Annotated in this window: 50 protein-coding genes and 3 tRNA genes (2 of these 53 only partly in view); 22 read left to right on the top strand and 31 right to left on the bottom strand. The window is 49.3% G+C overall.

The window, feature by feature from the left end; translation table 11 throughout:
- Positions 1 to 1,510, top strand: partial view of a glycoside hydrolase family 19 protein gene (locus ACJJIM_RS16160; protein WP_444911457.1) — the 3' portion only. 932 nt of this gene lie to the left of the window's left edge; the window shows 1,510 of its 2,442 coding nt (coding positions 933-2,442); the start codon falls outside the window, past its left edge; its stop codon occupies positions 1,508 to 1,510.
- A gap of 147 nt (positions 1,511 to 1,657) precedes the next feature.
- On the opposite strand, the gene ACJJIM_RS16155 is transcribed toward ACJJIM_RS16160, so the two are convergent.
- The 5 genes from ACJJIM_RS16155 to ACJJIM_RS16135 all read right to left on the bottom strand — a co-directional run bounded on the left by ACJJIM_RS16155 (position 1,658) and on the right by ACJJIM_RS16135 (position 6,644).
- Positions 1,658 to 2,473, bottom strand: a complete 816-nt coding sequence (locus tag ACJJIM_RS16155; protein WP_444911456.1) for a NosD domain-containing protein — start codon at positions 2,471 to 2,473, stop codon at positions 1,658 to 1,660.
- A gap of 395 nt (positions 2,474 to 2,868) precedes the next feature.
- The gene (locus ACJJIM_RS16150; protein ID WP_444911455.1) at positions 2,869 to 4,092 is read right to left on the bottom strand and encodes a hypothetical protein; all 1,224 of its coding nucleotides are present in this window, start codon (positions 4,090 to 4,092) and stop codon (positions 2,869 to 2,871) included.
- A gap of 278 nt (positions 4,093 to 4,370) precedes the next feature.
- A complete protein-coding gene (locus ACJJIM_RS16145) occupies positions 4,371 to 4,535 on the bottom strand; it encodes a hypothetical protein (protein ID WP_282931392.1) in 165 nt (54 codons plus the stop codon).
- A 128-nt stretch (positions 4,536 to 4,663) separates the two neighbouring features.
- On the bottom strand, positions 4,664 to 6,022 hold the full coding sequence (locus ACJJIM_RS16140) for a hypothetical protein (protein ID WP_282931393.1): 1,359 nt from the start codon (positions 6,020 to 6,022) through the stop codon (positions 4,664 to 4,666).
- A gap of 511 nt (positions 6,023 to 6,533) precedes the next feature.
- Positions 6,534 to 6,644 carry a hypothetical protein gene (locus ACJJIM_RS16135; protein ID WP_444913399.1) on the bottom strand — a complete coding sequence of 37 codons (111 nt, stop codon included), beginning with the start codon at positions 6,642 to 6,644 and terminating at the stop codon, positions 6,534 to 6,536.
- A gap of 1,177 nt (positions 6,645 to 7,821) precedes the next feature.
- On the opposite strand from ACJJIM_RS16135, the gene ACJJIM_RS16130 reads away from it, so the two are divergent.
- Positions 7,822 to 8,661 carry a right-handed parallel beta-helix repeat-containing protein gene (locus ACJJIM_RS16130; RefSeq protein WP_282931394.1) on the top strand — a complete coding sequence of 280 codons (840 nt, stop codon included), beginning with the start codon at positions 7,822 to 7,824 and terminating at the stop codon, positions 8,659 to 8,661.
- A gap of 844 nt (positions 8,662 to 9,505) precedes the next feature.
- On the opposite strand, the gene ACJJIM_RS16125 is transcribed toward ACJJIM_RS16130, so the two are convergent.
- The 5 genes from ACJJIM_RS16125 to ACJJIM_RS16105 all read right to left on the bottom strand — a co-directional run bounded on the left by ACJJIM_RS16125 (position 9,506) and on the right by ACJJIM_RS16105 (position 16,739).
- Positions 9,506 to 10,822, bottom strand: coding sequence for a hypothetical protein (locus ACJJIM_RS16125; protein WP_444911454.1), 1,317 nt, complete (start codon positions 10,820 to 10,822; stop codon positions 9,506 to 9,508).
- An 869-nt stretch (positions 10,823 to 11,691) separates the two neighbouring features.
- Complete coding sequence (locus tag ACJJIM_RS16120) at positions 11,692 to 12,996, bottom strand: hypothetical protein (protein ID WP_444911453.1); 1,305 nt, start codon at positions 12,994 to 12,996, stop codon at positions 11,692 to 11,694.
- A gap of 481 nt (positions 12,997 to 13,477) precedes the next feature.
- Positions 13,478 to 14,902 carry a hypothetical protein gene (locus ACJJIM_RS16115; protein WP_444911452.1) on the bottom strand — a complete coding sequence of 475 codons (1,425 nt, stop codon included), beginning with the start codon at positions 14,900 to 14,902 and terminating at the stop codon, positions 13,478 to 13,480.
- Between the two features lie 554 nt (positions 14,903 to 15,456).
- On the bottom strand, positions 15,457 to 15,642 hold the full coding sequence (locus tag ACJJIM_RS16110; protein WP_444896192.1) for a hypothetical protein: 186 nt from the start codon (positions 15,640 to 15,642) through the stop codon (positions 15,457 to 15,459).
- Entirely contained in the window at positions 15,630 to 16,739 is a 1,110-nt protein-coding gene (locus ACJJIM_RS16105; RefSeq protein WP_444911451.1) for a hypothetical protein, read from the bottom strand. The genes ACJJIM_RS16110 and ACJJIM_RS16105 overlap by 13 nt, the downstream gene beginning before the upstream one ends.
- 569 nt (positions 16,740 to 17,308) lie before the next feature.
- On the opposite strand from ACJJIM_RS16105, the gene ACJJIM_RS16100 reads away from it, so the two are divergent.
- A complete protein-coding gene (locus ACJJIM_RS16100) occupies positions 17,309 to 17,479 on the top strand; it encodes a hypothetical protein (RefSeq protein WP_444911450.1) in 171 nt (56 codons plus the stop codon).
- Between the two features lie 606 nt (positions 17,480 to 18,085).
- Positions 18,086 to 19,474 carry an MFS transporter gene (locus tag ACJJIM_RS16095; protein WP_413663192.1) on the top strand — a complete coding sequence of 463 codons (1,389 nt, stop codon included), beginning with the start codon at positions 18,086 to 18,088 and terminating at the stop codon, positions 19,472 to 19,474.
- Between the two features lie 35 nt (positions 19,475 to 19,509).
- Here ACJJIM_RS16095 and ACJJIM_RS16090 read toward each other — a convergent pair whose 3' ends face one another.
- Complete coding sequence (locus ACJJIM_RS16090) at positions 19,510 to 20,721, bottom strand: hypothetical protein (protein WP_444911449.1); 1,212 nt, start codon at positions 20,719 to 20,721, stop codon at positions 19,510 to 19,512.
- A gap of 811 nt (positions 20,722 to 21,532) precedes the next feature.
- Here ACJJIM_RS16090 and ACJJIM_RS16085 point away from each other — a divergent pair.
- Positions 21,533 to 22,693 (top strand): NnrS family protein, encoded by a 1,161-nt coding sequence (locus tag ACJJIM_RS16085; protein WP_444891933.1) that lies wholly within the window; start codon positions 21,533 to 21,535, stop codon positions 22,691 to 22,693.
- 82 nt (positions 22,694 to 22,775) lie between these two features.
- On the opposite strand, the gene ACJJIM_RS16080 is transcribed toward ACJJIM_RS16085, so the two are convergent.
- Both ACJJIM_RS16080 and ACJJIM_RS16075 read right to left on the bottom strand, forming a co-directional pair.
- Positions 22,776 to 23,198 (bottom strand): GFA family protein, encoded by a 423-nt coding sequence (locus ACJJIM_RS16080; protein WP_444896197.1) that lies wholly within the window; start codon positions 23,196 to 23,198, stop codon positions 22,776 to 22,778.
- 82 nt (positions 23,199 to 23,280) lie between these two features.
- A complete protein-coding gene (locus ACJJIM_RS16075) occupies positions 23,281 to 24,072 on the bottom strand; it encodes a PhzF family phenazine biosynthesis protein (protein WP_444911448.1) in 792 nt (263 codons plus the stop codon).
- 194 nt (positions 24,073 to 24,266) lie between these two features.
- On the opposite strand from ACJJIM_RS16075, the gene ubiM reads away from it, so the two are divergent.
- From ubiM to ACJJIM_RS16005, 14 genes are all read left to right on the top strand, one after another.
- Positions 24,267 to 25,433 (top strand): 5-demethoxyubiquinol-8 5-hydroxylase UbiM, encoded by a 1,167-nt coding sequence (ubiM, locus tag ACJJIM_RS16070; RefSeq protein ID WP_444911447.1) that lies wholly within the window; start codon positions 24,267 to 24,269, stop codon positions 25,431 to 25,433.
- 288 nt (positions 25,434 to 25,721) lie between these two features.
- Positions 25,722 to 25,798: transfer RNA gene (locus tag ACJJIM_RS16065), tRNA-Met, on the top strand.
- Positions 25,799 to 25,839: 41 nt separating this feature from the next.
- Positions 25,840 to 25,916, top strand: a tRNA-Met gene (locus ACJJIM_RS16060).
- A 37-nt stretch (positions 25,917 to 25,953) separates the two neighbouring features.
- Positions 25,954 to 26,030: transfer RNA gene (locus ACJJIM_RS16055), tRNA-Met, on the top strand.
- Positions 26,031 to 26,166: 136 nt separating this feature from the next.
- A complete protein-coding gene (gene rimP, locus ACJJIM_RS16050) occupies positions 26,167 to 26,631 on the top strand; it encodes a ribosome maturation factor RimP (protein ID WP_108734364.1) in 465 nt (154 codons plus the stop codon).
- A gap of 42 nt (positions 26,632 to 26,673) precedes the next feature.
- A complete protein-coding gene (nusA, locus tag ACJJIM_RS16045; RefSeq protein ID WP_413663186.1) occupies positions 26,674 to 28,176 on the top strand; it encodes a transcription termination factor NusA in 1,503 nt (500 codons plus the stop codon).
- Positions 28,177 to 28,240: 64 nt separating this feature from the next.
- Positions 28,241 to 31,135 (top strand): translation initiation factor IF-2, encoded by a 2,895-nt coding sequence (infB, locus tag ACJJIM_RS16040; RefSeq protein ID WP_413663185.1) that lies wholly within the window; start codon positions 28,241 to 28,243, stop codon positions 31,133 to 31,135.
- Between the two features lie 90 nt (positions 31,136 to 31,225).
- Entirely contained in the window at positions 31,226 to 31,624 is a 399-nt protein-coding gene (gene rbfA, locus ACJJIM_RS16035) for a 30S ribosome-binding factor RbfA (RefSeq protein WP_108734361.1), read from the top strand.
- A 3-nt stretch (positions 31,625 to 31,627) separates the two neighbouring features.
- Complete coding sequence (gene truB, locus ACJJIM_RS16030; RefSeq protein ID WP_282931410.1) at positions 31,628 to 32,569, top strand: tRNA pseudouridine(55) synthase TruB; 942 nt, start codon at positions 31,628 to 31,630, stop codon at positions 32,567 to 32,569.
- Between the two features lie 413 nt (positions 32,570 to 32,982).
- Positions 32,983 to 33,252 carry a 30S ribosomal protein S15 gene (rpsO, locus tag ACJJIM_RS16025; RefSeq protein WP_252083174.1) on the top strand — a complete coding sequence of 90 codons (270 nt, stop codon included), beginning with the start codon at positions 32,983 to 32,985 and terminating at the stop codon, positions 33,250 to 33,252.
- A gap of 263 nt (positions 33,253 to 33,515) precedes the next feature.
- Positions 33,516 to 35,639 carry a polyribonucleotide nucleotidyltransferase gene (pnp, locus tag ACJJIM_RS16020; RefSeq protein WP_444911446.1) on the top strand — a complete coding sequence of 708 codons (2,124 nt, stop codon included), beginning with the start codon at positions 33,516 to 33,518 and terminating at the stop codon, positions 35,637 to 35,639.
- Positions 35,640 to 35,753: 114 nt separating this feature from the next.
- Positions 35,754 to 36,404 carry a hypothetical protein gene (locus ACJJIM_RS16015; RefSeq protein WP_413663183.1) on the top strand — a complete coding sequence of 217 codons (651 nt, stop codon included), beginning with the start codon at positions 35,754 to 35,756 and terminating at the stop codon, positions 36,402 to 36,404.
- Positions 36,397 to 36,801, top strand: a complete 405-nt coding sequence (locus tag ACJJIM_RS16010; protein WP_413663182.1) for a GFA family protein — start codon at positions 36,397 to 36,399, stop codon at positions 36,799 to 36,801. The genes ACJJIM_RS16015 and ACJJIM_RS16010 overlap by 8 nt, the downstream gene beginning before the upstream one ends.
- 51 nt (positions 36,802 to 36,852) lie before the next feature.
- Entirely contained in the window at positions 36,853 to 37,821 is a 969-nt protein-coding gene (locus tag ACJJIM_RS16005; RefSeq protein ID WP_444911445.1) for a zinc transporter ZntB, read from the top strand.
- A 55-nt stretch (positions 37,822 to 37,876) separates the two neighbouring features.
- On the opposite strand, the gene ACJJIM_RS16000 is transcribed toward ACJJIM_RS16005, so the two are convergent.
- The 7 genes from ACJJIM_RS16000 to pcnB all read right to left on the bottom strand — a co-directional run bounded on the left by ACJJIM_RS16000 (position 37,877) and on the right by pcnB (position 45,368).
- Positions 37,877 to 39,439 carry a hypothetical protein gene (locus ACJJIM_RS16000; RefSeq protein ID WP_444911444.1) on the bottom strand — a complete coding sequence of 521 codons (1,563 nt, stop codon included), beginning with the start codon at positions 39,437 to 39,439 and terminating at the stop codon, positions 37,877 to 37,879.
- 164 nt (positions 39,440 to 39,603) lie between these two features.
- Positions 39,604 to 40,641: an endonuclease/exonuclease/phosphatase family protein gene (locus ACJJIM_RS15995; protein WP_444907381.1), complete on the bottom strand. Its 1,038-nt coding sequence runs from the start codon at positions 40,639 to 40,641 to the stop codon at positions 39,604 to 39,606.
- 398 nt (positions 40,642 to 41,039) lie between these two features.
- Positions 41,040 to 41,831 (bottom strand): acyl-CoA thioesterase, encoded by a 792-nt coding sequence (locus ACJJIM_RS15990; RefSeq protein WP_444911443.1) that lies wholly within the window; start codon positions 41,829 to 41,831, stop codon positions 41,040 to 41,042.
- Positions 41,832 to 41,909: 78 nt separating this feature from the next.
- Positions 41,910 to 42,722 (bottom strand): 3-methyl-2-oxobutanoate hydroxymethyltransferase, encoded by an 813-nt coding sequence (gene panB / locus ACJJIM_RS15985; protein WP_413663177.1) that lies wholly within the window; start codon positions 42,720 to 42,722, stop codon positions 41,910 to 41,912.
- Between the two features lie 5 nt (positions 42,723 to 42,727).
- Positions 42,728 to 43,414, bottom strand: a complete 687-nt coding sequence (locus ACJJIM_RS15980; RefSeq protein WP_444911442.1) for a deoxynucleoside kinase — start codon at positions 43,412 to 43,414, stop codon at positions 42,728 to 42,730.
- Positions 43,415 to 43,515: 101 nt separating this feature from the next.
- A complete protein-coding gene (gene folK, locus ACJJIM_RS15975; protein ID WP_444911441.1) occupies positions 43,516 to 43,992 on the bottom strand; it encodes a 2-amino-4-hydroxy-6-hydroxymethyldihydropteridine diphosphokinase in 477 nt (158 codons plus the stop codon).
- The gene (gene pcnB / locus ACJJIM_RS15970; protein WP_444911440.1) at positions 43,992 to 45,368 is read right to left on the bottom strand and encodes a polynucleotide adenylyltransferase PcnB; all 1,377 of its coding nucleotides are present in this window, start codon (positions 45,366 to 45,368) and stop codon (positions 43,992 to 43,994) included. The genes folK and pcnB overlap by 1 nt, the downstream gene beginning before the upstream one ends.
- Before the next feature lie 150 nt (positions 45,369 to 45,518).
- Here pcnB and ACJJIM_RS15965 point away from each other — a divergent pair, with 150 nt between their 5' ends.
- Positions 45,519 to 45,998 (top strand): hypothetical protein, encoded by a 480-nt coding sequence (locus tag ACJJIM_RS15965; protein WP_444911439.1) that lies wholly within the window; start codon positions 45,519 to 45,521, stop codon positions 45,996 to 45,998.
- A 182-nt stretch (positions 45,999 to 46,180) separates the two neighbouring features.
- Here the strand turns inward: ACJJIM_RS15965 and ACJJIM_RS15960 are convergent, their stop codons facing one another.
- The 5 genes from ACJJIM_RS15960 to dksA form a co-directional block, all read right to left on the bottom strand.
- The gene (locus tag ACJJIM_RS15960; RefSeq protein WP_444907386.1) at positions 46,181 to 47,572 is read right to left on the bottom strand and encodes a sigma-54-dependent transcriptional regulator; all 1,392 of its coding nucleotides are present in this window, start codon (positions 47,570 to 47,572) and stop codon (positions 46,181 to 46,183) included.
- A 129-nt stretch (positions 47,573 to 47,701) separates the two neighbouring features.
- Positions 47,702 to 50,665 (bottom strand): ATP-binding protein, encoded by a 2,964-nt coding sequence (locus ACJJIM_RS15955; protein WP_413663173.1) that lies wholly within the window; start codon positions 50,663 to 50,665, stop codon positions 47,702 to 47,704.
- Positions 50,655 to 50,831 carry a hypothetical protein gene (locus ACJJIM_RS15950; RefSeq protein ID WP_169337099.1) on the bottom strand — a complete coding sequence of 59 codons (177 nt, stop codon included), beginning with the start codon at positions 50,829 to 50,831 and terminating at the stop codon, positions 50,655 to 50,657. The genes ACJJIM_RS15955 and ACJJIM_RS15950 overlap by 11 nt, the downstream gene beginning before the upstream one ends.
- Positions 50,832 to 50,973: 142 nt before the next feature.
- Positions 50,974 to 51,846: a tRNA glutamyl-Q(34) synthetase GluQRS gene (gene gluQRS, locus ACJJIM_RS15945; protein WP_444911438.1), complete on the bottom strand. Its 873-nt coding sequence runs from the start codon at positions 51,844 to 51,846 to the stop codon at positions 50,974 to 50,976.
- An 80-nt stretch (positions 51,847 to 51,926) separates the two neighbouring features.
- Positions 51,927 to 52,364 (bottom strand): RNA polymerase-binding protein DksA, encoded by a 438-nt coding sequence (gene dksA / locus ACJJIM_RS15940; RefSeq protein ID WP_108734345.1) that lies wholly within the window; start codon positions 52,362 to 52,364, stop codon positions 51,927 to 51,929.
- A gap of 258 nt (positions 52,365 to 52,622) precedes the next feature.
- On the opposite strand from dksA, the gene sfsA reads away from it, so the two are divergent.
- Positions 52,623 to 53,324: a DNA/RNA nuclease SfsA gene (gene sfsA, locus ACJJIM_RS15935; RefSeq protein WP_444911437.1), complete on the top strand. Its 702-nt coding sequence runs from the start codon at positions 52,623 to 52,625 to the stop codon at positions 53,322 to 53,324.
- Between the two features lie 18 nt (positions 53,325 to 53,342).
- On the opposite strand, the gene ACJJIM_RS15930 is transcribed toward sfsA, so the two are convergent.
- From ACJJIM_RS15930 to ACJJIM_RS15905, 6 genes are all read right to left on the bottom strand, one after another.
- A complete protein-coding gene (locus ACJJIM_RS15930) occupies positions 53,343 to 53,687 on the bottom strand; it encodes a Rieske (2Fe-2S) protein (protein WP_108734344.1) in 345 nt (114 codons plus the stop codon).
- 48 nt (positions 53,688 to 53,735) lie between these two features.
- Positions 53,736 to 54,791 (bottom strand): S1C family serine protease, encoded by a 1,056-nt coding sequence (locus tag ACJJIM_RS15925; RefSeq protein WP_444907390.1) that lies wholly within the window; start codon positions 54,789 to 54,791, stop codon positions 53,736 to 53,738.
- Positions 54,792 to 55,078: 287 nt separating this feature from the next.
- The gene (locus tag ACJJIM_RS15920) at positions 55,079 to 55,468 is read right to left on the bottom strand and encodes a hypothetical protein (RefSeq protein ID WP_444911436.1); all 390 of its coding nucleotides are present in this window, start codon (positions 55,466 to 55,468) and stop codon (positions 55,079 to 55,081) included.
- Between the two features lie 148 nt (positions 55,469 to 55,616).
- Positions 55,617 to 55,961 (bottom strand): hypothetical protein, encoded by a 345-nt coding sequence (locus tag ACJJIM_RS15915; protein WP_444911435.1) that lies wholly within the window; start codon positions 55,959 to 55,961, stop codon positions 55,617 to 55,619.
- Between the two features lie 117 nt (positions 55,962 to 56,078).
- On the bottom strand, positions 56,079 to 56,963 hold the full coding sequence (gene htpX, locus ACJJIM_RS15910) for a protease HtpX (RefSeq protein ID WP_444911434.1): 885 nt from the start codon (positions 56,961 to 56,963) through the stop codon (positions 56,079 to 56,081).
- Positions 56,964 to 57,137: 174 nt separating this feature from the next.
- Entirely contained in the window at positions 57,138 to 57,422 is a 285-nt protein-coding gene (locus tag ACJJIM_RS15905; protein ID WP_108735343.1) for a TfoX/Sxy family protein, read from the bottom strand.
- 246 nt (positions 57,423 to 57,668) lie between these two features.
- Here ACJJIM_RS15905 and ACJJIM_RS15900 point away from each other — a divergent pair, with 246 nt between their 5' ends.
- On the top strand, positions 57,669 to 57,671 hold the beginning of the coding sequence (locus ACJJIM_RS15900) for a M15 family metallopeptidase (protein WP_413663167.1). 717 nt of this gene lie beyond the right edge of the window; only the first 3 of its 720 coding nucleotides appear in the window; its start codon is at positions 57,669 to 57,671; its stop codon lies beyond the right edge, outside the window.

Genomic DNA, 57,671 nt, shown 5'->3' with positions numbered 1-57,671 from the left:
TGAAGAAGCACAGGTTACCGTGCAAAACCTCGCGGTGGACGATACCGATGAAGACGACGATGATGATAATACCGATGGTTCTGAAAGCTCAGTAACCGCAAATATCTCGGCCTCAAGTATCAATGTAGGCTGTAGTGGAACGGTTAATCTGGATGGCTCTGGCAGCACCGGCGGCAGCGATATCTCTTACATTTGGAGCCAAACCAGTGGCCCGGTTGTAAAGATGACCAACTATACCGGCAGCGCTACCTCAGTGACCCTGTCTGAGGTATACAGCGATGTAACCTACACCTTCCAGCTGACAGCTTCTGACTCCACTCAAGCCAGTGATGTGGACGAGGTCTCCATTAGCCAGGATGGCTGTGCCGCAGCCGATGGCTATGTGATGGGCATCAGCGAACTGGAAGCTGCAGAAGAGTCGATTACCAGCAGTGATTCCCTGCTTCAGGAAGTAAAGGATACTGTTGAAACCCGAGACAACGCTGTGGTTGAGGCGGTACAGCCTGGTCGCAGTGCAAACCCAGAAAATGTCCTCCGCGTTGAAAGCATCCTGTCTGAAGAAGACTGGGATTACCTTTTCGCCCTCAGAGCGGAAGAGTACACCTACACTAATTTCCTCCGTGCCGTAGCCAAGTTCCCAGCTTTCTGTGGTGACTATACCGATGGCCGCGATGCCGAGGCGATCTGTCGCAAGTCGATGGCAGTCATGTTTGCACACTACGCCCAGGAAACCGGTGCCCACGCAACAGGTTGGGAAGTGCCGGAATGGCGCCAGGGCCTGTACTGGTTGCGGGAAATTGGCTGGACAGAAGATACTTCCGGCGGCTACGGCGCCTGTGATGCCAGCAGCAGCTGGGCAGCAGAAGCATGGCCCTGTGCGATCAATAGTGATGGTGGCTATAAGAGCTACTTCGGCCGCGGTGCCAAGCAGTTGAGCTGGAACTATAACTACGGTCCCTTCTCCCAGGCGATGTACGGCGATATTTACACCCTGCTGGAAGCCCCGGAATTGGTAGCGGATACCTGGTTGAACCTGGCGAGCTCTATCTTCTTCTTCGTCTATCCACAGCCACCCAAGCCAAGCATATTGCATGTAATCGATGGTACCTGGGAACCGAATAGTGTGGATCTGGCTAATAACCTGACTTCTGGATTCGGTGTTACCACCAATATTATTAATGGAGCGATCGAATGTAGTTCTGGTACTGAAGACTACCGCTCACAGTATCGGATCGAGTACTACCAGAGCACAGCGGAATACTTCGGTGTAGAAATTCCGGCAGATGAAGAACTCGGTTGTGCCAATATGGGGCAGTTCCAGACTGGTGGTGCAGCCTCCCTGGATATTTACTGGGATAAAGATTGGGGATGGTCTGCGGATACCCCAAATAATGAGAGCTACGCATGTCAGTTGGTGAATTACCAGACTGCCTACTCAGCACTGAATGAGGGCGACTATGCCAAGTGTGTTGAAGGCAACTTTGATATGACCATCGATTACCAAGACTAAAAACCAGGGGGCTGAATAGCCCCCACCCAAACCCTTTCAGTGACCTGGTTCTCCCCCGCAGCCAGGTCACTTTTTTATTGCCTTTCCTTCGGTGTTATCTTTCTCTAAACCTATCTACAGGCATATACATTCCTGTTAGACAAAAATTTAATCCAGGCAGCTGGGGTTAGCAGTTGTAAAAGTGTTAGAGATCCATGTATTGGAAGACGTACAGGCATCCGCATTGGCGTCATTAAGGTCGAAGCCAACGCCGAAGCCGCCCGCATCAACTCTGTTGCCAGTGATAAGGTAATTGGTTTGCGCAAACTCCTGCATCAATATGCCGCTAAACATAATATTTAAAACGGTATTTTGCGTAATAATACCCCCGGACGAGCTTCCGATAACGATACCATTCTCTCCTGTTACGAAACTTCCAGTTACTGGCTCTATGGTGTTTTGCGAAACGAGTGCATAGTCCCCTTGGATAACAATAGAGTCCCTCTCGTTATTTACAATTTCGTTTGAAAGTATGCTGTTAAAATCCCCATCGGAAGAGATACCCATTTCGGTATTTAACGAAATTGTCGAACTGCTAACAAAGTTGTTATTGCTGGTTAGGGAAATACCTATTTCGTTAGTTTGCACTAGGATATTGTAAATTCCATGAAATCCCGAGTCCTCTGCGCTGACGCCGGTATAACAATTTTCAATAGTCCCGTTTGAGAGAAAAGCCCCCTGACCAGACAAAATAATGCCAGTATTTAGCACGGGAAGTTCGGCGCAGTGCACGGTAAACCCGTTCATATCCAGATTGCCGCTAGGACCGGATATGGTGATTGGCGGCATAGCAGTGCAGAATAATATGTCTTCTGTCATTGTTTCAGCGGTGGTAATGGTATCGCCGCACTGAACGTCGGCAAAACATAGGGCTGGTAAAAGCATGGGTGCAAAAAATAACGGGAAATATTTTCCTGCCTGCATAGGGTTTCTTCTCTGTCACTTGCTTTAAGGTGGCGTTTAAAAGAGATCTATTGAGCGGATCTTCTGAGAAAAATATAGACATTATTGATTGGAGGGGGAGGTAATAGGTGACGGAGATCAGGCCCGGAAAACGGGTACATATTATCGATATTTGCATAGATTCCAGCCAAACAAGTAGGAATAATTAGCGGCTCAGAACTTCCTGGATGGGCTGTTTTTATACGTGCAGATTACTCTTTTTAATCTGTGGTATTGTGCTCGCGCTTTGTGTATAAGGCGGAAATATACGATAGGTCTAATAAACTATAATGCCGCCGGATATCACAAAGGATATTGGCGGCATGGTGTTACAATATATTCAAGAGCTACTTAAAAATAGGGGTGCCGATTTACTCCTACTGTGTGACCTGGGCAAAGTTGGCGCTGCCGATTTGGATCGTGAAAGAGGAATGACCTTCACCAGATTGTGATATCTCCTTGTAATGCCCTTCGCCGATTTGTAGGAGTGTGATGGAATTATTCAGGCCACTTTGTGAGATCATTGCTTCATTAGAATTACCAATTTGGGCAACATCTGTTCTCAGAATAACGCCATCCTGTTGTAGACTGACGGTATTAGCTGTTCCGATTTGTGCAACCAGCAAGTGTACATCAAGCCCTAATTGATCAGTATCCACTGCATTTTGGCTTCCGAGCTGAGCAATCTCACCACTACTAATCAGTGTATTTTGGTCGGCTTCAACACTATTTCCTGAACCACCTTGGGTTACGATTAGGGAGCCATCTTCAGATAGATTCTGATTAGTAGTTGCTGTATTTAAGGTTCCTAACTGGGCAATAAATACGCTATTAGAGTTACTAATAGTCTGAGTGGTTTCAGCGGAGTTCTGAGTGCCAGTTTGTAATACTTCTGCACTATCAGAATTGGCATCCAGTTGAGAGATCTTTGCGTAGTTATTACCTCCAATTTGTGTGATAGATCCTTGAGCGGAGTCGCTGTCAATTTGGTCAATGCGGCCTGTATTTAATGAACCGACCTGAAGTAGGGTTCCAGTGCTACCTGACCCTAACAGTTGCAGAATATTCCCCGTATTTGACACTCCAAATTGTTGGAGTGTGCCACTAGCAGAGCTTATATTCTCCTGGTAAATTTCCGCAGAGTTTTGTTCTCCCACTTGAGTGGTAATCGATGAGATTGAAGAGGTCACAACCTGTTGCGAGGTAGCGGTATTCGATACGCCGATTTGATTGACGATAATCGATCCGTCTGATGAGCTTCCCTGGCCAGCATTAGCGCTGTTACTATCCCCTGTCTGAGAAGTGTTGATATGCCCATTACTGGTATTTTCCTGGGCAGTCTCACTGTCATTGGCGACACCGATCTGGCTTTGCACGATGGTGCTTTCACTGGTTCCATCAATTTGGAGAGCATCCTCGCTGTTGTTGACTCCAATTTGAGTTTGTACTATTAAGCTGTTGTTAACATCAGAGTCTGCATTATTGGCTGTCGCGGTATTGCCTATGCCAGTTTGGTTTTGGATTACAAAATTGTTTTCGGCAAAAACCACACTGCTGATTGCCAACGCAAGTGAGCTAAAGATAAGTGGTGAGATTTTCATAAGTTACTCCTTTAAACTAAAAATCCCTAAATCATTGTCCGTTCAGTTACTGCTTCCTCCTTGTAAATCGAATTGACCACTGATATCCACTTGAGGCTCTGCCGATGAACGATACTGCATACAGAGCCTAATCCTGTGAGTTTTGGATATAACTATTGCTGCACACTGGCAAAGTTGGCATTACCAATTTGTAACGTAAATGAAGTTTGGTTTACATACACTTTGTGAAATTTCTTCAGAATGACAGCAGCCAATCTGGATTAATATCATCAAATTTCTCAGATCCGTATGGGTATTGTCTGCCTCATGGTACTGCCATTTTGTGTTACAGCGGTGCTCAGAAAGGCCCTACCTTGCTGTGAAGTAACAAAATTATTCTCGGCGATAGCAGCACTGCTGATGGTCAGCGCCAGGGAATCGGTAAGGAAGGAAGAGATTTTCATAAGATACTCCTTGACTACAAAATCTCTATGACAGCATATGGTGATGTTTAGGCGATGTGCTCATTAACTTTTGCATATTGAGTAGGTTAAGATGCCCAAAGGGCACCTTAACGAAAGTCTCTATCAGTCTACTGTATAAATGTAGCGCTATTGCCGTCTCCAAGTTGGGTAACACTGATAGCATCATTAAAGCCAGTTTGCGTAACCGATATGTAGTTACTGCTACCGTCTTGAGATAATGTTGCAGTGTTTTGCATGCCGCTCTGGGCCAACTCAATCAAATTCAAGTTACCTGCCTGCAGCATGGTTGCTGTCTCCATATCTCCATCCTGTGTTGAGGTAATTTCGTTCTCATCACCTTCCTGGGTGATATCCAGTGAGCCACTGAATGCTGATTGGCTAGCTGAAACCATATTCATATTTCCAATTTGTTCAACAGAGGATGTATCCGATGAACCGCTTTGTGTGACAGTAGCATCGTTTTGTGTACCGTCCTGGGAAATAATATTGGAGCTATTGTCAGTCGACGCCTGTAAGGCTGTAGCCATATTGGATGAGCCTGACTGATAAATTTCAATGTTGTCACTGGCTCCTGATTGTGTTGCCAAAGCCATATTATTGTCATCACTTTGGCTAATATAAATGTTACTTTCAAAAGCACTACTTTGTGTGGCAACCGCTGATTGATTATCCCCATATTGGTAGATGGATAATGTATTGTCTGCAGTATCAAAACTAGTAGCACTGGCAAAATTGGAGTCTCCGGACTGTACTACGATAGCACTATCGGAACTTGAGGTGTTTCTGTTAATTGAGGCATTGTTGAAATCACCAACCTGACTTATCAAGTCTGAATTGGTAAAGGAGTTAAGGTGAGATATCCCAGCAGCATTTTGTTGCCCGAATTGAATTGTGGTAGCGCTGTTACCAGAGCTTGCTGTGTTTTGCAATGTAGTTGAAATATTTAAGTCACCGGATTGGGTAATGACTACAATATTGCTGGAACTCGTGTCCTGAGTACTAGTAGCCAGGTTTTGATCGCCATACTGGCTGATTGAAATAGAATCAGAATCTGAGGAGGTTTGTTCAGAGCTGGCAAAGTTAGTGTCACCATTCTGGAGGATTTCACTGCTACCGTTTGAAGCGGTTTCCTGACTGGTTAAAACGATATTGTTATCCCCGACCTGGAGTGCTGATGCCGTAGTGCTGGTTGTGGCATCTTGTGTCGAGGTGACACTATTATTATCCCCCTGCTGTGTTTGATAAATGGCGCCGCTGACATTGCCATTAGTTTGACTGGCATCAGCGTCGTTGTTATCACCAATTTGTGTTTGCACAATAAGGTTATCAAATACGGTGGGATCACTTTGATCAGCTGTCGCGTTATTATCTGTACCCATCTGGTTCTGGATGACAGTATTTTCCGCATAGGAAATCCCACTGATCATAAAGGATAAGGCCGTGGCTATAAGGGAATAGGTCTTCATTGGATAACTCCTTTACCAATTTGGACTTTGGGTGGTAAGCATATACTCTGCCTTTAACATCCATATAAAGGCAGAGTGTTTTTCGTGTTTCTACGAAAAATTATGTGCGGTCAATAATGATTGGGAATCTTAAGTGGAGGCTAGTACATAAAAAATATCACTCTACTACACGATGATATGGTTTAAAGCCATAGGTTGGGTTGTTAGCCATTTGATTTATAGCGTCAGATCAATCAAAGGCTACTTTAATTTTTGTCGATGAATTGGTATGTAGCTATGAGAATTTAGTTTGGCAAAGTTAGGAATAAAGTCGAGTTTGTGTTTTGACTGACTACGTACTGGGCTGATCTATATTTTATAGATTGACAAGAATATAGGGAGGTTGCGCCCTGATGATCACATCAGCTCACCGATCAGCACAGCTTTCGAGACAACCTTGAAAGGGCTAGGTTATTGCTGCTGGTAGTTTGCGCTGTTGTCACCACCTATTCGTAGTATGTCAGCGCTGCTATTAACCCCCAGTTTGCATCATTTGTATAAAGTTATTGCTACCAATTGGGGAGAGTTCGACAGTATTTCGTCTCCCACTCTGGGTTAGACTGAGCCTATGATCGCTACCTATTTGGTGAGTGTAGAGGTGAGTCTCTTCTCCACTCTAAGTGACGTTTAAACTATTAATATATCCCTCCTGCAGTAGTTGCAGTTCGCTACTTGTGCCGCCCAAATTCACTGTTTTAATATTACTACTGCCGAGTTGACTAATAATGACCTCATTATTAGCTGTAGAGATAAGACTAATATCGATAGTGTGCCTGGCCCCAGCTTGTATAATCTCTACTTTGTCATTATCACTAACACTGTGAATTAGAAAAACCTGGTTGTCCGCACCAACTTTCTTGATATAGTCTATTGCCGAGTTTGTCGTGCTAATAAATACCTAGTTTTGATTGGTATCACCGACTTGAGCGGAAAGTGTACTATTATTAGAGCCATTGTTTGAATCTAGTATTGTTGGTTTGTTACTAAATCCTATCTGATGAAATTGCATTTCTCCATTAATAATATTATCTTGTGAACTAGTGGCAGAATTTTCTGTGTTTTTTTGATAGATAGAAATAGAAGCATTTTTAGAGTAGGTTTGAACACCTTGGGCGTTATTTTGATGGTCTAACTGGATATAGTTAAAATGGCTGTTAGTAATGGAGTCTTGTAGTGAACTTCCCTGGTTGCTATCGCCAATCTGGTAGCCAATACTAGTAATATCGCTTTGGTCAGTAGTGGCACTGTTAGCGCTACCCTACTGATACAGTGATGTACTATTTGCTTCAGCCAAAGAATTTGTGGCAATAAATGAAGATAGAGCGACGTAAATACCAGCCTTGGTGTACATGATAATTCCTTTCTATGACCGAACATTAAGTAACAGTTTCCCGAAGTTAGTACTTCTATCATGAGTAAATTTTATATAAATAACCTAAGTTTTTCATAATAAGCTGCATGCACTAGCTGGCGAATAAAATCGTACTTTCCAAAATTGGATCAGAGTATGGTGTTCTGGATTAAATGCTAGTAATCATTAAAAAGTAATTGCGCCAGCTTAAGATTCTATTTTTAATCGTTGCTATCGATATGGCTGCGCTAGCTTCTTCAAAAGAATGACGTAGTTTTTTATTCGTTCGAACGTCAATTATTTTAGGCAATTTTTCTTATGGTGGAAGCTATTATTGCATCCAAACTTAGGGGACTCAGTATCTCTGTGCTGAGATGTATTCTTTATTCTGAACTGATAGGAGTTGGATGTGAAAATTAAGCAGTCTGTAGATAAGGTGGCACTATTAGCGATAATGGCTTTTTCGGCGTCTTCATATTCATCAATTGCCTTGGCTGAAGTGGCTTGTGGCGATGTAATTACAACTGCAGAAGTGCTCACTGAGGACTTATCTTGTGATCTAACTACCGATGAACCTGATGCACTTACTATTGTCGGCCCAAGTGGCAGCTTAAATATGGGCGACTATTCCCTGACCTGTACTACAGGAGGAGATCTAGGTGGTGCAGGAATTCGAATCGAAGGCAATGGCGCCACCCTCACTGGGGGCGTTATAGATGGCTGTTTTGATGGAATTTTCTTAGAGGGAGAGGGGTATCACAAAGTACTTGGTACCGAAGTTGTTAATAGTGTTAATGATGGGATAGATATAGATAGTATTTACAATACTATAAATGACTGCGTTATTACTGATAGTGGTAGAGTCGGAGTCGATATGGATGATGACTACAATACTTTTTCTGGCTGTACCGTAACAGGTAGTGTTGCCGACGGAATCCAGGTGGATGATAGTTTTTCACGAGTTTTTAACAACACTTCAAGTGGAAATGGAGGGGCTGGTATTCTGATAGAAGGATCGTCAAATAATGTGATATCACAGAACACAACTACCGATAATGGCAACGGTGATAGCCAAGATGGTGGTATAGTTCTTATTTTTACTAATTCCAACTTCAATATTATTTCTGCGAACTCTTCTCTTGGTAATGATCCTTTTGATCTGAGGGATACAGTTGACCCTGATTGCAGTGGTACTAATATTTGGGTAAACAATGAATATCTCACTAAAGATCCAGATTGCCTGGATTGATAATTCTTAATAGACAATTTCTTTTCCATGGGCTGTTAAATTTGGTGGTAACGTTTTGTGGAATTTTATAGATCGATTTACTTAATTTTTTTATAAAACTTATCAATCAGCAATCTATTAGGGGCTCGTATATGAAATATATGAGCTTCCTTTATATAGCATAATATAAATATATTTATATCTATTATAGTGAAATGTGGTAGAGGTTTAATTAAAATAAAAATATCTCTAAGGTGAGTATCTTGTAAAGGGCTCTCAGGCGTGTATTTTTCACTTTAAATGTTATTGTATGAATTAAATAATATTTGCATCTAAATGTTGATATGTTTCCATGTATGAGATTTTGATGTGGAAGATTAGATGAGTATTTTAAAAGTTAGGCATTAATAGGATGTTGAGTTGAACAGCAGGTATGCGGTTAGTAAGCATGATCTAAATGTTAAATATATATTCCTAAGTTCACCACTTAAAATACGATGGATGTCTGATGGCGTATATGTAGCCAGGTATTTGAAATTTTCAAGAGGGGACTTTTTTGGAGAGTACTATGTGAGTGCAGCGATGCTGTAGTGTTTCGGTAATTTGGGGGCGCAAACAAACCGAAGAGTGTGAGTAAGTGTGGGTGTAATTTTAAATTGCCTCTTTTTGTGGTATTACCACGATATTCAATGTGCTGATGGTTGGTTCTATAAGAAATAGTAGTTTTGGGGATGCACTGAGACGATAGATATGATAACAAAACAGAATAATATATATTCAATAATTGTATCAGTTCAGTGAATCCCCAATTTATGATCACTAAATATTTTTCTATGAAATTAAAGTGAGCTTGAAGCCAGGCATATTATTGCATTATGTTTCCGCTATTGTTGTCTCCAAACTGTGTCACGGTAGTTGAGGCAGATGGGTTCGCCTGCATGGCCTGTAGAAAATTATTATTTCCACTTTGTGAGAGTGTGGCCCAGCTACTCATACCTGTCTGGTTAAGATCGATTTCGTTGAGCGTACCATTTTGGTCTGTATCAGCAGAAATCAAATCACCATCCTGAAAAATAGAGAGGACATTTTGTGTACCTGTTTGCGTACTTAGAAGGCTATTTGATGATCCAGTTTGGCTAGTCAAGGCCATATTTTGTTCGCCATTTTGTGAAAGGGTTAATATTGATGAATCACTCATAATTTGGAAAGCAATTGCATCATTGGCAATGCCTATCTGAGTGACTTCTACAATACCGTTGCTACTGGAAAAATGGCCCATACCTCCAATGATATTTTGATCGCCGATTTGGGTTGCAGAGCCGACTACATTGGAACTTGAAAGTGCCTGCACACCACCTACTAAATTATCATTCCCTATTTGCTGGGAAAACGAGTGGCTTTGTGTACTGTCAAGTTGGCTTGAGCCCCCAAGGTTTGAGTTCCCGACCTGATTAGTAAAAGTACTACCAAAACTACTGTTTGAATTACTGCTCCCCCCCAAGTTATCAGTGCCATTTTGAATAACAGTGCTTGTCATAAAGTCAGAATTGTCGAACTGTGAAATTCCACCGTTGTTAAGTGATCCAGTTTGTAAAACTACGGAGGTGGTGTTGTCTGTATTAAGGCTTGCAGATGCAGAACCAATATTTTCAGATCCATCCTGGCTAATAAATATGGAGTTGTTATTTGAATTATTGAAATGAGAAGCTGCTGATTGGTTGTCAGTACCAACCTGAACAATATTTGTACTGTTTAAGCTGGAGTTAAAGTTTACGGTTTCAGCAAAATTGATTTCACCGGTTTGGGAGACAAAGTTGGTGTTATTGGAGTCACCAAGCATACTGGATGTAACTTCGTTAGTATTACCTACCTGTAAGGTTGTCAGCGTTGTGCCTGTACTATCCTCCTGGCTCGCGTTGGCTAAGTTTCCATCTCCAATCTGGGTCTGAATAATCACGCCGTCACTGCTATTAATGATCTGTTCCGCCTCTGCTGTATTATTATCCCCATTCTGGGTTTGTACAATCAAATTATTGGTAACGGTGGGATCGCTTTGGTCTCCCATAGCCATGTTGTTATTGCCTGTTTGATTTACAATATATATATTACTAGCCTGTGCCGCAGCGCTGATACTAATTGCTAAAATGCATGGGATTGCTGGAATATACGAAGACATTCTCATTGATAAAACCTCGACTTCTCTAGTGTAGTCATTTTCCTAAAACAAAATTTTAAAAAGGCTTGTTACATATTTAAATTGAGTAGGTACAAGCTTAAATGAATATCATTAATGTCCATTTCTATCTGGAGCTGATAGCAGGTTGGCGCTATAGAGATCAATATTTGCTTGGGGAAGTTTCAGAGCTGCCAAAAGAAATTTTCCGAAACTGACTAATCGGCATTAATACTTAGCTATGCCTGTTATTGATCAAAGCTGAACATGCTTAAGATTTCATCAAGTATGGACTAAAAATTTTGCGATTAATAAATGCATGCTTACTGTCTAATTCTCCTTTAAACCTCCTGAAATCTATTAATGCCGGGTAGAGCTATTTAATCTTCTACCCTACCTATATATGATTACTGCCTTTGGTTTCCCTGAGTAAGTTGAAAGTTTGGTAAAAGTATTGATGAAGCATGAGTCTTTTCAATGAGAGATAAGTGTGTAACTGCTAGTAATAAAGTTTACTTCCAGTGAGTTAGGCCAACTGATATTTTTTGCACTATAATTTTTCTCTTCTAGAATGGATCAAAATTTATCTGGTTGTGAATAATTTTAAATCTAGATAGAGGTTGCAGTCCTAGCTTATGAAAGCTTTAGGCTAACCCTGTAGCCTTGATTTATCCAGGAAGATTATCCGGGGATAAACTTACACCCTTTTTTAACAGAAAAAATGACACCAAACAGAAGCATTTGGTATCATCGACTACATATAAAGAAATTCACGTCTTAAGTGGAGTAAATGATATGAGCATTTCTCCTAATGCATGTCCTTTATGAATGGTCATGTATTCCGCTACTTTGTGTACTTTGAGCTAATAGTGGGTGAGTTACTGCATGATATTACCACTATTGTTTTCGCCAAACTGCGTCACAGTGGATGAGGCAGATGGATTTGCCTGCATAGCCTGTAGAAAATTATTGTTACCACTTTGTGTAAGTGTGGCAACACTACTCATGCCGGTCTGATCAAGGTCAATTTCATTAAGTGTGCCACTCTGATTGGTATCGGCAGAAATTGAATCACCATCCTGAATAATAGAAAGTACGTTCTGTATTCCTGTTTGCACGCCAAGAAGGATGTTAGATATCCCTGTTTGCCCCGCCAGGGCCATATTTTGTTCTCCATTTTGAGAAATAGCTAACAATCCCGAGTCGCTCATAATTTGGAAAGCAATTGCATCATTAGCAATACCTATTTGAGTGACCTCTACAGTACCATTGCTACTGGAGGAGTGGCCTGAACCACCAATTATATTTTGGTCGCCTATTTGTGTGATGGAGGCGCTAACATTATTGCTAGAGTTTATCGATATGCTGCCTAAATTGTCAGTACCGGTTTGCTGGATAAATGTATGGCTCTGTGTGCTATCAATTTGGCTTGAACTTCCTAAATTTAAACTTCCCACTTGATTAGAAAAGGTACTGCCGAAGCTACTATTTAAATTACTAGCTCCCCCTAGATTATCATCGCCACTTTGAATGACCGTACTTGTCATAAATTGAGAGCCACTAACTTGCCCAACTCCCCCATTGTTCAACGATCCATCCTGTAAGATGACAATACTGTTGTTCTCCGCATCGAAACTTGCGCCTGGAGAACTCGTATTTTGAGATCCGCTTTGGTTTACAAATATGGAATTGTTACTTGAGTTAAAGCTATGAGCTGTGAAAACTTCATTGTCGGTTCCGGTTTGTAAAACATTAGTACTATTAGATGTAGAGTTGAAATTAACGGTAGAGGTGAAATTCAATTCACCACTTTGAAAAACGAAATTGGTGCTCGCGGTATCATTTTGCATAAAGGAATCGACTTCGTTATTGTTCCCCATCTGTACGACGGTATCGATTGTGTCGGTGCTATTTTCTTGGCTTGCTGTGGCTAAGTTTCCATCTCCAATTTGAGTCTGAGTGATCACTGCATTATTGCTATTTATGATTTGTTCTGCCTCAGCTGTATTATTATCACCATTTTGGGTTTGCACAATTAGGTTGTTGGCAACGGTGGGATCACTTTGATCCCCCATGGCAGTGTTATTGTTACCATTTTGATTGACTATGTAGGTGTTGCTCGCTTGTGCTAGCTGTATCACAGCAAGGGTGGATAATCCGGCAATTGTGGCTTTGAATTTCATTGTTGAATTCCTCTTCGAGCTACGCTGTGACTAAGGTTTGGTTTAGTGGGTGACTTAGATTTATAGCTCATCGTTAAAGCTAAATTTAAAATCATCGCTGGTGCTGCCTTTTTGTATTGGCTTCAAACCATATTTTTGGCATTAAAACTTGACTATGCCAGGTGGGGGAACTCTTCGTTTATTTGGGATAAAGCATAGAACTTCCAAACGTACACTGTACTGCTTTGTACTAAATTAAAGCCTATGATGTACTGCACTGATAAAGCAATAGTGACAATTGAAATGTTTGTTGCTGATATCTACCATTAAATTGTCCCCAAAAATTATTGTCAATGAGCGGTGAGATGTATATAGGATAAAAGTACTGAGAAAGTAGTAAGGAAAACTCAAGCCGATAATTTCAAAACTGTCTTGTCAGTATTTGAAAGTCTAATAAGGTCTGATAGGGCCTGCAAAGAGGTTTGCAAGGCCCTTGGTTTTTTTACTGCATATAGGTGGCGCTGTTGTTGTCACCTAGTTGGGTGACACTGATTGTATCGCTAAAACCGGTCTGCGTTACCATTAGGAAATTGCTATTGCCATCCTGAGACAATGTAGCAATATCTGAAGATCCACTCTGAGTCAGATCTATTTCGTTGAGATTGCCGCTCTGGTTAAGGGTGGCTGAAATACTGTCTCCGTCTTGGAGGGAATTAATCAAGTTGTCCTCGCCATCTTGTGAGGCGTAAAGGTCGGCATTGAAGTTGGTTTGCTCCGCATTTATTGTGTTTAATTCACTCATTTGAATTATCTCAGCCGAGTGGTTGGAGCCGGTCTGTGTCAGATCCGCATCATTGCCATTACCAATTTGGCTGATGGAGTAGTTATTATCAGATACAGTTTGCAGGCTAACAGAAATACTATTGTTGTCACCTTGCTGAAGGTTTGAACCTACACTGTTATTGGCATTGTCATCTGTGGAACCAAAGATATTGTCATTTCCATATTGTTCAACTGTAGTAAATTGATCAGAACTTTGGCCTCGTACGGTAAACCCTGAATTGAAATTGCCGATCTGTGTTAATTGGACTGAAGTGTTTGAGCTGCCATCATCATCTACCCCTCCGCCGGTATTATCATCACCCATTTGAAAGACGCTGATACTGCTATTAAAACTATCCCACTGGCCTGATGTACCAATATTTCTATCACCGATGGATACTACGTTCAGAAATGCTTCATCCATATTGGTCTGTCCTGAAGAACCAATATTATCGGTGCCAATCATAGTAAATTGCATTGAGCTATTGGTAGAGTCCCTTTGCGGAGAGCTACCAATATTGCTTGTTCCGCTAATGGTATAGATCATTGTAGTATTGGTGGTATTTTCCTGTATTGATCCGCCATTATTGTCGGTTCCCGTTATTGTGAAGGTCATTACCGTATTCGTCGTATTTTCCTGTATGGAGCCACTGCCATTATTGGTCCCCATCATGGTGTATGTCATGGTTGTATTGGTGGTGAATTCCTGTGTTGAAGAAACGAAATTATCAGTGCCGATTAACGTTTTCTGCATTACACTATTGCTGGTTGATATTTGATCTGTCCACGCGCTGTTATTGTCTCCTATCAAAGTAATGACGGCTGAAGAATTACTACTGCCGTCTTGCTCACTATTCGCGAAGTTGTTGTCTCCCTGCTGGGTTTGGATAATGGTTCCATTGCTGGTGGCATTGAATTGTATTGCCTCGGCATCATTATTGTCTCCAATCTGAGTCTGCGAGATTAAACTATCAGTGGCACCAGTTTGGTCCCCCATGGCCATATTTCCAGTTCCCTCTTGATTGACAATATAAGTATTGTCACCATACGCAATACCGGAAATGGCTAACGCTAAGGTAGTGATTGCAAAGGCTGATGTTTTCATAAATGATTCCTTTCATTTAATGATTTATGGATGGTGTTAAGAGCGATAGATCTCTTGCTTCTATAAAGGTAATTAACGAATGAAACTTCTGTAGCTCAGTTAATTTTTAATGAGCACTAAGTAAGAAGCTTAAGGGCCCTAAATGGTGAGAGAAGTAGTGATAATGCTTGCTTGTACTGATCCCAAGCCATTTTTTGGCATTAATGCTTGGAGATGCCGAGGCTATATTCATTTTTGCTTCGATTGATGTGAAATATTTATTCCAAATTTTTCACCTGTATTGGTTGATTTTACTATTCATTTAATTTGCTCCTATTTGGTTTGTTGGTCCGCCAAAATGTAGTGAAGTGATAAATGACCCCTACTTACGGTATCGCTTTTAGTATTATTAATAAATAAGATAATTGGTATGAGATAAAAGCACTGAGATGCTAGTAAAAAAGTCTGATTTAATCAGTATTTTCATTGCAGAGTTATATTGATATTTGATAGTGGATAGAATATGTATGGTTAGGTGGAGTCCATATATGGGTATACGGACTCCTATCAACGATTTACTGTGTAAAAGTGGCGCTATTATTGTCACCTAGCTGGGTAACATTGATGCTATCGCTAAATCCTGTTTGAGTGACACTCAGGAAGCTGTTGTTACCATCCTGAGGTAGAGTGGCAGTGTCCTGTTGTCCACTTTGGGTGAGATCTATTTCATTCAGGGTGCCTGCCTGACTTAGTGTTGCCATTTACTGTCCCCATCCTGCAGTGAATTGATCAGGTTGTCCTCACCGTTTTGTAGGGAGTAAAGGTCGTTATCAAAGCTTTCTTGATCAGCATTTATCTCATTTAAATCACTCATTTGAATGATCTCAGCAGTGTGACTTGATCCAGACTGGGTAAGAAATACCATATTTCCATCACCGATCTGTGATATGTAATAGGCGTTATCAGATACCGTCTGTAATAGGGTAAGACTAGTATTGCTATTTCCTTGCTGTAGGACCGTTCCAATACTATTGCTTGAGTCAATGGTTGCATTATCAAATAGGTTACCGTCTCCAAACTGCTCATACGTAGTGCTTTGACTAAAGCTATTAAAACGACCAAGTCCACCTATATTTGAGCTCCCAATTTGAGTAATTGTGGCTGTATTATTCGCACTACCAATCTGCTCTCCAGCGGCCGCAAGATTACTATCCCCGGTTTGAAAGATCATTATCGTAGTACTTGAGCTGACATTCTGGGTGGTGCTAACAAGATTATCGTCACCATAACTTTCAGCTACTAAAGTTGCGGAATCGGAGTCTTGTTGTACAGAGGAGCCAAGATTATCGTCACCTACAAAGGTAAAGCTCATTGAACTGTTGGAAACATTATTCTGAACTGGAAAGCCAAGATTGTCATTGCCTTCCATGATGTATATTAATGAGGTATCAGAAGTGGCATCCTGTGAGCCGCCTCCAGAATTATTATTCCCTGTTACATCCAATTGCATGAAGGAATTGCTGGTTGATGTTTGCGTGGGATCCATATCATTGCCGTCACCAAAGATAATGACCTCAATGATGGAGTCAGTGGTGGCATCTGAAGTGTTATTATCCCCTTCTTGAAATTGAATAATAGTGCCGTTGGTATTGCCATTAGACTGGATGGCCTCAACATCATTATTATCCCCAATTTGAGTCTGTTCGATGAGGTTGTTAAATATAGTGGGATCACTTTGATCCCCTGAGGCTGTATTTCCCGTACCTTCTTGATAGATAATATATTCATTGTCATCTGCATGAACCAGGCCACTGATGGCAAGGGATAGAGCGGTAACGGCTATAGGTAAGATCTTCACAAGTAACTTCTTTACTTCAACTCGCTATGGCGCTTTGACTGCGTCCACAGTATTTCCTGTACAACACAGGTGAAATCCATATCCAATCCCGTGTAATCGAACGTCGACCTACCATCCGTCGGGCATTGGAGGTTATTTGATCGGCCCTAAATGGTGAGTGAAGTAGTGAGACTGCTTATTTGCACTGGCTCCAAGCCATTGTCATTGGCATTAGTACTTGGATATGCCGGGGCTAAGATCATTGGCGGCTTTCTAAAAAAGACTCAATGATTCCAAATTCTGGTGGGCATAAGTGCTCACCGTTTGTCATAGATATTTCTCCTCTGTAATCCGTTTGATTGGGCTCTCCAAAAGTCGAAATCCAGCTCGTTTCAGATATTGGAGCCTTGGAAAAAGTATTGACAATGAGACTCCTTAGGGGAATGAGATAAAAGCACTGAGATACTGGGACTAAAGTCGGAAAATATCTGATATTTTCAGTGTGTTAGGATGTGGCTGCTGGGAGGAGAGTTGGATGATAGATTCTGGGAGATAGCTGTCTGAACATACAAGTTCCTAGAGATTGGCACATGGCTTTACTGCAGAGAAATCGCGGTATTATTACCAAATTAAGTAGTGGTGATGCTATCGTTAATTCCTGCCTGCCTGCCTGCCTGCGTGGGCATTATTTAATTGTTGTTGCCGTTAAATTGTGTTGCTTCAACGTTATTATTGTCACCAACCTGAGCTTGATTTATTAAGTTGTTAGTGGTTGTTTTTTCAATTTGATTTTCAGTAGCAGTGTTGCCAGTTCTTACTTGGTTGATGAGTAAGTATTGTTCGCCAGGGCCTGATGGCCATGATTGATCGAGAGAATGGTAATGGCTAAAGATAGCACCTTCATGGGAAAATCCTGTCAGTCTTTGATTTTTGATTTTTGATTTTTGATTTTTGATTTATAAGAATTGGAGAAGGGGCCCCGCTCAAGCCTGTCGATCAATCCTGATTGATCATCGGCTGATAGCTTTAAATACTTCTGCTACCGGATACTGCTTTTGGACTGATTCGATCTGCTAAACATGGAATGAGGATTAGTGAGACTGCGGACTTACACTGACATCAAGCCATTGTTGTTGGCATTAATGCTTGTCTATGCCTGAGCTGGGGCCTAATCAGAGTATTGCGGAAGAAAGTAATTCTGGATATAGGAGAAAAGCACCGAGATTCTAGTAATAAAGTTTATGAGAACCCCATTGGTTCTAGGCTGTTACTTGGTGTTGCCTGATAATTTGCGCTGCAGTTGGTCCTTCATTGGTCCAAGCTTATATATCCATTGCATAACTTGCAAAGTGTGAAGTTTGGCATTTATGGCAGCCTCAAAGACCCCGCTATCGCGATCACAGATTATTGGCTTAACAGCATTGTCGTTGGCAGTCTTTTTGGTGGCCAATGATTTTACGGCCTTCTCCGTCGCTATCCCTGCAATGGAAAAACATTTTAACGCAGATATCTCCACCCTTCAGTGGGTGATTAACGGTTATGCATTGGTGTTCGGGATTTTTATAGTTACTGGCGGGCGCTTGGCGGATATGTTTGGTCGACGCCGGCTATTTTTTGTTGGAACCTCAATCTTCGTCTTTTTTTCAGTTTTGGGTGGTCTGGCCGTCAATGAATGGATGCTGCTGGGAAGCCGGGCATTAATGGGTGTTGGTGGTGCTCTGATGTGGCCCGCTGTGCTCGGCATGACCTATCAGATCATGCCTGATGACCGCGCCGGTCAGGCAGGCGGTTTGATAATGACGGTGTGTGGCTTTGCGAACTCTGTAGGGCCACTGTTGGGTGGTTTCTTTACAGATTTTCTTAGCTGGCGCTGGATTTTTTTTATTAACTTACCCATCGCTTTGGCGGCAATGTTGGTGGGCTGGAAAGTAATTGAGGATGATAAGCCCGATGAGAGCAATGAAAAGGTTGACTATTGGGGGATGGCCTCATTATCAATTAGCCTTTTGGCTTTAATGTTATCTCTGGATTTTGTTATCGATGTAGGATTTAGAAGTCCTTTAGTGATTGGACTTTTAGTAACATCGGTGATTTTCTTTTTGGTATTTGCCTGGGTTGAGCCTCATACTCGCTCTGACCCACTTATTCCCCCGGATGTAGCTACTAATTGGCGCTTTTTTTCTATCTGTGTGGTGACTTTGCTTCTATCGGTCACTTTTGTATCTATGTTGCTTTATATTCCTCAATTTTTAATTAAGGAGTTGAGCTATTCTGCAGTTTGGTCTGGTGCGGGTTTATTGCCGGTGATGATTACCTATGCGGTAGTCTCATATATAGCAGGGTGGTTATATGAATTTTTGGGGGCTCGCCTAATTTTAGCGGGAGCGGCACTCTTTTTAGGTTTGGGAATGTTTTTACTTTCTGGCCTAGTGGTTCGCGATCACTATCTGCACCTGGTACCGGGAATGCTCACTCTCGGTATAGGATTAGGCTTATATTTTCCTACGATAACGACTACTGCGGTTACGGTATTGGGGCCTGCCAGGGCAAGTTTGGCGGCGGCCTTAATTTATATGTTCCAAATTATCGGCGGTGCTATTGGTCTGGCGATGAATACAACGGTTGTTGCGATGGCTCCGGAATTATCTGAGGGTATTGATCGGGCATTTACTGTTAATGCGTGTTTGGCTGCTGCAGCACTGATTGTAAGTTTGCTGTTTGTGAAAGGGGATGTTTCCCAGAAAGAAAAAATCTGAGCAATAAATAATATGGTTTTTCTTAGCCTCTTTCTCTACTGTATGTATATCGCAGAATTGTTACTGCCAATCTGTGAAATGGAGATAGTAGCACCAAAACTCAATTGAATTACCTGGAGAAAGTTGTCTGTACCTAGTTGTAGTAGCTCTGCACTATTAAAGCTGCCGGTTTGAGTGAGATTGATAGTGTTTAGCTCACCCAGTTGAATGATGTCCGCATCATCAATATAACCAGACTGCGTTGAACTTACTTGATTCTGTAGGCCTTGTTGCAGCAACTGTAGTCTTGCACTAAAGCCATCTTGAATGGCTATTAATGTGTTTTGATCAAATTCCTGGTCTATAGCTGCCTCAGAGACTGATCCACTTTGACTAATATCAGCACTATTATCCGATCCACTTTGTGTGACAACACTACTGGCCCCTTCAATAGCGAGTTGTATTGACGTGGCGCTATTACTTGTTCCTGTTTGTGTTATCTCGGAAAAATTATTGATGTTTATCTGGTTGATTGTGGACCCGTTGTTTGTTCCACTTTGAGATGTAAAGGCCTGGTTGTTTTGAGCAAGATTAACAATTATAGAAGCGCGATTACTCTGTCCTTGCTGGATGGAACTGTTAAATCCCTGAATAGAGTTGCTTGTTTGGATGCTAGTAGCACTGGAATCTGTAAGTTGTACTATTGAGTTGGTATTAAAGGCGCCGTTAGTATTTGTTATCCGGGCAGTGTTGTTATTGCCAAATTGTTGAATTTGATTATTGGTTCCCAGAGACTGTATCAGGATAATTCTAGTATCAATATTCTGGCTTCCACTTTGGATAATACTGGCAGAGTTTGCTATGCCACTTTCTTTATCGATAATCTCAGCTCTATTAAAATTACCTAACTGGCTAATAGAGACATCACTAAGAGCAACATCATCTTGGATAGATTCCGAAAAATTTAGGGTTCCTATCTGCGAGATGTTAGCAGTTGTACCAGTGGAAAGGTTTTGTATGCTCGTAATTTGATTTAGGGATTGTTCCTGACTGATGCTTATAGTGCTAAACAGTGTACTTGTCTGTGAGGTTTCGGCCTTGTTGAGAACATTAAGCTGGGAGACTGATGTCGTGCTACCCAGGCTGCTGGATTGGACTGACATTAGCTCGTTTGATACGCCTCTCTGCAACTGGATAATAGATCCTTCAGTATTGCCGTTGGATTGCTGAGCCACCACATTATTAAATTCACCATCTTGTGTTTGCATGATGAGATTGTTAATGATGGTTGGGTCGCTTTGGTCCCCTATAGCCCGATTGCCAATACCCTGTTGTGACAGGATATAAGTGTTGGTTGCGAGGGCCTGGCAGCAGAATAGTAAGGTTGATGCCGCGATAAGATAGCCTGGTATGAGCATAATTCCTCCACTGCACAGGCTGGCGTAAATCTTTAACTTAGGCTGTATCTTGCCGGCACTGGGCACCGTGTAATGATTGCCATATAAAATTATGGTGAAAATATAATGGTTTGTATATGAGAGATAAGTACTGAATTACTAGGGAAATATGTTCAAGCTTTATTCCTGGTTGAGTGTTTGTTTATTGGTGGCTCCGAGTATGTTTCTGTAAATGGAAGTGCTTCCCAATTTGAGTAAACTTGTGAGATACTTCAAGTCCACTTCACCTTTGCCCAGTTTTTCCTGAAAATAGAAATAACCCTATAAAACGTGTGGTTTTTTTCAGGTTATCTACACAGAAAAAGATTCTTCACCCCAGTTAGAATAATTCACAGACTACTCATTTTTTTGTTAACTATTTTTGTTAATTGAGTGAGAATAGGGCTCTTTCCCAATCCCTGGAAATGGAATCTCGGGCGATATCCCGCACTGATGCGGATGACTGAAAAGTCGGCGCTTTTGCCTAGGTTGCGGCGCCGCCGGACAGATAAACCCCTGTGTCCTGCTTTTTTTAGGACGCCTTTGATTCTCCAAGCAAAGCAGGCCTGTCGGGGTGGTCTTGTACTGCGAATTATTTGTGTAGGGAGCCTGGTGTTCCCGTAGTTGGTAAGGAGAATGGATTTTGATACCTATCGTTGATCGCGCGCGCGCGGAGTCTATTGCACCTATTTGGCGTATGCCGTTTCGACCTTTTTTCTGGGGGGCTGCTCTGTGGAGTATGGTTGCCCTGGTTATCTGGCAGGGGCAGTTATCCGGTTGGCAGATGCCGGCTTTTCGCATGGGGGTAGTCTGGCACTCCCATGAGATGCTGTTTGGGTTCGCGGCTACCGTTGTTGTGGGTTTTCTCGGCACCGCCATGCAAACCTGGACTGGTATCCCCTCGCCAAAGGGAACTCAGCTTATTGCTTTGGTCGGCCTGTGGCTCTTGGCCCGTTTGGGCTACCTGTTGGCGGCGGTTCCTATTTGGATGCCGGTAATTGCTGAAGTCTCCTTTTTCCTGTTCTCAGCGTTTTTGCTCGGAGCCAGGGTGTTGCGAACCAAGCAGTGGCGAAATATGTTTGTATTGCCTGCGATGCTGATGTTTGCTGCATTGTCCGCTAGCCACTGGTTGCTGCCAGGGGCACAGAGCCGAATCGCCTTGCTGGCTTTGCTGTTGGTGACGGCGATTATTCTGATAATCGGCGGGCGGGTTATACCCTTCTTTACGGCGCGCCGCTTTCACTTGAGCCCAAGAGATAAGATACCGGCTGTAGAGTGGGGTACCCATATTGCTGCGGTGGGCTTGTTGCTATCGGTGGCTGTTGGTTTGCCGCAAATGGTTTGGGCCTTTTTTGCGGTCTCTCTGGGTATTTTGCAGGTGATCCGGGTGGTGCGCTGGCACCCTACAAAAATATGGGCAGAACCGATGGTTTGGTCTCTGCATGTGAGCTACTGGTTGGTTATTTTGGGGTGTTTTCTCGCGGCTCTGGCCTGGAGCCAAATTGCCCCTTCCTGGCAGAGTCCCGCCTTGCACGCATTTGCCGTTGGCGGTATCGGCGGATTGATCTTGTCTATGACCAGTCGCGTCAGTCTCGGCCACACAGGTCGGATATTGAAGGCGCCGCGCTTGATGCCCCTGGCTTTTATGGCCCTGGCGTTATCTGCTCTCGCACGTGTGTTTTGGGCACCCGCCCCGAGTGGTTTGCTCGCAGCAATTATTGCCTGGGTAGTCGGTTACACGCTTTTCTTACTGTATTACACCCCGGTGCTTTTCCAGCCGCGCGTTGACGGTCATCCCGGCTAATTCTCTCTATGTGATCTTCAGTTGCTGCGAGAAACCTTATCATCGCAGCAACTGTGGTCGAGTAAAGCCATCATTAACTGGTCTATTCAGAGTCCGCACTAGCTACCTGGGGTAGTTTGTCTACTTTAGGTACTGTTTCCAGTTCCCGGTCCCACTCGGCTTTACTGGCCATAAAGATATGGGCATTAGGCCTTACATCTATTGGGCGATCCAGACTGCCAGCGGGAACAGCGAGGAGGCCAATTTCAGGATCTTCTCGTGGCACTGCGGAACCGCATTGATTGCAAAAGCTTTTGCTGTGCCTCGTCCCTGCCAGCTTAAAGGTTTTGACTTGTTCTGCACCGGATAGCCATTCAAGTTTCGCTGATGCGAAGAATAGGTTTGCTGCATGGGCTGAACCGGTATCTTTGCGGCAGTAACTACAGTGGCAGAGAAAGAAGCCGCCAAAGTCACCTTCAATTTCGAAGTTAATAGTGCCACATAGGCACGATCCTTTTTGTTCCATTGCTCAATGCTCCTCTGTTTAGTTGTACTTATCGTAATTAGGGGAAACTGTGATTTATTTTGGAAATCCCGGCGTTGGGGTATCAAACCCGTATGGTCCCGCTCAAATAGGGTACTGCTTTGCCTGAGATAATGACCCTGTCCCCGGCGATGGTGCAATTCAGCAGGCCGCCGCGCTTGGAGGCTTGATAGGCGATCAGCTCTTTCTTATCCAGAATTTGTGACCAGTAAGGGGCGAGCCCTGTGTGAATAGAACCGGTCACCGGATCTTCGGCACCACCATTGGATGGCCAGAAATATCGGGAGATAAAATCGTACTTATCGGATTTTGCCGTGACGACCACATCGTAGGGGGCGAGCTTTCGCAGGCTGCTCGCATCCTGCTGTACATCCAATACTTCTCGCTCACTATTGTAGATGGCAAAGTAAGCTTGGTTGTTAAGTAACACCTGACTTGGTGTTATTGAAAGCCCCTCCAGCAATTCCTGCGGTATGCGATCTACGGGTTGTGGCTCCCTTCGTGGGAAGTCCATGGAAATAATTCCATTTTCCCCTCGGCTTATTGTCATTTTGCCCACAGCGGCAGCATGGAGCTGGAGTTGCTCACATTGAGGGTTTTGAGAAAAAAGAACATGGGCTGACGCCAGGGTGGCATGACCACAAAAATCAATTTCCGTTAACGGTGAAAACCAGCGAATTCCATAACTGGTATCCGGGCGTTTTACCAGAAACGCGGTTTCGGAAAGATTATTTTCTGCAGCGATGGACTGCATTAAATTTTCATCCAGCCAATCCTCAGTAACAACAACTCCGGCTGAATTTCCGTGAAAGACTTTGTCGGTAAAGGCGTTAATGAAATGAATTTCAAGTTCCATATTTGAACTCCATGGTGCTCCAGTTTTTCAGAAGCGCTGGTGGCGGGCGTGATATTTTATACCCCTAAAGTTCACCAATTTATACCTCTGTAGAGCGGCTTGGGATTGGCTTTAACCTGATCTGGATCAGTTTATCCCGGATGTGAGTCACTAGAGTGACTTGTATTTGTTGCGTGCAAATCAGGGGTGTGAAAATGACGGAGTCCGATGTAGCTATCGTAGGTGCTGGACCGGCGGGACTTTCCTTGGCGGTGATGCTCGCCCGCAAAGGGTGTCAGGTGGCAATTATTGAGCGCCAGGATAAGTCGGCGCTGTCCGCTCCCGTTGATGATGGCCGCGAGATTGCTCTGACACATAAATCCTACAAGCTGCTGCAAGAACTGGGGGCTTGGCAGAGATTATCCCCGGAAGAGATTAGCCCGCTAAATGCTGCCGAAGTAGTCGACGGCAATTCCCCTTCGACACTCCACTTTAGCCCGGGAGAGAGGGGGCCTCTGGGTTTTATTGTCTCCAACTCTGCAATCCGGCGAATCTTATATGAGACAGTTTTGGAGACTGAGAATATAACGCTGCTCGATAACTCGACCGTTACCGGGATGACATTGAGTGGCGCCATGCGTCATCTTGAACTGGCAGAGGGGGAGGGCGTGCGCGCTTCCCTGGTGGTTGCAGCCGACAGCCGTTTTTCTGAAGTGCGACGCATGGCGGGAATTGGCGCCGATATGCGCGACTTTGGCCGAGTGGCGATTGTCGGCCCTGTACGCACCGAATTACCCCACGATGGTATTGCCCGGGAGTGTTTCCGCTACGGTTCGACACTGGCGCTGTTGCCTTTGCCCAAGGCAAATATTTCATCGGCCGTGGTTACTGTTCCCGCCAGTCTCTCTGCCCAGATTATGGCGATGGGTAATGAAGAGTTTGCCGGGCACGTATCCCGCGAAAGCGCGTCCCAGCTCGGCGGTGTCGAAGCTTTTGGTGAGCGCCACTGTTATCCATTGGTTGCGGTATACGCACATCACTTTTTCACTGAGCGCTTTGCCTTGGTGGGAGATGCCGCTGTGGGGATGCATCCAGTGACCGCACATGGATTTAATTTGGGCTTGGCCGGTGCGGATACTTTGGCCCGTCAACTGGATAGTGTTAGCCGTCTATATAACCCGGCCAAGCTGACTCGAGCCCTGGCCCGTTACCAGATGCTGCACCGGGTTGAATCCAAGCCGATTTACTCTGGAACTAATAGGGTGGTGGATTTGTTTACTGACGATCGCCTGCCGGCCAAGTTGCTGCGCAAAATGGTGTTGCGAGTCAGTGATCGCTTTCCCCCAATTCGAAAAGCAATAGTGCACCAGTTAACTCGCTAGCTTATCCAGAGGCTTGTTAAGAGAGTTTTGCTCTTCGTTCTTTTTATAAAAAGTACTTGTGCAAGAAAGAAGACGGTATATGAAGGTGGCCTGCTTGCGGGATTTTCTTCCTTTTCTATACTGATTTGCGAGATGGTAGAGACGGCTTTAACCCCCCGGTGAAAACAAATGCCAATTACGGCTTGACTCACCGGGTCAGCACCAATAGAATGCGCAGCCTCTTGAGTGGTTGGGCTGGTCCCGCCGCAGGGAAACAAAGATCAACCAGGCTTTGTTTCTTGGAGTTGTTGCGGGGTGGAGCAGCCTGGTAGCTCGTCGGGCTCATAACCCGAAGGTCGTAGGTTCAAATCCTGCCCCCGCTACCAATTTTACCTTCGGGTAAAATATTTGATTGCGCATTTGTTGTTGCGGGGTGGAGCAGCCTGGTAGCTCGTCGGGCTCATAACCCGAAGGTCGTAGGTTCAAATCCTGCCCCCGCTACCAACTTTCCTTAGGGAAACTTTGATTGCGCTTTCGTTGTTGCGGGGTGGAGCAGCCTGGTAGCTCGTCGGGCTCATAACCCGAAGGTCGTAGGTTCAAATCCTGCCCCCGCTACCAAATTTTGCATTCGTGCACACTGACTGCACGAATGTGCGGTCAAAGCCCCGTCAGGGGCTTTTTCGTATCTGCAAGAAAAGTTGCAGATATTTTTCGAAGTGGGCCGTAGGCCCATTTTTTGTATGTGGTGACGAGAATGGCGAGCAAACGCGAATTGCTGGAAGAGCTTCTGGCGCCGGTGGTGGCATCGCTGGGGTGTGAGTTGTGGGGTATTGAGTACCAAACCCACGGTCGCAACGCGCTGCTGCGCATTTATATCGACTCCGAAAACGGTATTTCCGTTGAGGATTGCGAGAAAGTGAGCCGCCAATCCAGTGCTGTACTGGATGTGGAAGATCCCATCAGTAGTAAGTACACACTTGAAGTCTCTTCCCCAGGGCTCGACCGCCCTCTTTATAAGCTGGCCCAGTACGAGCGCTTTATCGGCGCCCAGATTGAAGTTCGCCTGCGTATGCCTCTGGATGGGCAGCGTAAGTGGCGCGGACTGCTGGCCGGTGTAGAGGGTGATGAAGTGGTTCTGCGTGTAGATAGTGAAAACGAATACCTTTTGCCGATCGACAGTATCGAAAAAGCAAATATCATTCCCCAATTTACCAAATAACCTGTAGGAGCCTGAGCTCAGGCGATTTTGAGGCACAGTTGCATGAACAAAGAGATCTTGCTGGTAGCCGAGGCGGTATCCAACGAGAAGGGCGTTGACCAGGAGATTATTTTCCAGGCCATCGAAGCGGCATTGGCAACGGCCACGAAGAAGCGCTACGACGAAGATTCAACCATTGAGGTTATCATTGATCGTCGTTCAGGCGATTACGAGACTTTCCGCAGCTGGGAAGTGGTCGGTGATGAAGTCTTGGCTGAGTTGGGTACCCAGTTCACCCTGGAAGAAGCCCACGAAAAAGATGCTGACCTGAAAGCAGGTGACGTTTTCCGCGAGCAGGTGGAAAATGTAGAATTTGGACGCATCGCCGCACAGACCGCAAAGCAGGTCATCGTACAAAAGGTACGTGAAGCCGAGCGCGCCAAAGTTGTAGACGAGTACCGCGATCGCGTCGGTGAGATGGTTAGCGGCACTGTGAAGAAGGTGACCCGCGACTTTATCGCTGTAGACCTGGGCAATAACGCCGAAGCGCGCCTGCCCCGCGATCAGCTGGTTGGTCGCGAAATTTTCCGACTCGGTGATCGCGTGCGCGCAATCCTGTTGGAAATCCAACCGGAAGCCCGCGGCCCCCAGCTGATGCTGAGCCGCTCCTGCCCGGAAATGATTGTCGAATTGTTCCGCATTGAAGTGCCGGAAATTTCCGAGCAGGTAATCGAAATTAAAGGCGCGGCCCGCGATCCCGGGCTGCGTGCAAAAATCGCTGTAAATACCAACGACGGTCGCATCGACCCGGTGGGTGCTTGTGTGGGCATGCGTGGCGCGCGTGTTCAGGCGGTATCCAACGAGCTGTCTGGTGAGCGCGTAGATATCGTTCTGTGGGACGAAAACCCCGCTCAGTTCGTTATCAATGCGATGGCGCCAGCAGAAATTGAATCCATCGTGGTCGACGAAGACACCGGTTCTATGGATGTAGCCGTGGCAGAGGAAAACCTCGCAATGGCTATCGGCCGCAGCGGCCAGAATGTACGCTTGGCCTCCGAGCTGACCCAGTGGCAGATCAATGTCATGAGCAGTGATGAGTGGCAGAGCAAGCAGGAAGCCGAGTCCAGCTCCATCATGCAGGTGTTTATGGATCGCCTGGATATCGATGAAGACGTTGCTGGTGTGCTGGTTGAAGAGGGCTTTGCCTCTCTTGAAGAAGTAGCTTATGTACCCATCGAAGAGATGCTCGCAATTGAGGGCTTCGATGAGGATATCGCTGAGGAGCTGCGCGCCCGCGCCAAGGACACCCTGTTGACCCAAGCGCTGGCATCTGAAGAGAAGCTGGATGCATCTGAGCCCCAGGAAGACCTTTTGAATATGGACGGTATGGAGCGCCAGCTGGCATTCCAACTGGCCAGCCGTGGTATTTCCACGATGGAAGACCTGGCAGAGCAGGCTGTCGATGACCTGCTGGATATCGAAGGTCTCGACCAGGAGCGCGCTGCAGCGCTGATTATGAAGGCGCGTGAGCCCTGGTTTGCCGATGACAGCGGCGAAGAAGCTTAAATGCAGCGAAAAATAACTTACGTATAAGTAACCCCCTCCGACCAAGTGACTTTTAGGAGAGAGAATGGCCGAAGTAACAGTTAGTGAACTCGCCAAATCGGTTGGTGCCACCGAAGACCGTCTGCTCAAGCAGATGAAAGAAGCGGGTTTGCCTCACACCTCTGTGGATGCAGTGGTGTCAGACGAGGAAAAGCAGGTCTTGCTCAGTTTCCTGAAAAGCAGTCACGGGGAGCAGGGCGCCGCGCCGCGCAAGATCACCTTGAAGCGCAAAACCACAAGCACGCTGAAGACTGGCTCTGGCACCGGCCGCAAGACTGTGAATGTGGAAGTGCGCAAGAAGCGCACTTATGTGAAGCGCCCTCAAGCTGAGCTTGAAACCGTAGCGGCAGGCGAAGAATCGAGCAGCCCCGAGCAGGAAGCGGCAGTCGATGCCCTGCAAAATGAGCAGGAAAGACTGGAGGCCGAAGCCGAACGCGCTCGCGTAGAAGCCGAGGCAGAAGCTGCACGCCTAGCGGCGGAAGAAGAGGCGCTAGCCAAAGCCGAAGCCGAGGCGAAAGCCAAGGCTGAAGCCGAAGCGAAAGCCAAGGCCGAAGCAGAAGCAAAAGCCAAGGCTGAAGCCGAAGCGAAAGCAAGCAATGAAGTAAAAGCCGATCAAGATGCGGCTAAATCAGAGGATAAGACCGCGGAAAACGTAGTGAAAAAGGCAGAGCCCGCCGCACCAATCCGCTCAAGCTACTCAGACGATATCGAGGCAATGCGAATTGCCGCGATGGAGCGTCGCAAGCAGCAGGCTGAGCAGGAAAAGCGTGAACTTGAAGAGAAGAAAGCTAAAGTAGAAGCTGACCGACGCGCAGCCCAGGAAAAGAAAGAGAAAGCTGCGCAAGCTGCACAGACAGCCAAGGCTAAGCCAGCACCGGCAAAAAGTGCTGAGAAGACCTCTGAGGTCAAGCCAGCTCTGCGTCGCAAGCTGGAGGCAGCATCCACTGCTCCCGCTGAAGCTGATCGCTCTGAGGACGAGCCGCGTAAGCGTCGCGGTCGCCGCTCCAAGTCCGGCCCGAAAAAATCCAGCAAAACCGCTCTGTACGAACAGGCGCTGGAAGTATTTGAGGAAGACGAAGCATCCAAGCGCAGCACGCGCTCCCTGTCTCGTCCGACCTTGAAGGTTAAACCTACGCACGGCTTTAAAAGGCCCACGGAGAAACAGGTGTACGAAGTACAGTTGGGCGAAACCATCACTGTTGGCGAGCTGGCCAAACAGATGAATGTGAAAGCCGGTGACCTGATCAAGCGCCTGATGAAAATGGGCGAGATGGTTACTATCAACCAGAGCCTGGACCGTGAAACTGCACAGCTGATCATCGAAGAGATGGGCCACAAGGTGGTATTCCGCTCTGAGAGCGAGCTGGAGGAAGCGCTGGTTGCCGAGACCCAGGCCAGTGAAGGCACTGAGGTGTCCCGCGCACCAGTAGTTACCGTTATGGGTCACGTTGACCACGGTAAAACCTCCCTGCTGGACTACATCCGTAAGACCAAGGTGGCTTCCGGTGAGGCCGGTGGTATTACCCAGCACATCGGTGCTTACCGTGTGAAAACCAGCCAGGGCGAGATCGCTTTCCTGGATACCCCCGGACACGCCGCCTTTACTGCGATGCGCGCCCGTGGCGCCCAGGCGACTGACGTGGTTATCCTGGTCGTGGCCGCTGACGACGGTGTGATGCCGCAGACTGAAGAAGCAGTGAACCACGCCCGCGCTGCCGGTGTGCCGCTGGTTGTTGCGATCAACAAGTGCGACAAAGAAGCTGCCGATCCCGATCGTGTTAAAAACGAGCTGGCTGCGAAAGACGTTATCCCAGAAGATTGGGGCGGTGATACCCAGTTTATCAATGTGTCTGCACACACGGGTGAAGGTATCGACGACCTGCTGGAAGCGATTTCCCTGCAAGCAGAGATGCTGGAGCTGAAGGCCAAGGTCAAGGTACCGGCAACGGGTGTTGTGATCGAATCCCGCCTGGAAAAAGGTCGCGGTGTTGTGGCCACCCTGCTGGTACAGAACGGCGAGCTGAAGCGCGGCGATATCGTACTGGCAGGCCAGAGCTACGGCCGTGTTCGCGCCATGACCAACGAGCTGGGCAAGCAGGTTAAAGAAGCTGGCCCTTCAACTCCGGTTGAGCTGCTGGGTCTGGACACCACACCCAACGCCGGTGACGAGTTCATGGTGGTTGCGGATGAGCGCAGAGCTCGTGAAGTAGCTGAACAGCGCGGTGATAAAGAGCGTCGTGAGCGCATGCAGCGCCAGCAGGCGGCCAAGCTGGAAAACATGTTTGCGAACATGGAAGCCGGCGAGCGCAAAGTACTGCCGGTTGTTATCAAAGCGGACGTTCGCGGCTCCCTGGAAGCTATCCTGGGCGCACTGGCGGATATCGGCAACGAAGAAGTTTCTGTCAACGTCGTGTCCAGCGGTGTAGGTGGTATCGCCGAGAACGATATCAACCTGGCCCTGACCTCCGGCGCTATCGTACTGGGCTTCAACACCCGTGCTGATGTGGCTGCCCGAAAGGTTGCTGAGACAGAAGGCGTAGAGATTCGTTACTACAGCGTGATCTACAACCTGCTCGACGAAGTGAAGCAGGCGCTGTCCGGTATGCTTGATCCAGAAATACGTGAAGAAATCGTGGGTATTGCCCAGGTTCGCGATGTATTCCGCTCACCGAAGTTTGGCGCCATTGCCGGTTGTATGGTTACTGAAGGTACCGTCTACCGCAACAAGCCGATCCGCGTACTGCGCGACAACGTTGTGATCTATCAGGGTGAACTGGAATCCCTGCGTCGCTTCAAAGACGATGTGCAAGATGTGCGCAACGGCATGGAGTGTGGTATCGGGGTTAAGGACTACAACGACGTTAAGTCCGGTGACCAGATCGAAGTTTACGATATCGTTAAGGTTGCTCGCGAACTCTAAGGAGTTCCGCAGCGGATCGAGGATAAACCCGCGCGGCGTTAGCCGTGCGGGTTTTCCTGTCTTTAAACCGCCATTCTCAATAGGTAAACAATGGCAAGAGAATTTCATCGCGCAGACCGCGTCGCCGACGCCATGCGCCGCGAGCTGGCCCAGCTGATCCAACACGAGATTCGCGATCCTCGCCTGGGTATGATCAACGTCAATGATGTTGAAGTCAGCCGCGACTTAACCGTTGCTAAAGTTTTTGTCACCCTGGTGGGTGAGGATGATCGCAGCAAAATTAATACCTCTATCGAAGTGCTGAACAAAGCCGCCGGCTTTTTGCGCACGCAGCTCGCGCGTGCAATCCAGATTCGCACTATTCCCCGTTTGCACTTCCGCTACGACGAGACCTCGGTGCGCGGCCAGGCGCTGTCTGCCCTGATCGACAAGGCGGTTAAAGAAGATCGCAAACACCAAGACGACGATAGCGACTCCAACGAAGATTAATCCATGGGCCGCAGACCAAAATGGGGCCGGCCGGTTCACGGCGTGCTGTTATTGAACAAGCCCGCCGGGATTACCGCCAATGACGCCCTGCAAAAAGCCAAACGACTCTTTTTCGCCAATCGCGCCGGTCACACCGGAGCGCTGGACCCCCTGGCAACCGGCGTGTTGCCGATCTGTTTCGGCGAAGCGACCAAGTTTTCCCAGTACCTACTCGATGCGGACAAGCGCTATCGCAGTACTTTTGTTTTCGGTATGACCACTGCTAGTGGCGATGCCGATGGCGATGTACTGGAAACTAAAGATGCTTCCGGTTTGACTGAAGAAGCTGTGCTGAAAGCGATGGAAGCCTTTCGCGGTCCTATCAAGCAAGTGCCGTCCATGTACTCGGCCCTCAAGCACAAGGGGCAGCCGCTGTATAAGTTGGCGCGCCAGGGCTTGGAAGTGGAGCGCGAGGCGCGGGAAGTAGAGATTTTTGAATTTGAACTGCTGAGCTTTACACCGGGCGCCCAGCCCCGTGCAGAAGTTGAGGTTCACTGCTCCAAGGGCACTTATATTCGCAGTATTGCCGAAGACCTGGGTCAGGCCCTGGGTGTCGGTGCCTATGTGGAAGAGTTGCACCGCAGCGCCGCCGGTCCCTACGTCGAGGCCGATTCAGTGACTCTGGATGAGCTCACCGAGGAGCGCGGTGAGGGAATGGCGGAGGAGTTGGATCACCACCTGTTATCGGTGGATTCTCCCGCCTCTTCGCTGCCCAAACTCACCCTTCCGGACGAGTCTGGTTACTATGTGCGTCAGGGGCAGCCGGTAATGGATTTGCAGGTCTACCGTATCGGTGAAGAAGGTGATATGGTGCGCCTCTTCCTGGAAAATGGCGATTTTCTGGGCGTAGGAGAAATTACTGACGACGGGTGCGTAGCGCCTCGGCGTCTGGTAAGCAGTACTTAAGCAGAAAACGCTATATTGGTGAGAGCCGATAGCGGTTGATGTGAGAGTACTGCAGTGGGCAAAGGAGCCTCTGAATAACTCCGTAATGCCTCTGCGGGCCTTGAAGGCTGCAGATGTTAGGCGCAGCTCGCCGCGAATGGCCTTAGCCCTTTGCAAGAGCTGTAACGCAGCAGCTGTGGCCTTCAAGGCCCGCCCTTCGGGGCTTGCAGAGCGATTCACACTCCGCGTTGCGACTTCTTGAAAGGTCTAGACATTCCTGCGAAGCCGCGCCTTGATTGTGAACCGCTCTGCATGCCAGAGGTATCACGGAGTTGTTTAGAGGCTCCTTAAGTCCACAACAGTGAGTAGCTGGTCTGTAAATATGCACGGGCCAGCCGAATCTTTTAAAGCATATTACGACGAGGTTAATCGTTATGGCACTGTCTGCAGTAGAAAAAGCAGCAATCCTGAAAGAGCACGGCCAATCTGAAGGCGACACCGGTTCTCCGGAAGTCCAGGTAGCCCTGCTGACTGCCAACATCAACAAACTGCAGGGTCACTTCTCTGCGCACAAGCAGGATCACCACTCTCGCCGTGGTCTGATCCGCATGGTAAACCAGCGTCGCAAGCTGCTGGACTACCTGAAGCGCAAGGATCTGAACCGTTACGCACAGCTGATCGCTAAGCTCGGCCTGCGTCGCTAAGACCCTGGAATGCCCGCCTCTGGCGGGCTTTCTTCTTTAATGCTTGCTGAAAAGTGGCGCTGTTGTCACTTTTCGGCAGTTTCGCAACACAACCCCAGGGACAAATATCCCGGCGGATGTGCTGCGTTTGCACCGGCCACCCGGGTCGGTAGCGGTACATCCCCGTATCGCTCTGGATTGAAGGTTTGGAACTTCTATCCAGGCAACCACTGTAGGGGTTACTGGAATGGGCCAGTAACCGTAAGGAAATAGGAAAAAAACTAGTGAATCCAGTAAGCAAAACTTTCCAATACGGACAACACCAAGTCACCATCGAGACCGGCCGTATCGCGCGCCAGGCTACCGGTGCTGCCCTGGTTAGCATGGGAGAGACTGTTGTCCTGTGTACTGTTGTCGGCGCTAAAGAAGCCAAGCCTGATCAGGGCTTCTTCCCGTTGTCCGTGCACTATCAAGAAAAAGCCTACGCGGCTGGCAAAATTCCCGGTGGTTTCTTCAAGCGTGAAGGCCGCCCGTCTGAAAAAGAAACCCTGACTTCCCGTCTGATCGATCGCCCGATCCGCCCGCTGTTCCCGAACGGCTTTATGAACGAAGTTCAGGTGATGTGTACTGTTCTCTCCGCTGAGAAGGACATGGACCCGGATATCGCTGCCATGATCGGCACTTCCGCAGCGCTGTCTGTTTCCGGTATTCCTTTCGCAGGCCCAATCGGTGCTGCGCGCGTGGGTTACACCCAGCAAGACGGCTACCTGCTGAACCCGGGCTACGAAGCTCTGAAGACCTCCGAGCTGGACATGGTCGTTGCCGGTACCAAAGACGCCGTACTGATGGTGGAGTCCGAAGCCCAGGAGCTGCCGGAAGACATCATGCTGGGTGCGGTACTCTATGCACACCAGGAAATGCAGGCCATTATCAAGGTTTGTGAAGAGTTGAAAGCGGAAGCGGGCAAGCCCCAGTGGGACTGGCAGGCTCCGGCGGAAAACACCGAGTTGAAAGCTGCCCTGGACGCTCAGTTTGGCGAAAAGGTTGCCGAAGCCTACCGCATCACCAACAAGCAAGAGCGCAGCACCCGCCTGGCGGAACTGCGCAGCGAAGCCGCTGAAGCCCTGGCTACTGAAGAAATCAGCGCCGATCTGGTAAAAAGCTACTTCGGCAAGCTGGAGAAGAAGCTGGTGCGCGGCGCTGTCGTTCGCGGCGAGCCCCGTATCGACGGTCGCGACAGCAAAACTGTACGTTCGATTGCTGTGGAAGTTGGCGCTCTGCCCAAGTCCCACGGCTCTGCGCTGTTCACCCGTGGTGAGACCCAGGCTCTGGTAGTGGCTACCCTCGGTTCCACTGGCGATGCACAGATCATCGACGCCCTGGAAGGTGAGCGCAAAGACTACTTTATGCTGCACTACAACTTCCCTCCCTACTCTGTAGGTGAAGCGGGTCGTGTAGGTGCTACCGGTCGTCGCGAAATCGGTCACGGCCGCCTCGCTCGTCGCGGTATCGCTGCAGTTCTGCCGAGCCCGGATAGCTTCCCCTACACCGTGCGTGTAGTTTCCGAGATCACTGAATCCAACGGTTCCAGCTCCATGGCTTCCGTATGTGGTTCCAGCCTGGCGCTGATGGATGCGGGTGTTCCGCTGAAGGCACCGGTAGCCGGTATCGCTATGGGTCTGGTGAAGGAAGAAGAAGGCTACGCGGTTCTGACCGATATCCTCGGTGACGAGGACCACCTCGGCGATATGGACTTCAAAGTAGCGGGTACCGCCTCTGGTGTGACCGCGCTGCAGATGGACATCAAGATCGAAGGTATTACCGAAGAGATCATGGAGACCGCTCTGGAGCAGGCTCTGCACGCGCGTCTGCACATCCTCGCGGAAATGAACAAGGTGATCGACTCTTCCCGTACCACCGTGAATGAGAACGCACCGCGCTACGCGACCCTGAAGATCCATCCGGATAAGATCCGCGACGTGATCGGTAAGGGCGGTGCGACTATCCGCTCCATCACTGAAGAGACCGGCGCCTCCATCGATATCGAAGATGACGGCACTATCAAAGTCTTCGGTGAAGACGGTGAGAGCCTGGAAGCGGCGGTAACCCGCATCGAGGAGATCACTGCGGAAGCTGAGATTGGCGCTATCTACGAAGGTACCGTGGTACGTATCGTAGACTTCGGTGCGTTCGTTAACTTCCTGCCGGGCAAAGACGGTCTGGTGCATATCTCCCAGATCGCTGAAGAGCGCGTAAATGCCGTAACTGATTACCTGAGTGAAGGTGAGAAGATTAAGGTTAAGGTACTCGACGTTGACCAGCGTGGACGTATCAAGCTTTCTATCAAGGAAGCCAAGGCCGATGCAGCTGCCGCTGAAGAAGCCAAGCAAGCTTCCGACGAAGCTTAAGTCTACGGACTGAAAAAACCCGGCTTTTAAGCCGGGTTTTTTTGTATCTGCCGAAGCGGAATTGTCGCTTATTACCGGTTTTCTATTAGAATTCTGGAAAAAAAGGGCAAAACATTGGACAACTTCTGGCTGATCGACATTCTCCTCACCCTCGCCGCACTGCTGATAGCCAATCAGTACTGGCGTCTTACCAATGCTCGCTTCCAATCAGCTGCACTCTTGGTGATGGCGGGTCTTCTATTTATCGCTGTCTCCGCGATTGTCGGTGCTTATCGCTACGGTATTGATCCCGGGGCAACCCAATTACACCGGGCTTTACTGCAACTATCCGGGTTTAGTTCGCTGTTACTAATTGGAATAGGGTTGGTTTGGGCACGTTTCGAGATAGGTATTGGACAGAGTACCCGGGGACCCGCTTATGTAGTGCTGGTGCTGGTATTGGCCTCGTCTATTGGCGTCTCGGAAAGTGGCAGGTTATCGCCGCAGGAAGTGACAGAGGTATTTTCCGCCCTGGGGCTTCTATTGTGGTTGTGGGTTGCAATGATGGAATTGATGTCACCGCGACGACTATCGCCACCGGGTCCTTTGTTACTGGGGGCAGGGGCAGTAGTCATTGCAATGGATGGATTGTTTGTGGGTACCGGCGCTCCGCGGGTGCTGGGTTTGGCGCGTACAAACTGGTTCCACCTGCTGCTGGGCCTTTCGCTGTTTTCACTGTTGGCTGCCCGCCCGTTATTTGAAAAGGACAATAATTCAAATGAGTAAAGTTACTACTGAACTTCGCGGAGGTTGCCACTGTGGCGCTATTCGCTATCGGGCGCGGCACGAGCGCGACTCAGAGGAGAAACTGGTAGCCCATGCGTGCAATTGCTCGATGTGTGAAAAAGTGGGTTTTCTGCACGTCATTATTCCCGCTGAAAACTTTAAGCTGGAGTCTGGGGAAAAAGACCTGGATTGTTATACGTTTAATACGGGAGTGGCCAAGCACCTGTTTTGTCGCCATTGCGGCGTTAAGTCTTTTTATGTGCCGCGCTCCAACCCGGATGGCTATAGTCTTAATGCGCGCTGTTTTGATGAGAGGCCCGGAGACTTGGAGGTCGAACCTTTCGATGGTCAAAACTGGGAGCAGAACGCCGCAGAGCTGGCCCATCTCAGTAAATAAGTCGCGCAAAGAAAGTGATGCTCCAATCAATATCAGGTGATATGAGAGCTTATGGAAACTGGTCTGGTCTACGCTGTCTTACTCGATCGCAAAGGCTCGGGCCGAGAGCTTTCCTGGGCAGAGGTGAAATCCTGGCAACCTGATCAGGGAATTCTCTGGTTGCATTTTGACTACGACAGCACCAACACCGTCGAGTGGCTGCAACAGGATAGTGGACTCACAGCTACGGCGATAGAGACCCTGTCTGCGAAGACAACGCGCCCCTGTGTAATGACTGTGGATCAGGGGCTGATGTTGGCTATGTACGGCATTGAGCGAAAATCCAAACCGCGTGCAAAGGATATGATCGCCATTCGCATTTGGGCCGAGGAAAACCGTATTATCAGTACCGGCCGACGGAAGTTGCTTTCAGAGGATGACTTGCTTTCTCGTTTGCGCAGTGGCTTTGGTCCCCGTGGAACTGCGGCTCTTTTGATGTCCCTGGCAGATCTGTTGGTCTTGCGTATGTGTGATCGGGCCGAAGACTTCGAAGAAAAAATCGATGACCTGGAAAACCTGTTATTAGATAAGGGAGGTTCGGAGCTCTCTTCCCTACTGGTTCGGCTGCGCAAGAGAACTATCGTATTGCGACGCTACTTATGCCTGCAGCGGGAGGTGCTCGGGCGTTTGCAGCAGGAATCCCTATCCTGGTTTGATGAGCACAGCCACGCCCTCTTGGGAGAGGTAAATGATCGGTTACAGCGCCATGTTGACGATATCGATGCGGTAAGGGAGCGCGCGGCAATCGCTCAGGAGGAATTGTTGAGTCGCACTTCGGATCAGTTGAATAGTCGTATGTATGTACTATCAGTGGTGGCGGCAGTTTTTTTACCGCTGAGCTTTCTCACTGGATTGTTTGGGATTAATGTCGGCGGTATTCCCTGGGGACAGTCGTCATTGGGCTTTATTGCTTTTTGCATCTTGCTGGTGGTGGCATTGGCTGGGCAGATCGCTTTGTTTTACTGGAAAAAGTGGTTGTAGTTATCTTTTGAAGTATCCTAGCTAAATAGGTTATTTCAGTTATCTGGGCTGCCAATCAGCCACGAAACCCTATAGACCTTACGATTCGATCAGCATTCGCCATAATGGTAAAGGTGATGGTTGAGCCTGCAATATTGGGAAAGTTGGCAGAATCCACAATATGGACATTTTTAAAGTGTGCCGGCCTTCCTAAGAGGTCTGAGCGGAATATCTCATGTTTTCCTCCCATCGGGAAACTGCCACCAAGGTGGAAGCTTTTGCCTGGTGGTAGTACGGTGAGAAAGAAGGGGGGGACCATACCAAGCCTTATCAGTGAACGCCTTATTAAAGACTGTGTTCTTTGGGCGATTTCTCGGGCTCTCGTATTTTCAATTCCTCTTATTTCTATTGAAGAGCTATCTGCTTGTTTGTCGGTTAAAGTTAGTTCCAATGAGTCAGAATCCTCAGAGGACATAAAACCCTGAATTACGTATAAGCGATCCAAGGCGACTTGCTTTGGGAAAAGGGGGGGGAGTAGAGATATTAATTGCTCTTCAATAATTTGGCTTCGACCGTAAAGTTGAAGGTGTATTTGTTCAGGGCTTATGTTTGGATTGTCAATCTCTAAAAAGATTTCTGCGAGGGTAAACTCAATCTCATAACGATACCCTTTGTAGAGAAAGAGGGGGAAGAAAAAATACTGACTGTTTTTGATTTTGATTGGAGTATTTAATAGATTGAGGGATCTTGCCAGTATTGTAGTGGTGGCAAACTGGCCGGTTGCGAGAAAAACTTTCTGTGCGGTAATTTTTTTTATTTTGCTATTGGTTATATCAACTGCAATCACGTTTACGCCTTGACTTGTTTCATGAATCTCCAGGACAAGAAGACCTTTATGTATGGTGAGTTTGTCTTTTTGTAGTTTTTCAAACAAGTATTTAGGGTTGAAAATAGATTGGTATGGGCATCCGTCAAAGCAGTGGCCGCAATATCTACATCCATGCTCCCCCTTGCTTGCATCTACCGCTAAGCGGGCTCGACCAAATTCAATGCCATTCCTCTGGAGATTACTTTCAATAGCCTTCAATTTTTTCAATAAGAAATCTGTCGGCGCATTTCTTTTGATGGCAGTAAAGTTGTTAGGGAATAGTGGATACTTGTTATTGAGATTGTCTATCTCCGCACTTATAGGCATATAGCGGAGTACATTTTTGTAGGATGGCGTTAGTTCATTTAAGGAGATAGGCCAATTTGCTAGCTGACTTTCACTGTAGGGCATGATAGCTGCACCCCATACGTTCCCAAGCCCACCAAAGCCATGGGAAAATTCTGTATTACAGTTTTTTGTCGTAATGCTGAGAGGTTTTGGTACTCTGTATGGAAAGTCAGACCCAAATAGATATCTTCTTTCCAGGCCTTTTCGGGAGGCTACTGGAGCTGGAAACAGTTTATCTTTGTCCTCCTGAGTCCATGCATCAATGTTTTTTTTGGATAAGATATTAACTTGGTATTTGATATCGTCTTCAAGGTCATATGAAACATCAACGACTTCAACTTCTTGCCCAATATCTTGCAATGCCTTGACTGTAGCGATACTCGCAGGACCACTCCCGACAACTAGGTTCTTAATCCTGTCCACTGAAAGCCCTTCCCGCCAAGCATGCGGTTTATGCGTGGGTTAAAGTTCTCCTCAATAAGCAAAATTGTAGCTGGATTGGGTTTTCAGTCCGGTGTCGTTCACTTTGTCGGTAAATTGGTTAAGCCCCTACCGATCCCCTGCGGAAGAGGCTGTGTGCCGCTCGTTTAGTGTTTAACCCATGAGAAGTCTACAAATACTGGGTCGTGGTCGCTCAGCCCGGTGTACTCCGCGGAGCCAATGTAGTAATTGGTTACGTCCAGCGTGTAATTGGGGTTGTTATTAATAACGACGACATGATCGGTATCGTCCTGAAGTTCATCAGCACAGGCTTCCAAGCTGGTGTCGCTGCCAGATAGCATATATTGGCAGGCATGCTTGCCGCCGGTTTTGGCAAAAAATGCTTTCCAAGTTTGGTAGTTTGTACCGCGCCAGCCGTCGTCATTTTCATCAAACGCCATATTGAAATCACCAGCCAAAATGACTGTGGCATTACTTGAGTGGGCGACGATCATATCGGCAATCTGGTCGAGTTGCTTGGCTTTGGCATTTAGATCATCGTCTTGGTGTCCTGCATCCATATGGGTGTTGTACACATGAACATGGAAGTTTTTGGTCACTTCAACTTTTGCTACGGTAAAGCCTTTTTCGGTATCACAGTCATTACCTGCGCACTTATCAAAAGTTTCCTCCTCATAAGTGGCGAAGGTGTAGTCGTCGTCATCGCGATTATCTCGGTCAAACGGAAACTTGGAAAAGGTCAGCAGGCCATTGCCAAAGCTGGTACCAGTGCCTTTCCAGTGTTTGGAGCGATAGGGGACTGTGTCGTTATCGAGCTTGTCGTCGTCGTCCAGATAATTGGCTTTGGTTTTGCTCCAAGCCTCCTGCATCAACCAGAGGTCTTTGGGGTTATTATCAAAAGTGTTAATAATTTGTTTGAAGTCAGACTTGCTGTTGCCGCCTATACACTCCAAAAATCCATCCATGTTGTAGACGATCATGTCAAAGCTGCCTGAATTGGCATCGGCAAATTCAGTGTCACCGTATTCATAGCCGTCCAGGTCTTTTGAGCCGGTATCGTCGACATCATCAATAAATTCAAACCAGTTACAAGAAGTAATTGCATCCCAAACGTCTTCAAAATCTACTGCTGCGGCGGAATGGCTGAATAGAAGTGTGAGTGAAAAAAATATTCTTTTTATCATTATTGCTCTCCAACTTTGTTGTTACCGACGGTTTTGTAGTGGGGTCGAAAATTGGGGCGTTTCTCTGGCGGCCCCTTTGTTTTCGATGGGGGGGATGATGGATAGCGTAGATTACAAATTGGAGTAAAGGAGGTTTTTTTTATTTTATTTTTCTGTAAGGGCGGCGCGATTTATTTTTTTCATAAGAAAATAATAAAAATCACGAAAGTTGTATATTTTTATGCAGGTAATAATTGATTCGTTAGGCGGGTTAAGCAGGATCGGGAAGTATTATTTAGAGTGGTCTGAAGGCCGTAGAAAAGTTACAAAATTCTTTAGGACCACTTAAATGGTTCCATCCGTGGAGCCAAGGCACTCAATGAGTGGCGGTAAAAGGATAGTTGATCGACGAGTGCTGGTTAACCAAAGATAGTGACCATTTGGCGGGAGAGGGCGGTTAAACGTCCATCGGCATCCCACAAGCGGGCCTGTATTACTGCGTAGCCATCCTCGGCCTGTTCCACTTCGGCCTCGTATTGCCACCAGTCAGAAGCGGTGCGCTCTGGGAGTGGCTCCATAAACTCCACTGTCCATGTTAATGAGCTGGCGGGAGCCGGCTCTTTCATCATCGGGAGTGTCGCCGGTGGCCAGGCATCGATCAGTGCGAGTAAGTGGCTGATACCGGTACGGCCTTCACTGCCATCCTTAAATCGTACCCACCCACCTAAAATTCTCTCTTTTGCGCCGCTGAAAGGCAGCCCCCCACAAGCGATGCGGTAATCGAACTTCTGTGTGAACTCCGGCACTACACCTTCGATATAGGGTAGGGGCAGGCATTTATCCGGGGTGGGGTACTCCGGTGCTGAGGGACCTTTGGCGAGAACGGATGACTCCCTGCCGCGACCAAAACTGGCGAGGCCCGCCAGCATAACGGCACCATTCTGATCGAGGTGCCCCTGTACCTGAGTGACAGAGCGGCCTGCGCGGAGGACATCCGCACGGGTGTTAATCTCCCCCGGGGCAACCGGGCCTACGAATGAGGTGGTAAAAGAGCGTAAGCTGCTCTCAGAAGGCAGCTCTGAAGCCATCTGCTCATAGAGCATTGCGGCTACAAGGCCGCCAAATGTAGCTCGCCCCTGGGTCCAGCCTTCGGGCACAGAAGTGGCGCCATTGGTCGAGAGCCAATCCTGGATTAGTTGGTCGAAAGTCATAGTGTTACCGCTTGAGAGCGGCAGGTGGGACCTGCCGCAGAAAAATACCGGGTGAGAAGCACCCGGATGAGGGGAGTATTATTTAAATATGTGTTCCTCGCCGGGGAAAACGCCTTGTTTGACGTCCTCGGCGTATTTGCGCAGGGCCCCGGGAATATCCTCGGCCTCTACCAGGAAGTTTTTGGAAAACTTGGGGGGCTGTTGGGTGAGGCCCAGGATGTCATTGATTACCAGTACCTGGGCATCGCAGTCGCGGCCCGCGCCTATGCCGATGGTGGGCATGGATACGGCTTCGGTAATACGCTTTGCCAGGTCCGCGGGTACACATTCCAGCACCAACAGATCAGCTCCGGCTTCGTCGAGTTGCAAGGCGTCTTCGAGAATTTGCTTGGCGTGTTCTTCGTCGCGCCCCTGAACGCGATAGCCTCCCAGTTTGTGTACTGATTGAGGGGTGAGGCCCAGGTGGGCGCAAACGGGAATACCGCGATCAGTAAGGATCTTCACGGTGTCGGCAAGCCAGGCGCCTCCCTCGATCTTCACCATATGTGCACCGGCCTGCATGATCCGGGTTGCATTCTGGAGTGCCTGCTCTGGGGTGGCGTAGGTCATAAACGGCATATCCCCCATAATCAGGGACTTCTTATTGCCGCGCGCGACCGCCTCGACGTGGTAAATCATTTGCTCCATCGTCACTGGCACGGTGCTGTCGTAACCCAGCACGGTCATGCCCAGGGAATCTCCGACGAGCAGTGTCTCAACCCCGGACTTTTGTGCCATCGCAGCCATAGGGGCATCGTAGAGAGCAACGGTAATAAACTTCTCACCATTCGCTTTCATTTTTCGCAGGGTTTGAACGGTTACGAGCTTTTCTAATTCAGAGGGTGCATACATAACGATTAACTTCCTGGGTTGTAATAGTGCCGGCCACTGGTGATCGTGAACAGATATTCGACCAGCTGTTGGTAGTCCTCTGGGCTATCGACAATGTCGATCTCCTCGGTATTGACGATAAGTAGAGGCGCCTCATCGTAAAAATGGAAAAAGCGGGTGTAGGCGTTGTTGAGGGTGGCGAGGTACTCATTGCTTATCGCCTGCTCAGCCGGGATTCCCCGATTGCGGATTCGGGCTTGCAGCACATCGAGGGGGGCTTGCAAATAGATCACCAGGTCCGGCTTGGGTGCTTCCAGGGTGAGGTGTCTGTACACCTGTTGGTACAGGTGCAGCTCATCCTTATCCAGGGTGACTTCAGCAAACAGCTGGTCCTTTTCGATCAAAAAGTCCGACACCCGCACCGGCTCAAAGATATCGTCCTGCCGCAGTGCCTGGATTTGCTGTGATCGCTGTAGGAGAAAGTGCAGCTGGGTGGGCAGTGCGGCGTTTTGGGGGTCCCGGTAGAAGCGCTCCAAAAAGGGGTTCTCCTCGGGTAATTCCAACAGCGTGTCGTAATTGAATGTGGAGGCCAGCTTCTTTGCCAGTGTGGTTTTTCCCACACCAATATTGCCTTCCACCGCGATAAACTTAGGCGGTGTTTTATTAGACCGGTTGAGTTCAGCTGTGCTGGTCTCGGGTTTTTCGATAACCACTTGAGCGACTCCTCTTTGTCTGGGGTCTTCCCTGATGAGTTGCAAACGCAAAAGTACTATTGAGAGGGCCGCCCGTCGAGTAGTTGGGGAGCCTCAGTCGATCAAACCTTTTCCAGGCGGTTTTCCGGGCAGCCCTGTAAGAGTGCTGGAAGGGCTCCCAATCTGGGCAGTTCCATCGCGGGAGCCAGTTCAGAAAGGGGTAGCAGTACGAAGTTGCGCTCGGCCATGCGCGGGTGTGGGACCTGTAGGCGGGGCTCATCGATTTGAGATTCCCCAAACAACAGGATATCCAGGTCCAGGGTGCGGGCGCCCCAGCGGATGGAGCGCTCGCGCCCGTGGGACAGCTCGATAGATTGGAGCTGGTCCAGTAGTGCCAGCGGGGACAGTGCTGTTTTCAATGCTGCGACGGCATTGATGTAATCGGGTTGATCGCCGGGGCCGACCGGGGCGCTTCGGTAAAAGCTCGAACACCCCAATAATTCTGTACTGGGGATTTGCTCCATGGACGACAGGGCGCTGCGCAGTTGTTTGCCGGGCTCTGCCAGGTTACTGCCCAAGCCGATGTATACCGTTTCCATTACTGTTCTGCTCTCGGCTTGCGACGGCGGCCGCGAGAGTTGCGGTTGCGGCGCCCACCGCTGCCTGTGCGCTGTAGCTTGCGTACCATTTGCTGGCGCTGCTCATCGTCAGCCTGTTGGAAGTCGGTCCACCATTTGCCCAGGCCCGCTTCAATCTCGCCACTTTCTTCCCGCAGCAACAGGAAGTCGTAGGCGGCGCGGAAACGGGGGTGTTCCTGTAAGCGCTGGGCCCGACTGCCACCGCGCTGGGGCAGGCGCTGTTGCAGGTCCCAGATTTCCCGCATTGGGATTGAGAAGCGCTTGGGAATAGCGGTGTGGGCCAGCTGTGAACTGGTAACTTTTTGTGCTGCTTGGGCCAGCGCTGGCGCTGGCGGGGTGCCCTTGGCAATCAGCTTTTGTTGCTCGGTGCTCACCGCAGGCCAGAGTAGGGCGGCGTAGAGGAATGCTGGGGTAACACGCATATCGGCGCGGATACGCTGGTCCGTATTGCGCAGGGCTTGCTGGGATAGTTTCAGGGCCGCGCTGTTGGCCTCAATTTGTGCGGCGTTATCCGGGAACAGGTGTTGCCAGAGCTGGTACTGGCGCAGCAGCTCAAAGGTGCGCTCTCCGTGGCCACTCATCAGCAGCTTGAGAATCTCATCGAACAGGCGAGCCGGGGCAATATTGCGTAACAGTGGCGCCAGCTCGTGCAGGGGGGCTTCCGTCTTGCCTTCAATAGTGAAATCCAACTTGGCGGCGAAGCGCACTGCGCGCAGCATGCGCACCGGGTCTTCTTTGTAGCGGACCTCTGGGGAGCCGATCATTCGAATCAGGCGCTTTTCAATATCCTCGACACCGCCGGTGTAGTCGTGGATTTCAAACCCTTTGGTGGTGTAGTAGAGCGCGTTGACCGTGAAATCCCGGCGCATGGCATCACTTTCCAGGTCGCCATAGACATTGTCACGCAGCAGCATACCGTGTTCGGACTGCTTGGCCTCGTGGGTCTCGCCATCGCTGTGGTGACCGCGGAAGGTAGTCACTTCGATAACTTCACGGCCTATACGGGCGTGCAGGATGCGAAAGCGGCGACCGACAATGCGGGCGCCGCGAAAAAGCACCTTGGCTTGCTCTGGAGTGGCGTCGGTGGCCACATCAAAGTCCTTGGGATGACCGCCGAGCATCAGGTCGCGCACACCTCCACCTACGATATACGCCTGGTATCCGGCATCCTGAAGGCGCTTCATAACTGTTAAGGCCGCGCGGCTAATTTCCCGGCGCGAGATGCTGTGGTCGTTGCGGGCAATAACCCTGGGGCCTTTACTGGCCGGCTTGCGCCAGCGTTTGATACTACTAATCAGGTTGTTGAGCATACGGCTGTCTATGTTGACTGCTGCCATTTAGGGATGGCCGGGAAAGCCCCGCTGTGCTTGGCCACGCATTGGTTGGCGGCCTGTATAAGTGGTGGTCCCTCTGGGGAGATTCACGATGGCACTGCTGGAGCCTCTATACCTGGGCTACCCCAGGAGCGAGTCCGGAAAGGAGCCTCAGTGGCTGTTTATCCTCAGAGATCGGGACTCGCGGGCGCGATTCTAACACACGCAAAGGAATGCGCCCGCAATATGCGGGTGCCTGTAAGTTCGGGGGAAAAGAAATATGGGAATTATTATTACCAGTATGAAGGCAGCGGCTTCCTTGCGCTCTCAATTTGCTTTCAAGCAAACACCCTCTCCCAGGTACAGTTCAGTCAGTTTGCAACGCGCTTGTTGTTATTCTTATTCTTCTTGAGTTTTATTGTTATTGTTTATTGTTGTTCTTGCGGTTTTGGCCACTCATTGCTTTTATTGTCGGCCGCCCCATTATTTTTATTATGTTTCGCCCCACTTATTGTTAGTTGTTATAGGGCTTTTAACAGTCATTTATTTTTATTGTTGGCTGTTTTCAATTTTTGTACTAAGAGTAAAGCACTTAGTATGCCAACTTTTAAAAATCTTTATAAATCAATAAGTTACGATCTTTACGAAATTTGACGGAACTTTTCTGGGAGCTATTGCGTTACGGAAGGTGCGAGAGTTGTTACTTCTGGGTGGGTGTGGGTAACACTCTGGTTGGTAACCCCTGTGGGGGTGGGGTAACAAAGTGGCCGAAGGAGTTTGACAGGTGAGGACGGATTGGGAGCAGGGGGCGAAGCCCCCTGGGGATAGCGTTAGTTTTAAGCTTCTGCGGCGGCGCTGCGACGGCTCTTCTTGCGGGGGATGCCCAGCTTTTGGCGTCGTTCCCACAGGCATTTGCGGCTTACGCCGAGCTTCTTGGCCAGGTCTGTCTCACTCATGGTGTCCTGGTGCTCAATAACGAAGCGGGCGAAGTAGTCTTCCAGGGACAGGTCCTCACGGGGGTCGGTGTGCAGACTGCGGGGGCGCGGGATGCCGTCGGCCTCTTCGATCGGTACCAGGTCCAGGTCGATATCCAGGGTTTTGTGGTCGATTTCGCGGCTGTTCTTATCCGTTAGGATTACAGCGCGCTGGATGGCGTTCTCCAATTCACGCACGTTACCGGGCCAGGTGTAGGTGGTAACAGCCTGGATGGCTTCCGGTGACAAGCGCAATAAAGGGCGCTCGATCTTGGTGCAGAACTTTTCCAACAGGTGCTCTGCCAGTGCTAGGACGTCTCTGCCTCGCTCGCGCAAGGGGGCAAGCGTCATTTGCACCACATTGATGCGGTAGTAGAGGTCTTCTCGAAATTTACGCTCCGCTGACAGCTGGCGCAGGTTGCGGTGGGTGGCTGTTACCAGGCGCACATCCACTTTGCGGGATTCGATCGAGCCAATTGGCCGCACTTCGCCCTCTTGCAATACACGCAGCAGGCGGGCCTGTGCCTCCAGGGGCAGCTCACCGATTTCGTCGAGGAACAGGGTTCCTCCGTCGGCTGCCGCTACCAGTCCCTCCCGGGAACTCTGGGCACCGGTAAATGCACCTTTCTCGTAGCCGAACAGCTCAGATTCAATCAGTGTGTCGGGAATCGCGGCACAGTTGACGGAGATCAGGGGTTTGTTGGCCCGGCGGCTCTCCTCGTGAATAGCCCGGGCAACCAGTTCCTTACCGGTACCGGTTTCACCGTGCACCAGGACGGTGGCGTCTGTGGGGGCAACTTTATGGATGCGACCGTAGAGCTCCCTCATCACTGGGCTGCTGCCAATCATGCCGGCAATAGTGCCGGTATTTTCTTTCTCGTTGACGGGCTGGGCGCGATTCTGCTCCGCTTTGCCTATGACCCGGCGGACGGTTGCGAGCATTTCGTCGTGATCAAAGGGCTTGGCGATATAGTCGGCGGCCCCCATACGCATGGAGTCCACCGCAGAGCGGAGGCTGGCGTAACTGGTCATGATCAGTACCGGAATATCACCGGCGTGCTTGAGCAGGTCGGTGCCCGGTGCGCCAGGCAGGCGCAGATCGGAGATAACCAGGTCAACTTCATTGAGGCGGTACTTGGTGAGCGCCTCCTTTACCGAACCCGCTTCACTGATTTTGTAGCGGTGCCGCTCTAAAAGCTTGCGCAGCGCCGTTCGGATAATGGCTTCATCTTCGACGATGAGGATGTGGCTCATATGTTACGCCTGGTTACAAAATGCTCAGTAAGCGCCTAGTTTTACCCGGGCGCCGTTTCGATGCAACTCAAAAACGGTTAATTGGGTTGTTTTTGCGCAAATAATGATCGATTTGGGTGTCCAGCCATCTCAGTCTCCAAGGGGGAGTTGCACAATAAAGCGGGCGCCAGTCCCGGTTTCCGGATTTGCGGGACTGACCAATTCCAGCTGGCCGCCGTGCTCCTCGACAATGCTGTAAACCATTGCCAGCCCCAGCCCCGTACCTTCGCCAGGCTCTTTCGTTGTGAAGAAGGGCTCCAGAATCCGTTCACGATGCTGAGCTGAAATTCCCGGTCCGCTGTCGGTGACAGAGACACAGGCGCTGCCGCTCTTGCGATAGCCCTCAATTACAATCTGGCCGCCATCGGGGCTGGCATCGCGGGCATTACTGAGCAGGTTGATAAACACCTGGATCAAGCGCTGGTTGTCTCCCGGGGCGATCAAGTCTTCAGGTACCCGATTCTCAAACTGGACCTCGGTCTTATCCCGTTGCAGGGACAGCAGGTTGACCGCCTCCTGTACGCAGGCATAGAGATCTACCGGGGCCCGCTCGCTGTCTTCCTGGTTGCCGCTGTGAGAGAAGTTGACCAGGGAGTGGACGATACGGCTGATGCGCTGGGTCTGGCTCAGGATCTGGTCGGCGGTTTCCAGGACTTCCGGATTGTCACAGTCGTACTGGAGGTTTTGCGCCAGGCAGGCGATCCCCGTGACCGGATTACCCACTTCGTGGGCTACGCCGGCGGCTAGGCGGCCCACAGAGGCCAGGCGCTCGCTGTGGATAAGTTCCTGCTCCAAGACCTGTGTTTCGGTAATGTCCTCCAGCAACAACATTTGTGCATCGCCGCGCTCGTCGCGGGAGCGGTCGCTGCGGCTGCGTTTTTGCCGTGCCTTATGTAGGTTGAGCCAGTGGCTGTTGCCGTCGAGGCTCACCTGTTGCTTAAAGCGGCTGGCATCGGTGGATAGGGCGAATTCCCCCAGCAGGCTGCGCCAGGGTTCCGCCAAGTATTCCAGTTTCGAGCCGATTACCTCGCTGGCACTGATACCGGTGAGGTCCTGCATGGCGTAGTTCCACAACAGGACTTCACCGTCGCGCCCCAGAGAGCAAGCGGCCATCGGCAGCTCTTCCAGCATTTGGCGGTGATACAGACGCAGGTTATTGAGTTCTGCGGCCAGGCCAGTGAGCTGGTGCTTGTAACGGCCCAACCGGGTCTCGATCAGGTGAATGTCCTTGTTTGCCGGCTGATCGCTGTTCTGGAACGGGAAGTGTCGATCGATAATTTGTACCGCCAGAACACGCCCCAGCAGGCCGGAGAGATTGGACTCCAGCTTGTTGCGCAGTTGACGCAGGGCGTAGGGGCGGCGCTCGTTGTCCGGCAGATTGAGAGCGGCGAGAGCGCGTTTAACTTCTTTATTCGCCGTAGCGGCCCCGAGGCTTTCAGCCAAGCGCAGGCGAAAATCTGCGGCGGATTCCACATCCAGTCCCAAGCGCAAAGCCTGGGCGATGGTGTCGTCGCTACACAGGTCAGCAGCGTACTGCTCCAGGCTGCTGGTGCGGGTGAACAGAGACAGGCCGACAAATAACAGGACATTGACCCCCAGTGACAGGGTGGTGATCTGTGTCCAGATAGACATTCCCAGGGGAATTTGGAGGGAAGTGCCGGGCAAGGTGATGCCGGTAATCCCAAAAATTGACGGAATTAACAGGCCGCCCCCCCAAAGCAACATGCCCGCCAGCAGGCCACCGACAAATCCGCGTCGATTACCTCGCGGCCAGTGGATTACAGCAAAAATCCCCGGCAGAAATTGGAGTGATCCGATAAATGCCAGCAGGGCCAGGTCCGACAGGGAGAGTCGGTTGTTGAGTAACAGGTAAAAGGCAAAGCCGGCAATAAATAGAGCGGCGATCAGCGCGCGGCGCAACCACACCAGCTGCCGGTACATATTGTCCTCAGAATGCCAGCGGGTGCCGGGCAGCAGCCAGTGGTTCATCACCATGGTGGCGAGGGCCAGGGTGATCATAATCAGTGCGCCAGTGGCTGCCGACAGGCCGCCGATAAAGGCCAGGGTGGTGAGCAGTGCCGAGCCACTGGCGCGGGGAACCGCCAGGGAGAAGTACTGCACCGGGCCGGCCACATCCAGGGCAAAGCCCGCCCACATGATGGGGAAGATAGGCAGGGCCATCAGCAGCAGGAACAGGGGGAAGCCCCAGCTGGCGGTGCGCATTGCCTGTCCGGTGGGGCGCTCGGCAATACTCAGGTAAAAAATATGTGGCATAGCCACGGCAGTGGCGATAAACACCAGTAGCAGGGTATGGGATGAGCCCTGCTTGATGGGGGTGTAGAGCAGCTGGTGCATATCGGGGTTCTCCAGCAGCCACTCATCCAGGCCGGAAAATCCACCGAAGACGCCGTAAATGGCATAGCCGCCCACCGCGGTGAGCGCCACCAGTTTTACCAGGGACTCCAGGGCCATGGCACTGGCCAGGCCCTCGCCACGCTCGCGGGTAGCGCCGTACATACTGGTGAATACCGCCAGCAGCACGCAGTAGAAAAATGCGATTAGGTTTTTGCTCGATACACCGCTGTCCGGCAGTGCCAGGGCAGCCACACTATCCCGCGACAAAAGGGCCAGAGTCTCAGATACCGCCTGGATTTGCAGGGCGATCAGGGGGAGCAGCGCCAACAGCATAAACAGAGTGGCGAGAGTCCCCGCCTGGCGGCTGTGATAGCGGAACACCAGAAGATCTGCCGGGGAGTACAGCTGGTAGCGCTGTGCCAGGCGCGCCAGTGGCTCCAGGGCTACTGGCGCAAACAGGAACATGGCGCCGGTGCCCAGATAGTAGGCGAGTACCCCGTAACCATATTGCCAGGCCAGGTCGACGATACCGTAGAAGGTCCAGGCCGATAGCGATACGCCCAGGGAGAGCACATAAACCAGTGGATGCCGCACCCAGCGGGAAGGCAGCCAGCCCTTGGAGGTGGCGAAGGCGACAAAAAACAGGGTGGCGATATAGGCCACTCCCACTAGGGCAATGTGGGCAATATCAAAGCTCATTCGATTTGCGCCTCCACTGGATAAAAATCGCCAGTAGGATCAGCACGAACCAGAGGATAAAAGGCCGGTACCAGGCGCCGACCGGATTGATCATCCAGGTAAAGATGGTGGGGGAGAATACATAACCCACCAGCACCAGCAGAATTAATAGTGTGCGGTTACTCATAGATCGCCTTGAAAACCCGCTAGAGAAATTTGTTGCCCGCGCACTGTACCGGTGAGAAGTCATCCCTGTGTAATCGTCAACGCGGGTTATCAGCCGGACCCCTAAGGGCGGCTGGCGCGGAAATGGTAAGTGCAGCTTGGAATCAGTGCAATTGGCGGTTGCGCATATCTATCTGGTGGCGGCGCCAGCGCGCGGTAGCCCACTTGAGAATATGCTCGGGGGATTCTGTTAGGGCAGTGTTTGGCAGTTTGAAGCCGAGGAACTGTAATGCCTTACACAGGTTATCGGAAGCCATGTTGTCGTCGATAGCCGGCGCGTGATTTTGTTTGCTGAGTTTTTGCCTGTCATCAGGGCCCATCACTAGCGGCAGATGGCCGAACTGAGGTGGAGTGGCGCCGAGGATTTTATACAAGCGCTGTTGTGCACCGGTGGTATCCAATAGATCTGAGCCGCGCACCACCTGGTTGACCTGTTGGTCGATATCGTCGACAACGACTGCCAGTTGGTAGGCATAGAGGCCGTCGCGGCGCTTGAGAATCGTGTCTTCGCGGATTAGCTGCCGTTGCTCTCCATGCCAAATATCCACAAAGCCTTCCTCGCCGCCTGCGCATTGCAACCGCAGCGCTGAGGGTTCGCTCACATCGTATTTAAGGCGACAGAAGTCGTTCGCATGTCCACCATTTTTCTTAATCTGGCTGCGTGAGCAGTCGCAGGGGTAAATCAGTTGCCGTTGGCGCAGTGTGGACAGGGTTTCCTCGTAGAGTGCGTAGCGCTTGCTCTGCCATTCGACGGGGCCGTGCCAGTGCAGTCCGTGGGCTTCCAGGGATTTCAGAATGCGGGTTGCCGCGCCGGGCTCTTCCCGGGGAGGGTCGAGGTCTTCCATGCGCAGGAGCCAGTGTCCGCCATGGGCGAAGGCGTCGAGGTAGCTGCCGACGGCGCACACCAGTGAGCCGAAGTGGAGCGGTCCACTCGGGGAGGGTGCGAAGCGACCAATATAGGGAGTTGTGCTGTTCAAAATGAATAGGGGCGATACATTGATCGCCCCCTCCGAGCAGGGCGATCGCAAGCGAACGCCGTGTCGCTATCGGTTGTGGATCAGCCGGAGATCTGCCGTTCCTTGATTTCCGCGAGGGTTTTGCAGTCCACGCACAGAGTTGCGGTTGGACGGGCTTCCAGGCGGCGAATGCCGATATCAACACCACAGGCTTCGCAGAAACCGTAGTCATCCTGGTCGATAAGCTCCAGGGTGGCATCGATCTTCTTGATCAGCTTGCGCTCGCGATCGCGGGTGCGCAATTCCAGGCTAAATTCTTCTTCCTGGCTGGCGCGGTCTGCGGGATCGGGGAAGTTTGCGGCCTCGTCTTTCATGTGGGAAACGGTGCGGTCCACTTCCGCCATCAGCTCGGCCTTCCAGGCCAACAGCAAGTTGCGGAAATGCTCCTGCTGCTTCTCATTCATGTACTCTTCGCCCTGCGTCTCCTTGTAGGGCTCAAAGCCGTGCAGAGATTCGGTGCTCGCAGCAGTTTTGGGCATAGTCGTTGCCTCTCTTTCTATACGGGCCCCCCTTTATGGGGGCGATACCACCAAATTCAATCTAGCCTAGACCGGAATCTTTCTAAGTGATGCTTTTTTCACCTATCAAATTCGCTGCGGTGTCAGGCTAATCCTGTTCTCGGTACCGATACCCCTGGCGACCGAGAGCGAGGAAGCTATCAAATCTGCGCGATTCGCGCCACAAATAGTTGTCTGCTATTTTGTGGCGCCTGAAATTACAGCCAAGTGGTCCAGCCCGTGAAATTTACCCCTCCGTTGCAAAAGGCAACACTTTTGCGCCGATACAAGCGCTTTCTCGCCGATGTGGAATCTGCCAGTGGCGAAGTGTTTACCATCCACTGCCCAAATACGGGGTCTATGAAGAATTGTTGGGTGGAGGGGGGAGACTGCTGGTACTCCGATTCTGGCAACCCCAAGCGCAAGTATCGCCACACTCTGGAAATCTGTACGACCCCGGATGGAGCCCTGGCGGGGGTGAACACAGGCCGCGCCAATGCTCTGGTTGAAGAGGCCATTCTGTCCGGCGTAGTCAGCGAGTTACAGGGCTATGAATCCCTGCGCAGGGAAGTGCGCTACGGCGAGGAAAACAGCCGTATCGATCTGTTGTTGTCCGGCGCCGATGGGGACTGCTACGTGGAAGTGAAAAATGTGACTCTGGCAGATGGGGCGCAGGGTTACTTTCCCGATGCGGTAAGTACCCGGGGCGCCAAGCACCTGCGCGAACTGCAAAAGCTGGCTGAGAGCGGTGTGCGGGCGGTACTTTTTTACTGCGTCCAACACAGCGGTATTGAGACGGTGCAGGCGGCGCGGGAAATTGATCCCGCTTATGCTGAGGCCCTGGATTCCGCTGTCGATGCTGGTGTGCAAGTGCTCGCATACCGCGCGAAGCTCGGTGCTGAAGGTGTCGAGCTAGTGGAGGCCCTGCCTTTTCTCCCGTGAGGGAAAGGCAGGGGGCTGTCAGTCGGCCAGTAATGCGTAGAGACCGTCCTGTGCATATTCCACCGGTACTGGGGTCAGGGCATCACCAGTGCAGGGCCCGGCGATACACTCCCCAGATTCAATCAGAAATAGCGCGCCGTGGGAGGCGCACTGAATAAGTGCGCCATCGGGATCGAGGAACTGGTCTTCCTGCCAGTCCAGATTGATGCCCCGGTGAGGGCAGGTGTTTTTGTAGGCGTAGACTTCGCCATCTTTCATCACAGCAAACACATTGTCAGTGCCGGCGGCAGTGTCTCCGAGGGAGAACCCTTTGGATTGACCTTCGCTTAATTCGTCATAGCGACACAGGAAGTACTTCTGCATAGATTATCGGCTCCCGGCCTAATTCTTGTTCAGGGCGCAAGCGCCTGCTTATTCGGGTGCCGCGAGTCTAATGGACGTATAGCGAATTGTCCCGTCACGCAGTATGCCGATAGTGATTTCGTCACCGGCACTGTGCTTTTCCAGGGCATTGAGCAGATCGTCGTAGCTGCGAATCGGCTGTTGTTCTATTTCTACAATCACATCGCCCAATTCCCAACCTCCACCCCGGGTGCGGTGGATACCGCGCAAGCCAGCTTTCTCTGCGGGAAGCCCGGGAGCGGTACGCAATACAGCGACCCCTTCAAAGCCGTAGCGGCTACTCCACTGGTCCGGGGCGGATTCGATACCAATAATCGGACGTACCAGGCGGCCGTGATTGATCAGTTCCGGCACAATTTTTTTGACCGTATCCACTGGAATCGCAAAGCCAATACCGACACTGGCGCCACTGGGGCTGTAAATTGCGGTGTTGACCCCGATTAAACGCGCTTGGGAATCCAGCAATGGGCCGCCGGAGTTACCTGGATTAATAGCCGCATCTGTTTGGATAACATTGCGAATGGTGCGGTTGTTGGCGGCTTCAATTTCCCGCCCCAGGGCGCTGACCACCCCGGTGGTGAGAGTGGTATCTAGGCCGAACGGGTTGCCGATAGCCAGTACTTTGCGGCCTACCGCGAGATTGCTGGAGGTGCCCACAACCAGCGGTTTTAGCAACTCTCTGGGAGCGTTAATTTTCAGAACTGCCAGATCTTTTTCCGGTGCGGATCCCACCAGCTCGGCCGGCCACTCACTGCGATCCTGCAAAGTAATAGTGATTTGCCGCGCACCCTCAATGACGTGAAAATTGGTGACAATATGGCCCTGAGTGTCCCAGATAAATCCGCTGCCGGCGCCTTTGGGCACTGAGTGGAGGCGCAGGGTCCTGCGATCCCGTACCAGGGTTTCATTGGTGACATAGACCACTGACGGACTGGCAAAATTGAACACCTGCATGGTGTTGCGTTCGTCGTCGGTGGCAAAGGATTCCGCCTGTGCAGATATTGCTGGCGTAAGCAGCAAAAAGACTGAGATTAAGCTGGCGCGTAGAGTTTTAAGTAGAGTCATTAATACAATCCTCCCTTTGAACTACCGGATTGGAAGAGACGTCTGTAACTGTCGTCTTCCTTTTTGTTTGTTGCTGTTTTAAAAGTGTATCTTGTTTGCAATCGTTATGCGGTATTGGCTGTTTATTGGGGGCTGCTGGCGAGATTTAAAGCTGGGGGCTATGGATCTCGGAACTCACTTTGGCTGAGTGTCGCCGACTGCTGCTGGAGCTATGAAATTTCTGCGATGGGATTAATGATGACATATGCGCTAGTTTTGTCGAACAGTACAAAACCTGTTACGGCCTGTCAGGTTGCCTCGCCACGGCCCTGGTGATTAAAAAACAGCACCAGGTTCCGGACCGTTGTTACCTTGCCGTAATAGGGATTGCTTTGATAGTCCTCAAGGGTTCGCCCGGTTCTTTGTGCGATCTCTTCAAATAAGTCCAGATAGAGATCATCTTCATCCAGTTTTAGGGTATTAAAGAAATCATCTGATGTTTGAATTGGGACCAGTTGTTTGGTGGGAAGTGTCGCTTGTAGTTGCTCATACACCGCTCTAATAATCCATGTATCTACAATTTTGCAATCAAACTCCCGGGCAAATTCACAAATGGATAAACCTTTGCGGTTGTCACGTAGATGTTGGAAATGCCTATCAATTTTGGGTTGTTCGAGATAGCCCCAAATTATGGCCAATAATACTAAGCCAACTAAAGCTCAAAGGTATATTGGATGGTAAATAAGGAGAGCTAACACTGCTGCGAGAAAAACAAACAACGTAGCTTTACTTGCCTTTTCAGTTTTGTATTTAGGCATAAATCTTGATGCTTTTCTCATGTTTTTATTATTGCTCCAGTTTTGGTAGTTGTAGCTTTTGTTCCAATTGAACAAAGGTCTTTTCTGTGTAGGGGCCAAAAACAAACTCGGAAGAATCTGCAAATTTGTGGTCTTTAAGTCGATCTATGTAATAGTAAGCGCAGGCACCCTCAGGGCAAGCGTAGACTGAGACGAACATCTCGTTTGCACTGATATGATGTGGTTCATCGATACGGCGTATATAGGCATCGTCCCCCAAATTAAAACCAAGGGCTTTTTCGCCATCTATCCAATAAATCTCGTAAGGGCCGTCACTCCATGAGGGAGAACACCCAATTAAAAATATGGCGATGAGTAGTGGGATGTACTTCATGGCACCTCTTTTCATGGTTGCTTTAATTTACGTCTGTTCACACAGAAAGTGCCCCTTTTAAGTTACAACTCTGTGAGAAAATGAACGTACAGCTGTGATTATCTACCAAATTAGACACTAATTACGGAAGTTTTGCAGGGCCAGGATACGATCATCCAGTGGCGGGTGCGTAGCCATAAGTGCTCCCATACTGCCGAATATACCGAAGGCTTTCATATTGCCGGGTAGGGGTTCCTCGTGGCCGCGATCGGACTCTACCTTGAGCCGTTGCAGCGCGGCAATCATGGATTGGGGGCTGGCCAGTGTGGCGCCGGCATGGTCGGCCCGATATTCACGGCGGCGACTGAACCAGGCGACAATCATCATGGCGAAGAAACCGAATATGATGTCCATAACAATGGATGTGACAAAATAGCCGATGCCCAATCCCTCTTCGTTGCGCAAGATAACCCGGTCTACGAAGAACCCAACCAAGCGGGCAAGGAACATCACAAAGGTATTTACCACGCCCTGGATTAGTGCCAGCGTCACCATATCGCCATTGGCCACGTGACCAATTTCATGGCCAATAACGGCGCGGGCTTCCTCTCGGCTGAAGCGCTGCAACAGACCGGCACTGACAGAGACCAGGGCGCTGTTGCGATTCCAACCGGTGGCGAAGGCATTCGCCTGGGGCATTGGAAATATCCCCACATCTGGCATACCGATGCCCGCTTTGCGGGAGAGTTCCCGTACGGTTTCTACCAACCACTGTTCATCGGCACTGCGGGGCTGCTCGATAATTTGTGTGCGGGTACTGACCCGTGCGATGGTTTTCGATAAGAGCAGGGAAATAAAAGACCCGCCAAAACCAAAAATCGCGCACATCAGCAACAAGGCGCCGAAGTTGAGATCGACACCGTTTGCCTGAAGAATTCCCCCAATTCCAAAAATATTGAAAATAATGCCAACCAATACAAGGACAGCAAGGTTGGTCAGCAGGAATAGCCCAATGCGCAACATCGGATCTCTCCTTTGAGTGAGTGTCTTTACGGAATTATTCCGCGGCTCCACCGGTAAGTTTAGATAGGGTTGGCGCAACTTGCCTTACTGTAGATCGGCACAGCTTGGCCTGCTGTGCCGAGTCCATCGAGTGCGCGTGTCTGCGACTCTTTCCGTGGTGCTTGAGGGGAATTACTAGTCAGAGTTTTGGGTGGCAAGGAGGCGGTCGACCTCGCTGGTGAGGTGTTGTTTCAGCTCCGGCTCCAGGTCGTTCCAGTGCACATCCATCAGGGCGCCCTGGAGAGCGTAGAGCATTACTTTGGAGGCGTTAATCCCCCGGTTGCGAATACTGATAAAAGCCTCGACAGGCCCAACCCTGCGCAGATCATCGTGGGAGCGAATGCCAATAGAGTGGAGAATATTGACCGAGGCCAGGCCCAGGTTTTTTAGTTTTAATAGTTCTGATTGACTCGGGTGCATTCGGTTTTCCCTACCAGTTTGAGCGTCCGTTGTCGCAGCCAACCCCTCGACTGCGGCTTTGAACTTAACATAAATTAACAGGTGGCTAACAAACATTACCGCCAGATTATTGTGCGGCGCGCCTGCTTTTGGTGCCCCTGCTTTGGTGCCATAGTTAAGGGCGATTGTCTGCGCTCTGTTAAAGTAGGCATAGCCTGTTGAATAATTTAGCCTGCCCTTTGGAGTTCGCCTAATAATGAGATGCAAATG

It is taken from the genome of Microbulbifer maximicatervae (SeqCode) (assembly GCF_052467615.1).
The sequence above is the reverse complement of the archived record's forward strand: the minus strand, read 5'-3'. Positions and strand labels throughout refer to the sequence as shown.

Coding starts and splice junctions, on each gene's coding strand:
- ACJJIM_RS15955 (WP_413663173.1), bottom strand. CDS start 50,665: ATGAGCTTTGATATTGCCCACATTGCCCTAGTGGGAGTGGCCTATATC.
- pcnB (WP_444911440.1), bottom strand. CDS start 45,368: ATGGCAGCAGTCAACATAGACAGCCGTATGCTCAACAACCTGATTAGT.
- ACJJIM_RS16115 (WP_444911452.1), bottom strand. CDS start 14,902: ATGAAAACATCAGCCTTTGCAATCACTACCTTAGCGTTAGCCATTTCC.
- ACJJIM_RS16140 (WP_282931393.1), bottom strand. CDS start 6,022: ATGAAGACCTATTCCCTTATAGCCACGGCCTTATCCTTTATGATCAGT.
- ACJJIM_RS15905 (WP_108735343.1), bottom strand. CDS start 57,422: ATGCACCCGAGTCAATCAGAACTATTAAAACTAAAAAACCTGGGCCTG.
- ACJJIM_RS15915 (WP_444911435.1), bottom strand. CDS start 55,961: ATGAAGTACATCCCACTACTCATCGCCATATTTTTAATTGGGTGTTCT.
- rbfA (WP_108734361.1), top strand. CDS start 31,226: ATGGCAAGAGAATTTCATCGCGCAGACCGCGTCGCCGACGCCATGCGC.
- ACJJIM_RS15925 (WP_444907390.1), bottom strand. CDS start 54,791: ATGACTCTACTTAAAACTCTACGCGCCAGCTTAATCTCAGTCTTTTTG.
- folK (WP_444911441.1), bottom strand. CDS start 43,992: ATGGAAACGGTATACATCGGCTTGGGCAGTAACCTGGCAGAGCCCGGC.
- ACJJIM_RS15950 (WP_169337099.1), bottom strand. CDS start 50,831: ATGAGTAACCGCACACTATTAATTCTGCTGGTGCTGGTGGGTTATGTA.
- ACJJIM_RS16145 (WP_282931392.1), bottom strand. CDS start 4,535: ATGAAAATCTCTTCCTTCCTTACCGATTCCCTGGCGCTGACCATCAGC.
- rimP (WP_108734364.1), top strand. CDS start 26,167: ATGGCGAGCAAACGCGAATTGCTGGAAGAGCTTCTGGCGCCGGTGGTG.
- ACJJIM_RS16110 (WP_444896192.1), bottom strand. CDS start 15,642: ATGGCAACACTAAGTCAGGCAGGCACCCTGAATGAAATAGATCTCACC.
- ACJJIM_RS16010 (WP_413663182.1), top strand. CDS start 36,397: ATGAGTAAAGTTACTACTGAACTTCGCGGAGGTTGCCACTGTGGCGCT.
- ACJJIM_RS15995 (WP_444907381.1), bottom strand. CDS start 40,641: ATGATAAAAAGAATATTTTTTTCACTCACACTTCTATTCAGCCATTCC.
- ACJJIM_RS16125 (WP_444911454.1), bottom strand. CDS start 10,822: ATGAGAATGTCTTCGTATATTCCAGCAATCCCATGCATTTTAGCAATT.
- ACJJIM_RS16075 (WP_444911448.1), bottom strand. CDS start 24,072: ATGGAACTTGAAATTCATTTCATTAACGCCTTTACCGACAAAGTCTTT.
- infB (WP_413663185.1), top strand. CDS start 28,241: ATGGCCGAAGTAACAGTTAGTGAACTCGCCAAATCGGTTGGTGCCACC.
- truB (WP_282931410.1), top strand. CDS start 31,628: ATGGGCCGCAGACCAAAATGGGGCCGGCCGGTTCACGGCGTGCTGTTA.
- ACJJIM_RS16120 (WP_444911453.1), bottom strand. CDS start 12,996: ATGAAATTCAAAGCCACAATTGCCGGATTATCCACCCTTGCTGTGATA.
- ACJJIM_RS15930 (WP_108734344.1), bottom strand. CDS start 53,687: ATGCAGAAGTACTTCCTGTGTCGCTATGACGAATTAAGCGAAGGTCAA.
- ACJJIM_RS16090 (WP_444911449.1), bottom strand. CDS start 20,721: ATGCAAACACAAGATGGTGAATTTAATAATGTGGTGGCTCAGCAATCC.
- ACJJIM_RS16100 (WP_444911450.1), top strand. CDS start 17,309: ATGGCTTTACTGCAGAGAAATCGCGGTATTATTACCAAATTAAGTAGT.
- htpX (WP_444911434.1), bottom strand. CDS start 56,963: ATGTTGCGCATTGGGCTATTCCTGCTGACCAACCTTGCTGTCCTTGTA.
- ACJJIM_RS15960 (WP_444907386.1), bottom strand. CDS start 47,572: ATGAGCCACATCCTCATCGTCGAAGATGAAGCCATTATCCGAACGGCG.
- ACJJIM_RS16080 (WP_444896197.1), bottom strand. CDS start 23,198: ATGGAACAAAAAGGATCGTGCCTATGTGGCACTATTAACTTCGAAATT.
- ACJJIM_RS16150 (WP_444911455.1), bottom strand. CDS start 4,092: ATGAAAATCTCACCACTTATCTTTAGCTCACTTGCGTTGGCAATCAGC.
- nusA (WP_413663186.1), top strand. CDS start 26,674: ATGAACAAAGAGATCTTGCTGGTAGCCGAGGCGGTATCCAACGAGAAG.
- ubiM (WP_444911447.1), top strand. CDS start 24,267: ATGACGGAGTCCGATGTAGCTATCGTAGGTGCTGGACCGGCGGGACTT.
- panB (WP_413663177.1), bottom strand. CDS start 42,722: ATGTATGCACCCTCTGAATTAGAAAAGCTCGTAACCGTTCAAACCCTG.
- ACJJIM_RS15990 (WP_444911443.1), bottom strand. CDS start 41,831: ATGACTTTCGACCAACTAATCCAGGATTGGCTCTCGACCAATGGCGCC.
- ACJJIM_RS16095 (WP_413663192.1), top strand. CDS start 18,086: ATGGCAGCCTCAAAGACCCCGCTATCGCGATCACAGATTATTGGCTTA.
- dksA (WP_108734345.1), bottom strand. CDS start 52,364: ATGCCCAAAACTGCTGCGAGCACCGAATCTCTGCACGGCTTTGAGCCC.
- ACJJIM_RS16005 (WP_444911445.1), top strand. CDS start 36,853: ATGGAAACTGGTCTGGTCTACGCTGTCTTACTCGATCGCAAAGGCTCG.
- rpsO (WP_252083174.1), top strand. CDS start 32,983: ATGGCACTGTCTGCAGTAGAAAAAGCAGCAATCCTGAAAGAGCACGGC.
- ACJJIM_RS16155 (WP_444911456.1), bottom strand. CDS start 2,473: ATGCAGGCAGGAAAATATTTCCCGTTATTTTTTGCACCCATGCTTTTA.